A 50,808-nucleotide genomic window follows, 5' to 3' on the forward strand; every position below is an offset into this window, starting at 1 on the left:
AAAATGACGAGGATCTCGCAGACGCGCAGGACATGCTGATGAAGGTCGTGCGCTCCGAAAGCCGTGTGCTGCTCGACCCGGCACCGGTGGTCTTCGTCGATTCCATCAATGCAGACGGCGCAACGCTGAAATTGCGTTACTGGGTACGGAGCGAGAACTTCTTCACCACCACACGTGACGTGACCAAGGCTATGAAGCTGGCGTTCAATGTCTGGAAAGCGGAAATCAACGCACAGACGGCATGATACTGATAACCCTAAATGCAAAAAAGGCCGGATCGCTCCGGCCTTTTTCTTTGATCTTTCGTGGCCTCATTGCCCCATTGTCGAACGATGCGCCCAGCCGGTCATGCGCTTTTCGATCCAGGCCATGATCGCGTACATGACGATCCCTTCGACGGCGAGCATCAGCAGGCCGGCAAAAACCAGGGGCACATTGAACTGGCTCTGTGCCGAACTCATCATGTTGCCGAGGCCATAGTTGGAGGCGACCGTCTCCGAGACGACGGAACCGACAAAGGCCAGCGTGATGGCGATTTTCAGCGAGCCGAAGAAATAGGGCATCGAACGCGGTATGCCGACCTTCAACATGATATCCATCTTCTTCGCGCCAAGCGCGCGCAGCACGTCTTCCGTTTCCGGCTCGATGGTGGCGAGGCCAGTGGCAACGTTGACGACGATGGGGAAGAAGGAAATCAGGAAAGCGGTCAGAACAGCAGGCACGGTACCAATTCCGAACCAGATGACGAGGATCGGTACAAGCGCCACCTTCGGGATGGCGTTAAAGCCGATCATCAGCGGATAAAGTCCGGCATAGATCGTCTTCGACCAACCGATGAACAGGCCGATGCCCAGGCCGGCAACGACGGCAAGCGCAAAACCAAGCGTTGTCGTATAGAGCGTCTGCAGCGAGTTTTTCCAGATCGGCGACCAATATTGAATAATCGCCTGCGCCACACGTGTCGGCGACGGCAGAATGGTCGGTGGCATTTTCAGGGCGTAGACCAGGAGTTCCCACGCAGCAAACAGGGCCAGCGTGTAGAGCCACGGTGCAGCCTTGACCCAGTTGACGCGGGCGATCAGCGGCTTTGCGGGCTCTTCCGCGATATTGCTTTCAACGATCGTGCTCATGCTGCCACCCTTGCCTGCGCGATCTCGCCGTGCAGTGCCTGTACCATGTCGTTGAAACTCTGATCGTACATGATGCCAAGCTGGCGTGGACGGGCGAAAGGCACCTTGTGTTCGGCGAGTACGCGTCCAGGCCGTGCACTCATGACAAAGATCTTGTCGGCCAGAAATACCGCTTCGCGCAGGTCATGCGTCACAAGAATAATGGTGACGCGTTGCGCAGAATGCAGGTCGCGGATCACGCACCACAGCTCTTCGCGCGTAAAGGCGTCGAGCGCACCAAACGGTTCATCCAGCATCAGCAGATCGGGCTCGTGGATCAGGGCACGGCAGAGGTTGGCGCGTTGCTGCATACCACCGGAAAGCTGCCAGGGGTATTTCGATCCGAATCCCTTCAACCCGACGATCTCCAGCAGTCGTTCGGCCTTGGCGACGTAATCCGCCTTGTGCGAGCGCAGGCGATGACGATGCTTTTCAACGATCTCGAGCGGCAGAAGAATGTTTTCAAGCGTGGTGCGCCAGGGCAGCATCGTCGGGTTCTGGAACGCCATGCCGACAATGGAGACGGGTTCTGTAACCTGCCGACCGGCTACGACCACATTGCCCTTTTGCGGAATGTGCAGGCCGGTTACCAGCTTCATCAGTGTCGATTTACCGCATCCGGACGGACCGACGACTGCGGCGAATTCGCCCTTGTCTACTCTGAGATTCAGGCCCGATACGGCGAGCGTTCCTGCCGCACCGCCATAGCGCATGTCGACATTATCAATTTCCACGAGATGTGACATCGAAGTCCCCTTTTCAGCCCCCCAAAGCTGTCATTCACGAAAAATGCGAAATCACCCGGCCCGGTATCACCAGGGCCGGGTGAACAGCATTCATTCAAGGAAGCATGCGCTCTTCCTTGGCCGGCAGGTAACCAGCGTCGAAGACCTGTTCGGCCTTGACGTTGCCCTTGAGGCCCATGGAAATCTTGAGCGTATCGATGGAGGCGGAAAGTCTTGCAGGATCAACGCCGCCCATGCCGTTTTCAACGACGTAAGGTGTCTTGATGTTCATGCTGTTGGCCATATTCAGGCGTTCCAGCTCGATTGCGCTGTCCAGTGTTTCGTTGCGCTTCAATACGGCAGCCACGCCTTCTTCCGGGTTCTTGACGGAATCGGCGAAGCCCTTTGCCAGCGCTTTCAGAAAGCCCTTCACAGCTTCCGGATTTTTTTCAGCGAAATCAGTGTTTACGAGCACCGAGTTGCCATACAGATTCAAGCCGTGCTCGGCCATCAGGATCGTGGAGATATCGTCATCGGTGATACCCTGCTTCTTGAGGTTCAGGATAACGGAGAATGCAAAACCGAAAACGCCATCGACATCGCCTTTGGCAAGCATCGGTTCGCGCACCGGAAAGCCGATCGACTCGATGGCGATCTTGCTGTCATCCAGACCTGCGACCTTTTTGAAGGCGGCCCACTGTGCAAAAGCGCCGTCCGGTGGAGGCGCGCCGAGCTTCTTGCCTTCCAGCGACTTCGGATCATCGGTTACGCCAAGCGACTTGCGGCCAACGACCGCAAATGTTGGGCGCTCATAGACCATGTAGACGGCCTTGATCTTCTGGCTTGGGTCTTCGTCCAGGAACTTCATCAGCGAGTTGATATCACCGAATCCCATCTGATAGGCGCCGGTTGCAACGCGCGGAATCGCCTCGACCGAACCATTGCCGGTGTCGATCGTCACGTCGAGGCCTTCAGCCTTGAAGTATCCCTTGTCGAGAGCAAGAAGGAAACCAGCCGCAGGGCCTTCGAACTTCCAGTCGAGCGTGAACTTGATCGGCGTTTCGGCAAGCGCGCTGGTGACCGGCATGGACACACCGGCGGCAACGCCAATCGTTGCGATCGCCAAAGCTTTAGACAGCAGTCTACGCGTGATCATGATATATTCCCCCTTGAAGGTTTTTGTTGAATTGGTCGCATAAGAACCAATTCAACCCGTCAAGGCAAGTCAAAATTGCATACAAAATCATCATGATTTTGTATGCTTATTTTATAAGCATCAGCATCTACTTTTAAGGGCAATACGCCCGGTTTCTACGCAATGATTGCGTCGTAGTTCCGCCTCACCGTTGTTCACAATGAGAACACATCGTTCTCATTTGCCGGGATTGCCGAACAGGGGCAGCTTGCGACAGAAAGAACCACAACATTCAGTGGGGCAGAGACAATGACTTCGGCTTTGGGCATACACCATATCACCATGATCACCCGCAAAGTGCAGGCGAACGTAGACTTCTACGCTGGCTTTCTGGGGCTTCGGCTGGTGAAAAGAACCGCCGGGTTTGAAGACGCAATGCAGCTTCACCTGATTTACGGCGACGAGATCGGCTCCCCCGGCTCGCTGATGACGTTTCTCGTCTGGGAAGATGGCGGCCAGGGACGCGTCGGCTATGGCCAGACACTGGAGGTGTCGATGGCGATCGATCCTGCGAGCATTGGCTTCTGGCTGACGCGCGCTCTGAGATTCGGTATCCGCACCGAAGGGCCGGTGGAGGAGTTTGGTCAGCCGGTGATCCGTCTGAAAGACCCGGACGGCATCATCCTCAAGCTCGTTGGCTCCACCGCTTTCGACAACGCGCATGTCCATGCAACGAAAGACATCTCGCGCGAAGATGGCATTCGCCGTATCTACGGCGCGACGGTGCTGAGCGAAGTTCCCGAGGAAACCGCAGCATTTCTTTCGCGGCATTTCGGCTATCGCGGCGACGAGCGGGTTGGAAGCATTCAACGCATGACCTCGGAAAGCGGCGATATCATCGACGTGCGTGACGCGACGGGTTTCTGGTCGAGTGCGCCTGGCACCGGCACGGTCGATCACATCGCATTCCGTGCCGAGGATATGGACGACCTGAACAATGTTCTGGCAGGCCTCAAGGCCCTGAACTCCAGCACGACAAATGCCCATGACCGGAAATATTTCCATTCGCTCTACGTTCGAGAACCGGGCGGTGTTCTGATCGAAATGGCAACCGATGCGCCGGGCATGAACGTGGATGAGCCGTTGGAAAGACTTGGTGAAAAGCTGTTCATTCCGCCACTCTTCATGAAGGATGAAGCAGACGTGAGCGTCTCCCTGCCGCAATTTTCCATGCCGGAGGAGGAGCGTGTCATTTACCGGGAGTTACCGTTCATCCACCGCTTCTATACGCCCGATCAGCCTGACGGCAGCACGCTGGTCCTGCTGCATGGTTCCGGCGGCAGCGAAACGAGCCTGATGCCGCTGGCGCATCGCGTGGCGCCCGGCGCGACACTTCTCGGTGTGCGCGGGCGCAGCACCGAAGAAGGCGTTGCGCGCTGGTTCCGCCGGTATCCGAACTTCTCATTCGACCAGAAGGATATCGTTTCGGAAGCGGAAGCCTTTGCGGCCTTCATTGAAGGTGCGATCAGTTCCTACGGTCTCGACCGCACAAAATTGCGCTATATCGGCCATTCGAACGGCGCCAATTTCTATACGGCATTTGCCGCGCTTCATCCGGAGCTGGCCGGAGACGCGCTGCTTTATCGCCCGATGCCTGTTCTCGATGTCTGGCCGGAGGCCAATCTTTCCGGGAAAAACCTGCTGATTGTTGCCGGAGGCCGGGACAAGTACCGCGACAGATCGACGGATCTGCAACGGCAACTGGCGGCGACGGGCGCACAGGCAGGACTGGAAACGGTCGAAGACGGGCACGATCTGGGTTTTGCAGACATTGAGGCTGCCCAACGCTGGCTGGTTGCCGAAAGACCCGCAGCTCTTGCATAAGGCGACGAAAAAGGATTTAAAAACAGCTCCATAACCGGAGGCTTCTGTTTGGAAATCCCGCTTCTCTTTCTCGCCTTTGTCGTGGCCTTCATCTACACGGTTGCCGCAAGCATCCGCAACTCGCGGCGTATCAAGTCGCTGGAACGCGACATCCGCGAGTTGAAAATGTTGATGGCGCGTGGCGCAACCGTCGCGGCAGGCACCGCGCCGGTCGTTGCGGGAGGGCAAGCTGCGCCGTCAGTACAAGAGGCGGAGGCGGTAGAAGACGCATCAGCCTTCCAAGCTGACGACACGCCAGAAGCGGTCGACACACAGGCGACGGCAGAAGAAGACACGGGAGCGGCCGACAGCCCGATTTCCGCACCAGCCGAAGACACCGTCGCAGCACCCCCACCCAAGGAAAGCTTCGAGAGCCTGCTCGGCGCGCGCTGGGCCGTGTGGGCCGGCGGTCTTGCACTGGCACTCGGCGGGATATTCCTTGTCAAATATTCGATCGAAGCGGGACTTTTGAGCCCGGCCGTGCGCCTTGCCTTGGCTGCACTCTTTGGCCTGCTGCTTGGCGGGGCCGGCGAAGCAATCCGTCGCAAAGCCGTTCCCGGCATCGCGGCGACCTATGCCAACGCCATGATCCCGGGCGTCTTGACCGCAGCGGGCGCACTGACACTCTTCGGTGTGGTCTATGCAGCCTACGGCATCTACGACTATATCGGCCCGGCCAGCGCCTTCGTTCTGCTCGGTGTCGTCGCTTTTGCCACCATCGGCCTTTCCCTGCTGCACGGTCAGGCTCTCGCCGGGCTTGGCCTGCTTGGTTCGATGCTGACGCCAGCACTGATTTCCTCGACTACACCGAACATCTGGGCACTGTTCATCTTCCTTACCGTGTCGTGGATGGCGACGGCAGCTGCGGCCCGCAGACAAAGCTGGACCGTGGTGGCCGCACTTGCCACCGCTGGCCTCGGGCTCTGGGCGCTTGGCTACATCCTCGCTTCCAATTCCGTCGATGCCAACCCGCCAACACTTGCCCTGCTTGCGATGATTGCAGGAACGATCTGGCTCTGGCCCGGCAAACATCTCGACAACCCACCGGCACCACGTGACGATGCACAGCCTGAAAGGCGTGCGTTGCGCGCCCTGCGACTGCTGACGCGACCTTCACTGGCAATCAATCTCGTCGTGTCTCTGGCAGCCGTCCTGCCGGCAATGGCGTTCCTGTTCAGCAGTGCTGCAATCAACCTTCACCCCGCCATTCCCGTTGCCGCCATTCTTGCAGCGCTGGCAGCGTTGGGTGCCGCCCGTCATTACGGTGCGTGGCCGGCAATTTTTGCCGCACTCGGCGCTCAGGCAGCCGCTTCGCTGATGGCCCGGCACGGCATCGATTTCATCGGCCTGATCGAAAACACCGGTGTCTCGCTCCCTCCGGCTCAGACAGGATATACTGCAGAAATCGCGACAGCGCTCTTGCTTGGCGCCGTGCTTATCCTCTGCGGTTTCTCCTTCCTGAAACGCAGCGGCAAGAAAGATCCGGACTTTGCTATTCTATGGGCGGGTATAGCCGCACTGTTCCCGGTCTGGCTCGGCACGGCCAGCTTCGTGGAATATGGCAATCTTGGCCGCGACTGGCTGCATGCTGCCTACGGCATCGCACTTGGTGCCATCATGATTGGTGGCGCGGAATGGCTGCACAGGCAGGGTGACGCGGCCTACCGTACTCCACTCAATGTCCTGCTCGTCGGCTCTTTTGCCGCCTTTACGCTGTCCTTGCACACGCTGACCCAAGGGTTGGCGACCACGGTACTGCTGTCGGTCCTAGGTTTTGCCTATGTGTGGGCAACACGTTATCGCAACTGGGACGCCCTGCCCTGGATCATGGCTATCGCCAGCGTCGGCGTGTTGGGACGCATTGCCTGGGAGCCAACCATCGTCGGGCCACAGAACCTCGGCACCACGCCAGTGTTCAATGCACTTCTACCCGGTTACGGCATCCCGGCCCTTCTGGCCGTTGCCTCGGCCTGGCTGCTGCGTGACTGGCCGGGTTTCCGGGCCAGGAATTTCCTGCAAGCCATTGCCAGCCTGATGGCCCTACTGGCCGTGGCGATCCTCATCCGCCACGCCATGAATGGTGGAACGCTGGATGACAGCATACCGACGCTCGGGGAGCAGTCGATCTACACCCTGCTGACCATCGGCTTCTCTGGTGTGCTGATGACCCTCGATCTCAAGAGCCCGAGCCCTGTCTTCCGTTACGGTTCGATGGTCGCCGGCATCATCGCCATCCTCAACGTGTTGTCGATGCATTTCGTCACTCTCAACCCGTACATCACGGGAGAAAATATCGGGCGCCTTCCGTTCCTTAATCTGCTGTTGATCGGCTATCTGCTGCCGGCGCTCGCCTATGGCGGCCTTGCCTATTATGCGCGGGGGCGCCGGCCCGCCGGCTATGTCAGCATTCTTTCCGTTGCCGGGGCTGCACTCGGCTTTGCCTGGGCGACACTGTCGGTCCGGCGTTTCTGGCAGGGCGAGAATATCGCCGCATGGAAAGGTTTCATGCAGGGCGAAACCTACAGCTATTCGGTGGTGTGGTTGCTGATTGGCGTGCTTTTGCTTGTTCTTGGCTCGCGCTTTAACGCCCGCAGCCTGCGTATCGCTTCAGCCGCTTTCGTGCTGATCTCCGTTGCCAAGGCATTCCTGATCGACATGAGCAATCTCGAAGGTGTATTGAGGGCGCTTTCCTTCATCGGGCTTGGTGTCGTGCTGATCGGCATCGGGCTTTTCTACCAGAAAATCCTGACACGGAAGCCGCAGGAATGATTGCCGCAGACGCCTTTGCCCCCTACGCACCGCTTGCCGAAGCATTGATCCCCCATGCCGCTGATGTAGGCGACGGATCACACGACCTTGCCCATATCCACCGCGTTTTCGGCAATGCCATGCGCATCCATTCCGGTGAAGGCGGCGATGGGGATGTTCTGGCCGCAAGCGTACTTCTGCATGACTGCGTGGCCGTCGAGAAAAACTCGCCGCTTCGTTCTCAGGCCTCGCGGCTTGCCGCTGAAAAGGCGAGCGAGATTCTTGCATCTCTGGGCTGGCAACAGGCAAAGATCGACGCCGCCACCCATGCCATTACGGCCCACAGCTTCTCGGCCAATATCGAACCACAGACACTGGAAGCGAAAATCCTTCAGGATGCGGACCGTCTGGACGCGATCGGCATGGTCGGTGCGGCGCGATGCTTTTACATCGCCGGGCGTATGGGTTCGGCGCTTTACGATCCTGTCGACCCGCTGGCAAAAGACAGGCCACTCGACGACCGCGCCTTCGCCATCGATCATTTCGAAACGAAACTGTTCAAGCTCGCCGATGGCTTCAAGACACAGACAGGACGGGACATGGCGAGAGAACGTCACGACAGACTGAAGCAGGTGCTGGCCCTGTTTCTCGACGAAATCTGAGGAGAGCACGATGCGCGTTACCGAACTCAACATCTATCCGCTCAAAAGCGGGCGTGGCATTCCGCTTCAGGCCAGCGATATTTCCGCAGAAGGCCTGCCGGGCGATCGGCGCGCAATGCTGGTCGATCCTTCCGGTCATTTCATCACCCAGCGGGAATTGCCAGCCATAGCAACATTGTTGGCCTTCCATGAAAATGGCGGCATGCGGTTTTCCAGTGATGGCAAGGCCGAGATTTTCGCTGCTGCATCGGGGCAGCGCATGGACGTGGCGGTGTGGAAATCCATCGTCAATGCCGCAGTCGCAGGTGATGAGGTCAACGGCACGCTTTCGGAATGGCTGGGCCGCGATGTGAAGCTCGTCTTCTTCGATGAGTCGGCCGAACGAATCGCAAGCCTAGAATGGACCGGCAATGAAACGCCCGTCACCTTCGCGGACGGCTACCAGATACTCGTGACCACGACCGCATCGCTTGCCGCGCTCAACAGCGATATGCAGGCGAATGGTGAAGACAGCGTCGGCATGGACCGCTTCCGTCCCAATATCGTGCTGGAAACCGATGAAGCCTGGGCTGAAGATCGCTGGTCTGCCATCGAGATTGGCGGCATCCGGCTCGATCTCGTCAAACCCTGCGCGCGCTGCATCATGACCACGCAGGACCAGCAGACCGGCTCACGCGACGTCCCTTCGCCCATGAAGGCCATGGGGCGCATTCGTATGTCCGCGGATAGACGTGTTCCCGGCGTGCTGTTTGGATGGAACGTCACTCCCCGGGGTATCGGCCGGATCGCCGTTGGCGATGTCGCAACCATCGTCGAGGACCGGACTGAAGGCTGGGCCATCAAACGTCGCGGTTGAGCCTTCCTTCATTCCACGCAGCGGACTGTCGGATCATCTCTTGCACAAGCGTCGAAGCTGGGCGCGCATCAACGACATTGATGCAGCCTGTCAAGAAAAGTGTCTGGTGAGACAACCCGACAGACGATAATAATTCTTCCAATACTGCTGAAATCCGCAGCTTTTCTTGCGCATGCAATCACCTGCGCAGCGCTGCCTTGGGAGGGGTCCCTATGTCACAAGCTGCGCGCCAGAGCATGCCCTGGCTCATCATCATCGCGGGATCGCTGATCGCCGTGATGACCTTCGGCCCGCGCTCCGCCATGGGCTTTTTCCAGTTGCCGATGTTGGCCGACACAGGCTGGGACCGCTCGACCTTCGGTCTCGCCATGGCGCTTCAGAACCTGTTCTGGGGCCTTGGGCAGCCGTTTTTCGGCGCAATGGCCGATAAATATGGCACCGGCAGGGTGCTGGTGATGTCAGGGGTTCTCTACGCCGCCGGTCTTGTCTGCATGTCTTTCGGCACCTCACCGTTCTGGCTGCATTTCGGTGGCGGTGTGCTGGTGGGTCTCGGCATCGCGGCGGGCTCCTTCAGCGTCATCCTTTCAGCATTCGCCCGGCATGTCACACCGCAGCAGCGGTCCTTCGCCTTCGGTATCGGCACCGCTGCCGGCTCGGCAGGCATGTTCCTGTTTGCCCCCATCAGTCAGGGACTGATTTCGACCTATGGATGGTCAGACAGCCTGGTCTGGCTTGCTGCGATGATGCTGCTCGTGCCGCTGCTCGCCTGGCCGATGCGTGGCAACTCGTCTTCCGGCACGCAATCCCAGTCACAGTTCCAGCAGACGGCTGGCGAGGCGCTGAAAGAAGCCCTGGGTCACAAAAGCTATCTATTGCTGACGACCGGCTTTTTCGTGTGCGGTTTTCAGGTCGCCTTCATCACCGCGCATTTCCCTGCCTATCTCGGCGATATCGGTATCGAGGCACGTTATGCCGTCATCGCCATGGCGCTGATCGGCTTCTTCAACATCATCGGTTCGTTGGCGGCCGGCGTGATCGCACAGCGCTATTCCAAGCCTTACCTGCTGGCCTATATCTATATTGCCCGTTCGGTCGCCGTGACCGCGTTCCTGCTTCTGCCGCAGACGCCGCTTACCGTCGTGATCTTTGCCGCCGTGATGGGCATTCTATGGCTCTCCACCGTTCCGCCAACCAATGCGCTCGTGGCGATCATGTTCGGCACGCGGCATCTGGGCATGCTCGGCGGCGTGGTGTTCCTGTCGCACCAGATCGGCTCGTTCCTCGGCGTCTGGCTGGGCGGCTTCCTTTACGACAAGCTCGGCTCCTACGACCTCGTCTGGTGGCTTGGCGTCGGCATGGGCATCTTTGCCGCCATCGTTCATTGGCCCATCCAGGAACGGCCGGCACCGCGGCCCGCAATAGCTTGACCCCTCGTCGTCACGCGCTTGGCTTATCCCGCCTTCTCGAATGTGGGCGGCGCGGTCTTACGCTGCAGCGCTTTCAGCGCCGCCTGCACGAAACCGTCGCGGGCGGCGTTTTCGTTGAGGCCACGCGGATCATAAACATGCCGATTGAGAAAATGCGCGGTCAGCCGAAATGCAGCGGCAAGACTTTCACAATCGGCCGCCTCTGACTGCTCTTCACTCAGAAATGCAGGAAGCGCCAACATGCGCTCGGCATAGGGAGCGCCGGCTGCACGGCACACCGCCCTGCCCGTTTTCGGCGATACGTAGACAAGATCGGTCCGCAAACCGGTTGCAGCGCATTCGGCAAGATCGAGCCCGAAACCGAGGTCGTTCAATACAGCCAGTTCGAACCGCACGAACAGCTCACCGGCATCGGCCGGATCATGAAGATTGTCGAGAATGACATCCAGAGCCTGATAGAGATGCGGGTGCGGGTCTCGCTCGGGCAAAAGCCGCAACAGGGCACCCATGGCCTGAACGCCATAGACCGCTGTTGCGGTTTCCATCAGTTGCGCCGCACGCAGTTGCAGCGGTTCGATGCGGTATTCACCGAGATGGTCATGCAGACGTGCACGCCAGACGACATCCACCCTGTTGCCCGCCTGAAGCACCGGCTGCATGCTGCGCGACCGGCCGGAACGAACCATTCCAAGATAGCGGCCACGCGAGCGAGTCATCACCTCGGCGATCACACTTGTCTCGCCGTGGCGCTTTACGCCCAGAATGATTGCCTCGTCCTGCCACTGCATAGAGAAGTCGTCCGAATTTCGATTCAGCCGATCATAACCGATATGGCGAGAAAACGTTACGGTTCACGACGCCGGTGCGGTGATCTTTTCGATGAAAATGGCGATGTCGTTTTCGCCAAACGGCTTGCCGAGCAGTGGCGCGTGCGTGAGATCCTCGGGAAATCCGCTCGTGTCGCTGTAGCCACTGACAAAACCGAACGGCACGCCATCGCTTCGAAGACTGCGGGCAAAGTCGTAACTTTTGCCATCGGAAAGGCTGACATCAAGAAGCACGCAGTCGGGACGCTCGGTCTGCACGGCGTTCTGCGCCTGCGCCAAGGTGGTCGCGATCACGATCGTTTCTATTCCGAGGGACTGGAGAACGGCTTCGATATCGAGCGCCACCAGATATTCATCCTCAACGATGACAACCCGCTGCGGCACCATGTCTTTTTCTTTCCAAATGATAAAGCCCGCCAGGCGGACGCTTTATGACTGTCACCGCGCATTTACGCGATGCGAGATCACCGCAGATTTCGCAAATTGAGACAGCCACGTCATTTAAAAAAGACATGTCGTAAAACAATCAGATGAATGGCCGGAGGCTTTTTCCGTCGTCGTCCCATCCAGCCTCTTCGGCAAGTCCTGCATCATCCAGGACCAGACAGCCCTTGTCCGTCCAGCGGATCAGGCCACGATCTGCAAGCTTGCGAAGCGTCTTGTTGGTGTGAACGATGGACAGGCCAAGCGTATCGGCGACATGCTGCTGCGTCACGGGGATGGGCGTGTCTCCGTTCATGAGATTGACCGCTTTCGCCTTGCGATACAGAAACGCAATCAGGTAGGCCGCCCGCTCCAGCGCGGTACGGCGGCCGACGCTCAGCAGGTGGCTGTCCAGCATCCGCTCCTCACTTGCCGCTATCCAGGTCAGATCATAGGCAAGGCTTGGATGATCGGTAAAAAGGCTGTTGAGACGCGAGCGCTCGAACACACAGAGCGTAACCGGAGATAGCGCTTCCACGGAATGCTGCATCTCGCCCATTACCGTTCCCTGCAGCCCGACGAGATCGCCGGGCAGCACGTAGTTCAGGATCTGACGCCTGCCGTCTTCCAGTGTCTTGTAACGGAAGGCCCAGCCGTGCAGCACCGTGTAGAGGTGTGCACTGTGCGATCCTTCCATGAGAATGACCGATGAACTCTCAACCGCAAGCTCGCCCGTCTTGAAGCGGGAAACGAAATCCAGTTCGGCGGAAGAGAAGTCCCTGAAATGCGGGATATCCCGCAAGGGACAGTGCTGACAGGGGGTTGTAGAAATGCCGTTCGGTTTTTTGGGCGACATGAATATCCGCTATCGGGAAAGGTTGAAACTTATGTCAGTAACAACCCAGCCGGAGGTGTTCCGGTTCCCGAGAGATCAGCGGAGATATCAGTTGCGCGGGAACTCCAGCCCCATCTCGCGGAAGCGCTCGGGATCATCACCCCAGTTTTCACGCACCTTGACGAACAGGAAGAGGTGGACCGGCTGCTCGAGGATTTCGGCAAGCTCCTTGCGAGACGCAGACGAGATCGACTTGATCGCCTCGCCACCCTTGCCAAGAGCGATCTTCTTCTGGCTTTCACGCTCGACGTAGATCACCTGCTCGATCCGGACCGAACCATCCTTGCGCTCTTCCCACTTTTCAGTCTCGACGTGGGAAGCGTAAGGCAGTTCCTGATGCAGGCGCAAAAACAGCTTTTCGCGGGTAATTTCGGCAGCAAGCTGGCGCATCGGCAGATCGGAAATCTGATCTTCCGGATAATACCAAGGGCCCTCGGGCAGAGCGGCGGCCAGGTAGTTCATCAGATCCTCGCAACCGGAACCGTTGGTGGCGGAGATCATGAAGGTGCGATCAAAGGCAACGATTTCGTTCGCCGCAGCGGCGAGCTTCAGAAGATCCTCACGCTTCACCTGATCGATCTTGTTCAGGCAAAGAATCTTCTTCTGCGGAACGTCCTTCAGACCTTCCAGAATGGTTTCGGCGTCGCCCTTCAGACCACGTTCGCTATCGATCAAAAGCAGGATGACATCAGCATCCTTGGCACCGCCCCAAGCGGACGTGACCATGGCGCGATCGAGCCGACGACGCGGCTTGAAGATGCCGGGCGTATCCATGAACACGATCTGGGCGTTGTCGTGAATGGCGATGCCGCGCATCACGGCGCGCGTCGTCTGAACCTTGTGGCTGACGATGGAAACCTTGGCGCCAACCAGCCGGTTGACCAGCGTCGACTTTCCCGCATTGGTCGGGCCGATCAACGCCACGAAGCCGGAACGGGTCGGAAGGTTATTGTCATCGCCGGATACGGCAGGGTTCTCGAGATCAGTCATGATGTCCATTCAGGTTCAGAGGTATTCAGCACAGTCGCCCTCAAGGCTCTTCTGTGCGCTCAGTTTTTTGTGTCGGCCTTCTGCCAGACACCTTCGCGTTCCAGAAGCCTGGTCGCAGCCACTTGTTCTGCTGCACGCTTGGAACGTTCTACACCCGTTTCCGGCTTTACGCCCGGTATTTCCACGGTCACCGTGAAACGTGGATCGTGATCCGGACCGGAGCGGTCGTCAATCCGATAAAGAGGTGTAACGGAAAATCTTGCATGGGCCCATTCCTGCAACTCGGTCTTCGCATCGCGACGTCCTGCGTCAACGCGGGTTGCACGGCCCTGCCAGAATTTCAGAATAAACCCACGAGCTGCTTCCAGCCCGCCATCGAGATAGATCGCCGCAATCAGGCTTTCCACCACGTCAGCGCGCACGTTCAGCATCGCCTTGCCGGTCAGTCGCTTCACGTCCGCGCCAGTGCGGATAAACAGGTGGAGACCCATTTCATCGGCAATGGAGGCACAGGACTCAGCGCTGACGAGCTGGTTCAAACGGACGGACAGCTCACCTTCCGTTGCAGAGCGGAAGGTGGAGAACAGAAGTTCGGCAACGCTGAGACCGAGAACGCGGTCTCCGAGGAACTCCAGCCGCTCATAATTTTCGGTCGTGCCGGAGCGCGCACTGGCATGGGTCAAGGCCCGGTCGAGCCGGGCCTTTTCCTTGAACTGATATCCGATCAACGTCTCCAGCCGGGAGATTTCCTCGACTGAAAGCGGCTTGCTCTTACTCATTCCACAACCTTGAAGAGGCGATCCCAACGCATGTTGGCTGGCCATTCCCAAATGCGGCTGAACGGTGTGTCATTGCCCAGCGAGAAGAAGATGACGCTGGCGCGGCCGATCAGATTTTCTGCCGGTACGAAACCAACATCGAAGCGGCTATCGAGCGAATTGTCGCGATTGTCGCCCATCATGAAGTAATGACCTTCAGGCACCACGAATTCGCGGGTGTTATCCCCACGGCTATCCGGCGACTGGTCCAGTGTGTCGTAAGTTACGCCATTGTCGAGTGTCTCACGGAATACCGGAACGTTTGCGCCCGGATCAGCGCGATAGTCCGACGTAAACACGCCATCCGGCTGCTTCGGAACAGGCTGGCCGTTGATGAACAGCACGCCGTTGGTCACCTGGATGCGATCACCCGGCAGGCCAACAAGGCGCTTGATGTAATCGACTTCCGGGTTCGGCGGCAGACGGAACACCACGACATCACCGCGCTTCGGTTCGGAGAACTGCAGGATACGACCGGAGAACAGGTTCGGCGAGAACGGCAACGAGTATTTCGAATAGCCGTAAGAGAACTTGTTCACGAACAGGTAATCGCCCACCAGAAGCGTCGGCATCATGGAGCCGGACGGGATCGTGAAGGGCTGAAAGAGAACGGTGCGAATGACCATGGCGAGCAACAACGCCTGGACGATGACCTTGACGTTTTCCCAGAGAGCGTTCTGCTTCTTCTCAGTTTTTTCGGACACTTAAAGACCTGTCTTATTGTTGCCCGGATTTCCCCGTCAGCAGGAACCATTCTGTTGCGGTTCCAGCCGGGAAGCCGGTTTCCATTCCACCTGAAAACACTTTCGCATTTCGAGGGACTTCTCTAGAGCCTTTCCAGCCCGAAGGGAAGCGCTTCCGTCATACGGCCGCAAATAGAACGGCAATATGGCTTAACCGCTAACAGGAAGGGCTTCGATAATCACAAATGCCTGAGCGTAAGGGTAGTCGTCCGTGATTGTAAGGTGAATGTTGGCCTTGTGACCAGCCGGCAGCATCGTCTCAAGCCTTTTTGCCGCACCATTGGTCAGCGCCATTGTCGGCTTTCCACCCGGCAGATTGACGACACCCATATCTTTCCAGAAAACGCCATTAGCAAGCCCTGTTCCAAGCGCCTTCGAACAGGCCTCCTTGGCGGCGAAGCGTTTGGCATACGACGCGGCACGGTTTTTTCGTCCATCGGATTTGGCGCGCTCGATGTCAGTGAAGCAACGGTGAGTGAAGCGCTCACCGAACCGGTTCAGCGAATTTTCAACGCGGCGGATGTCGATAAGATCGCTGCCCATACCGATGATCATTTCAATAACTCCAGAGATGCGTTGCGGTTGGCAGCACGCTGCGCCAGATTTTCGATTTTCCGGCGACGGAAACCGCGAATGAGGCTGAAAACAGTGACGTAGGCAACCACGGCGGTGATGAGTGCCGGCAACACGGCACCAACGATCATCGGCTCCAATACCGGCTTCCATATTTGGCGGAATTCGAGATGGCTGAACAGCGCGGCAAAATCGACATGGGATGCGCTTTCAGCCCGCTCCCGTCCAAGGAGAACGTGGCCCAGCTCCCAGGTCGACGCCCAGATGAAGGGAAATGTCAGCGGGTTGGCAAGGGTCGTACCGAGTGCCGCAGCAACCAGATTGGCACGCAGAATGAAGCCGAGCGCCATGGCGATGATGATATGGACCCCGAGAAAGGGCGTCCACGCGACACCTGCCCCAATCGCCACACCCGAAGCGACGGAATAGGGCGACGCCGATAACCGCAACAGGCGCAGCTTCATATAACGAAGAGAACGGCTGAAACCCGAACGCGGCCACACAAGGTCGCGGACTTTATCGGAGAAACCAACGGGATCACGGCGGCGAAACAACATGAGCCAAGTCTATTTCATCGCCGCGGCACAGCCAATAGGCTCGGAGACGCGCGAAAAGCCGCGCGCCCTCATACTATCTGCACGGCGAAGATCTGCCATGCATGAAATGCATTACTTACGGAACAGGCCGCGATCGATTTCGCGCTGACGGAATTCGAGGTCAACGTTCGATACCGAACCGCTGAGATATTCGAATTCGCGTTCCTGGGTGGTCTTGCCACGAACGGCACGGGCGAACTTGCGAAGCGGAGTAAACATGATTTTCGGTCCTTTCGGTTTGTGACATGGCGTTTCTCATCAGTGGAACTCCACCGGCACGCCGCTTGTCGTGTCTTCAATTTCTGAAAGGAAGATAGTTTCAAACCGCGTTTCGGACCAGACACAGGAAAAGGCCGCTGCCATGCATTAAACGCATAGCAGCGGCCTTTCTGCTCAATCTTTCGTCTATGAATGCCTCAATCGAAGGCACGTTTGACCGTTGAGACGCAATCAAGGTCCTTGAGCTGCGACAGAAGCTGGTTCAACTGGCGCAAATCCCACACTTCGATGTCGAGCGCCAGTTCGGAGAAGTCCGTACCGATGCGGATCATGTTCAGTGTTCGGATGTTGACGTCGATCGTTGCAATCGACTGCGCCACAGACGCCAGCGTACCCGGCTCATTCAACGCATTGATCAGGATACGGGCCATGAACCGCGACTTGTTTGCCTCATCCAGGTCCCAGCGCACATCGATCCACCGCTCCGGTTCATCATCGAAGCGCTGAAGCGCTGGCGCCTGAATCGGATAGATGGTGATCCCCTTGCCCTTTTCCATGATGCCGACAATGCGATCGCCCGGAACCGCGCCGGCAGGCCCGAAATGCACGTCGACATTGCCGGACAGGCCACGAATCGGCAAGGGATCGGGACCATCGAGCATCTCCGCTGCACCGTCGTCCTCGAGAACCGAGCGGGATTTGCCGGGAATCTTGAAGACCATTCCGGAGGCGCTGCGCATATTGAACCAGCCGTCGTCGCCGGTCATTTTCACGGTAACGCGCTCGTCCTGATAATCGGGATAAACCGCGCGCAGCACATCGAGAGACGACACCTCGCCACGACCGACGGCAGCAATCGCGTCTTCAACGTCCTTCTGCGCCAGACGATGAAGAACCGGCTTCAATGCCTCACGCGAGAAAGGCTTGCCGGCGCGCTCAAACGTGCGTTCCAGAATACGGTAACCCAGACCCGAATACTGCTTGCGGATTGCCATGCGTGTCGCGCGGCGGATCGCGGAACGGGCCTTACCCGTGACAACAACCTCTTCCCACGCGGCTGGTGGCACCTGCACGCCGGAGCGGATGATTTCGACTTCGTCGCCATTGTTCAGGCGCGTCACGAGCGGCATGATCCGGCCGTTGATCTTGGCTCCGACCGTCGTGTCACCGATGTTGGTGTGCACCGCGTAAGCGAAGTCGATCGGGGTCGCGCCACGTGGCAAAGCGATGAGCTTGCCTTTGGGCGTGAAGCAGAACACCTGGTCCTGGAAAAGTTCGAGCTTTGTATGCTCCAGAAACTCTTCCGGGCTGTCGCCTTCGGCCAACGATTCGATGGTGTGGCGCAGCCAGGAATAGGCGTTGGATTCCGGCGAGAGAAGATCCCCCTCCCCGTTCTCGCCATCCTTGTAAAGCGCGTGTGCAGCGATACCGAATTCGGCAATCTCGTGCATGCGCTTTGTGCGGATCTGCAGTTCGATACGCTGCCGCGACGGGCCGACAATGGTGGTATGGATCGAACGATAGTCGTTCTGCTTCGGCGTCGAGATATAATCCTTGAAGCGACCCGGGACGACACGCCAACGGGTGTGCACGATGCCGAGCGCACGATAGCAAGCCGTGATGTCATCGACCAGGATGCGGAAACCGTAGACGTCGGAAAGCTGCTCGAAGGACAGCGACTTCGACTGCATCTTGCGGAACACCGAATAGGGCTTTTTCTGGCGTCCCTTGACGGCTGCACCGGACAGACCGTTCGCAACGAGCAGTTCGCGCAGTTCGTCCTCGATCTTCTTGATCAGGCCTTCGTTGCGGGTTTCCAGTTCCTGCAGGCGGTTGGTGACGGTCTCGTAAGCTTCGGGATTGAGATAGCGGAAGGACAGATCTTCCAGCTCGTCGCGCATATCCTGCATACCCATGCGGCCGGCAAGCGGCGCATAGATTTCCATCGTTTCCTCGGAAATACGGCTGCGCTTGTCGGCAGGCATGTATTCCATGGTTCGCATGTTGTGCAGGCGGTCGGCGAGTTTAACCAGCAGGACACGGACATCATCGGAAATGGCGAGAAGCAGCTTGCGCAAGTTCTCAGCCTGCTTCGCCTTGCGGGTAACGAGGTCGAGCTTCTTGAGTTTCGTCAAACCTTCGACGAGACGGCCGATGTCTTCACCGAAAAGCTCATCGATCTCCGCACGCGTGGCGGTGGTATCCTCAATTGTGTCATGCAGCAGCGCGACCGCGATGGTCGATTCATCCAGATGCATTTCCGTCAGGATAGCGGCAACTTCAAGCGGATGCGAAATATAGGGGTCGCCATTGGCCCGCTTTTGCTGGCCGTGTTTCTGCATGGCGTAGACATAGGCCTTGTTCAGCAGGGCCTCATTCGCATCCGGTTTATATTTTTGAACCCGCTCAACGAGTTCGTATTGCCGCATCATGCGATATTCCACAAAAAGAAAGCGCGCCAACCGCGAGGTCAGCGCACAATGCTGCATCAATAGGGATCAGATTATGACGGGAAAGATTGACAGACCGTAACCGGCGCCTGCCAATCCCATCATAATTGCTATCAATAGTCGTCGTTCTTTTCCGGCGGCACAAGGCCTTCGATACCGGCCAGCAGTTCTTCTTCAGACATCTGGTCGAAGTTGATGGTTTCCGGCAGGTCCTCGTCTTCGCCATCAGCAACGGCAGAGGCAACCAGCGTCACCGGATCGGGCTCCGGCTCGTCAACTTCCACATGCTTCTGCAGCGAATGGATGAGGTCTTCCTTGAGATCGTCTGGCGACAGTGTTTCGTCGGCGATTTCGCGCAGCGCAACAACCGGGTTCTTGTCGTTGTCGCGGTCAATCGTGATAGCGGAGCCCTGGGAAATCTGGCGCGCACGATGGCTGGCGAGAAGGACCAACTCAAAACGGTTGTCTACTTTATCAATGCAATCTTCTACTGTGACGCGGGCCATTGCCTGTCCTTTACGGGTCGTTATGTCGCGGATTAACGGTTCCGATACAGCCATTGGCCACGGAATTCAAGTTTTTCCTGAATTTGGCGTCTTATGTCACTTTAATTGTCGATTTTGGCGCCTGATGAAAAAATTGTCTATGAGAATTGTCTTGGAATACGCGGGAAGGTAGCTTACTTAAAATCCAACGGCATGCGTCAAAGTTGAGAAAACGCATTTTTCGCTTCGCGGCCGGATGAGAAAAGCCAGAGTAATGGCCTTCCAAATAAGGAATGGGATGGAATGTTCGATCCACGGGAGAAAATTGCGCTCTTCATCGATGGAGCCAATCTTTATGCAGCTTCGAAAAGCCTGGGATTCGATATCGACTACCGCAAGCTTCTGAAAGCGTTTCAAAAGCGCGGTTACCTGTTGCGAGCTTATTATTATACGGCCCTCATTGAGGACCAGGAATATTCGTCGATCCGTCCGTTGATCGACTGGCTAGACTATAACGGCTACAAAGTAGTGACAAAGCCTGCGAAAGAATTCACCGATGCGCTCGGTCGCCGCAAGATCAAGGGCAACATGGACATCGAGCTTGCCGTCGACGCCATGGAGCAATCCGAGACTGTCGACCATCTCGTTCTCTTCTCGGGCGACGGTGACTTCACCACTCTCGTCGATGCACTTCAGCGCAAGGGCCGCAAGGTTTCCGTTGTATCGACGATGGCAACGCAGCCCGCCATGATTGCCGACGATTTGCGCAGACAGGCTGACCACTTCATCGATCTTATGACGCTGAAGGCAGAGATTGGCCGCGATCCGAACGAGCGCCCTGCCCGTCACGCAGAAAGCCCGGAAACGATGTGATTTCGGCGAAACGCCAAAACAAACAAAACGCGTCCATCGAAAGATGGGCGCGTTTTTTCTTTGCGCGATCACCGTGTTCTACTTTGCCGATCTGGCAAAATTTGCTCCAAAGATGACAAACGTCAATTCAGTATATTCGAAATTATATCTTGGTTAACGATAGTGATGTCTTAGTCCGGTTAACGGTGCCGCTCAGGTGACGGGCACCAAATCAGGATTATCGACATGACCGGCCAAATAAAGACCAATCAACAACTCGGCGAAAGACTGGATTTTCTGGGGCTCGGCAGCGAGCAGCGGCAGACGCTGGCGGGTTTGAAAGGCGTCATTACCGGCTCTCTCGATGCATCGCTTGATGCATTTTACGCCAAAGCGCGTGCTGTCCCCGAAACAGCGAAGTTCTTCTCAAGCGAAGCGCATATCCAGCACGCCAAAAGCATGCAGGTGAAGCATTGGTCGCGGATTGCCAGCGGCACGTTCGATGACAGCTATACCCAGGCTGTCACGGCAATTGGTCGCACCCACGCAAAACTCGGCCTCGAACCCCGCTGGTACATCGGCGGTTACGCCCTTGTTCTGGAAGGCATTATCAAATCTGTCATCGAATCCGAACTGAAGGGCATCTTCGCGGAAAAGAAGGCCAGAAAGCTCAAGGACGCGCTTACAGTCACCGTCAAGGCCGCCCTTCTCGACATGGACTATTCCATCTCCGTCTATCTTGAGGCACTCGCCGCCGAACGACAGAAAGTCGAAGCCGAACAGGTGCAAATGAAGCAGGAGCAAGATCATATTCTCGAGCTTCTGAACAACGCGTTGGCCAAGCTTGCCAATGGCGACCTGACATCGACCATTACGGAAAAAACCGCACCTCAGTTCGAAGGCCTGATGGCGAGCTTCAACACTGCGCTTGGCAACCTCTCCGATGCCTTTTCGCAGATCGTCAATGAAGCGAACAAGATTTCCGGCAACACCCAGGAACTGACGTCAGCAACCGACGACATGGCCCGCCGCACGGAGCAGCAGGCTGCGGCACTTGAGGAAACAGCCGCCGCCGTCGAGGAAATCACCACCATTTCCAGGCTGTCGGCACAGCGTTCTGAAGAAGCAAAGGTGATGGTCGAGAGCTCGGCCGTCGAGGCCGCACGTTCCCGCGAAGTCGTGATGGAGGCCGTCAACGCCATGAGCGCCATCGAAACCTCTTCGCAGAAAATCACCCAGATCATTGCCGTGATCGATGAAATCTCTTTCCAGACCAACCTCTTGGCGCTGAATGCGGGCGTTGAGGCGGCGCGAGCCGGCGAGGCCGGCAAGGGTTTTGCCGTTGTTGCCCAGGAAGTGCGCGAACTGGCGCAGCGCTCGGCCACAGCAGCCAAGGAAATCAAGACACTGATTGCCAAATCCTCTGCTGACGTCATGCAGGGCGTTTCGCTGGTCAACAAGACCGGAGAATCGCTGAACACGATCGGCAACAAGGTCGACAGCATCAATGAGCACATTGCTTCGCTGACGAAGGCGGCGCAGGAGCAGTCTATGGGCATTCAGGAAATCAGCGCGGCCATCAACAGCATGGACCATCTGACGCAGCAGAATGCGGCGATGGTAGAAGAAACCAATGCGGCGACCCATAATCTGGGTGATGTCAGCGCCAATCTTGCCGCACTCGTCGCGCGCTTTAACGTATCGTCTTCTGCCGGTTATACCGCGCCATATTATCGAGCGGCCTGAGGAGACGCAGGTTTCCAAACAAGCACTCAAAAAAAGCGGCGCATGGAGCGCCGCTTTTTTGTTTGTGAACGTGAGGGACTGATCGGTTTAGCCACCCTTAAGAAGACGCGACTTCTGCCGGTTCCAATCGCGTTCTTTTTCCGTCTCGCGCTTGTCATGCAGCTTCTTGCCCTTTGCCAAAGCCAGCTCGAGCTTCGCCCGTCCACTATCGTTGAAATAGATCTTCAGCGGCACCAGCGTCATGCCTTCGCGGTTGATACCAGCACGCAAACGATTGATCTCGCGCTTGTTCAGAAGCAGCTTGCGACGACGGCGCGGTTCGTGATTGAAGCGGTTGGCCTGAAGATACTCCGGCAGATGCGAGTTGATGAGCCAGATTTCATCGCCCTCATCCGACGCATAGGATTCAGCGATATTCGCCTTGCCTTCGCGAAGCGATTTCACCTCAGTCCCCGTCAGGACGAGCCCGGCTTCGTAAGTGTCGATGATTTCATAGTTGAAGCGAGCCTTGCGGTTTTCCGCAACGATCTTCTTCACCACACGCTGGCTGCCTTTGGGGGCCATGATCCTTCAATCCCTTGTTCTTCTTATTGCGCCTGCGATTTTCCACCGGAAGCGGGTGCATGCATTCTATTTAGTATCGTCGCGGCGAAAAGAAAAGGCGCGCTCGACAGCTCCACATCAGAAGCAGTCGCTTGCGCGCCTTACTCTATTTTCTGCCTCAGTTTGTCAGGCCGGCATGCTTCAGCGCTGCATCGATAGCCGCTTCGGTAGATGCCTCCAGCGAGCTCATCAGTGGGGAGCGAACAGTGCGGTTGCCGCCACGGGTCTGCGACAGCGCATATTTTGTACCGCAAACACCGGGTTCCATGAAAATGGCCTTGTGCAGCGGCATCAGACGATCCTGATATTCCAAAGCTGCCACATAGTCGCCAGCCGCCATTGCCGCCTGGAATTCTGCACAGAGACGCGGGGCGACGTTTGCCGTTACAGAAATACAGCCAACGCCGCCATGGGCGTTAAAGCCAAGTGCCGTGCCGTCTTCACCGGACAGCTGGACGAACCCCTTGCCGCAGGAAATGCGCTGCTCGGAAACACGGTCGAGCTTGCCGGTCGCATCCTTGACGCCAACGATGTTCTTGTGCGCTTTGACAAGCGCGCCCATCGTTTCAGGAGACATGTCGACCACCGAACGTGGCGGGATATTATAGATGATGATCGGCAGTTTCACCGCGTCGGCAACAGCCGAGAAATGTGCGAAAAGCCCCTTCTGGGTCGGTTTGTTATAATACGGAGTAACAACCAGAAGCGCATCCGCGCCAGCCTCTTCGGCGTGCTGGGCAAGCTCGATCGCTTCATTCGTGTTGTTCGATCCGGCGCCTGCGATGACCGGTACCCGTTTCGCCGCTACCTCGATGCACAGCTCGACAACACGTTTGTGCTCGTCGTGGGACAGGGTCGGAGATTCCCCCGTCGTGCCCACAGGCACAAGACCGTTGCTGCCTTCAGCGATCTGCCACTCCACATGGGCGGCAAATGCCTGTTCGTCCACGGCGCCATCGTCCGTAAACGGGGTAATGAGGGCGGGAATGGATCCCTTGAACATGCAAAACTCCTGGCGCCGAGCGGTTCATGCTTCGGCCGCATTCGATGGTTAAAACCCGCACACATTAGTGCCAGCCCTTGAAGCCGACAAGCGCAAAGGAAGGCGATTTCGTCCGAAAACACCGACGAAATGCCGCCTTGCGGACTGCAAGCACATAAAGCGGGAGAGCGCGGACAAGGCAAGCGGCAATAACGAGGCAATGAATAAAAGTTGATGCAACCGCCCCATCAAAAGTAAGGGTTCGTTAAGGTCAATTTCCGTTAATGAAGCAATAAACGCACACCGGTCCACTCACTCCGTCACATCATGAAAAGCACCATGAAAAAGACAGTTCTGGGATTGTTGACGGCGAGCCTCGCGGCGACCGTCTGGAGCGTACAGGCTGGACCGTTGCCGGAAGGCGCGGTCGCACCGCTTCCTTACGTAAAACCGGACGCCCCCACGATCCCCGCCTTCGTTCCCGCCACACCGGAAATTACCGGTGCGATACCTCGACTTAACCGTCCACAGGACGTCGCCGACCTCAAGGCAGGTCTCGACGCGCTTTCAAGCCGCGACACTACGCGGGCACTTTCCATTCGCAACGCAATGTCCTCCGGCAGCCTCGACCGACACATACTTTCCTGGGCAATCGCTGTTTCTGGCCAGAGGGATGTGCCTTCCGCAGAAATCGCTGCCGCCGAACGCGAACTGTCCGGCTGGCCTGGTGTTGCCACCTTGCGCGCCAATTCCGAACGCGCCCTCTACCGCGAGAACCCTCCCGCTGCACAGGTTATCTCCGCATTCGGCAGCAGCCGGCCGGAGACAGCCGAAGGTACGGTTGCACTTGCTCAAGCTCTCGCCGCCTCTGGTAAAACAACGGAAGCACAACGTCTTCTTCGCCAGCTCTGGGTCAGCGAAGGCATGGACAAGGACATGGAAGACCGGGTGCTTGGCCAGTTTTCCAGTTACTTCACGCCCGCCGACCATAAAGCGCGCATGGACTACCTGATGTACCGCAGCCGAATCAGCCAGGCGAAACGCTTCGGCGATCTCGGCAACGCACAGTCTCTTTATAGAGCCTGGGCCGCAGTGTTGCAGCGTTCCGGCAATGCAAGCGCTCTGCTTGAATCCGTCGACGCATCGTTGCGTAGCGACGCAGCCTATCTGTTTGCGCGGGTTGAGAACTTCCGTAACCAGCAGAAATACACGGAAGCGGCAGCGCTTCTCGAACAGGCGCCGAAAGATCGGGCGACACTTGTCAATCCGGGCGAATGGTGGAACGAGCGGCGCATCATTGCACGCGGTCTTGCCGATCTCGGCGAATTTCCGCGCGCTTACCGTATCGTCGCCAATCATTCCGCGGCGTCCGCCGTGGATATTGCCGACGCGGAATTTCATGCCGGCTGGTATGCGCTACGAGCGCTGAACCAGCCTGCTGCCGCCGCACGACATTTCTCCGCGCTGCTGCAGGCATCAAACCGGCCCCTCTCGGCATCAAGGGCCTATTATTGGCTCGGTCGCGCTGCAGAACGCGGTGGGCCGGGCGACGCACGTGACTTTTTCAGCAAGGCCGCCGCTCATCCCGGCACCTTCTATGGCCAGCTTGCTGCGGCGCGGATCGGTGTCAAAACACTCAATGTCACCTACCCATCGCCAAGTGGTGCAGACCGACAGCGTTTTGCAGGACGTGAAGCGGTCCGCGCCATAGACAGGCTGGAAGCTGCCGGATATGGCTGGCGGGCCGACAGCCTTTATCGCGCACTCGCCGATCAACTCGACAGCCCCGGCGAACTTGCCATTCTTGCCGCACGGGCGGAAGGCAACGGCAATCATCAAGTGTCGTTGCAAATCGGCAAGACGGCCTTCAGCCGTGGCATCGATGCGGCTGCCCTCGCCTACCCGCTCGGTGTCATTCCTGCCAGCGCCAACATCGCGGGCTCCGGAAAGGCATTGGCATATGCCATTGCCAGACAGGAAAGCGCCTTCAATCCGGCCGCAGTTTCACCCGCAAATGCACGCGGCTTGCTGCAGTTGCTACCCGGCACAGCAAAAGGTGTGGCTGGCCGTCACGGTCTGCCCTACACGCAGGCAAGACTGACAAGCGATGCCGGCTACAACGCCACGCTTGGAGCGCATTATCTCGGCGAACAGATCGAAAGCTTCGGTGGTTCCTATATCCTGACCTTCATCGCCTATAACGCGGGCCCGAAAAAGGTGCCTGAATGGATCGCCCGCTATGGCGACCCGCGCGGTAAACACATCGATGACGTCGTGGACTGGATTGAGCGCATCCCCTTCCCCGAGACACGCAACTACGTGCAACGGGTGATAGAGAACTATCAGGTCTATAAGACACGCCTAGGGCAACAAGCCGACATTGTTGACGATCTGCGCCACGGTCGTTCGGGATAACGACGACCGCTTGACGAATATTGATTTCCTGAAGCGCCGGCATGTCCGGCGCTTTTTTGTTGGCCGAATGCCGAATGAAATCATCAACACCAGCCCAAAGAAAAACCCCGGCATTGCTGCCGGGGTTTCCTTCACTGACAGATGTCAGATCAGATTAGAACGAACGCTGAAGGCGAACGAAGCCGGTGACTTCGTCGTCCTGGCCGTCAACGTCGAAGTAGTTCGCGGTAACCTTGGTTGCAAGGCCATCGGTGATCTTGTAGTCAACCGTCAGACCAGCAGTCCAAGCGTCAACACCGTCTTCGAGCTGGTAGTCGCTCAGGTACTGAGCTGCCGGCGTGATCGTCAGCTTATCAGTTGCCTTGATTGCGTATTCAGCAGCAACAGCCCACTCGGATTCAGTGTAGTAGCCGTTTTCGCCAGATGCCCAAACACCAGCAAGGCCAAAAGTACCTGGACCAACATCTGCGAACAAGATTGCGCGGATTGCGCCTTCTTCGTAGTCGGTGTCGTAGGAGCCTACGAGGGTCGCGCTGACAGGGCCCAAGGTCGCACCGAGAACGCCTGTGATACCAACAGAATTGTCAGCTTCGCTTACGCCTTCGAGTTCGTCCACCGACAGAGTAGCCTTGAAGGAACCTGCGTCGTATGTGTAGGCGATCGAGTTGAACAGGGTATTGGTGGACAGAAGGTCCGTTTCGCCGTTCAGATCGTTATCCCACTCGCTGTAGAACTTACCGACCTTCAGGCCGCCGAGTTCGATGAATGCCTGGTCAACAAAAACGCCAGAACCGAGGTTGCCGCTGGAGGATGCCGTGGAGCTTCCTACGCCGCTATCGGCGTTGCCGCGGAAACCGATGAAGCCACGCAGAGCGCCGAGCTCGGTGTCGGTGCGGGTGTCAACTTCGAACTGAGCGCGGGTGAACGAATCCCAGTCAGAAGTACCCGAAGCATTGCGGCCGAAATTAGTCTGGAAACGAACATAACCGCCAAACTTCAGGCAGGTTTCGGTGCCCGGGATGTAGAAAAAGCCGGTGCCGAATGCATCGCAAACGCGGACGTATTCCATGGGCTCAGGCTCAGCAGCGACGATAGCGTCAGCGGCCTGTGCGCCGGATACTGCTGCGAGGGCCGCAGCGGAGCCGATCAGAAGGCTCTTGATGTTCATAATTGACCTCCAGTCAAAACACTGATTTCTCAGACGGCAAGTGGGAACGCACAAATCAAATGCATGCCGCCTATGAAGGTGATTAGAGCCAAAACCGACGCGCTACGCAATCGCAATCACGAAAGAAGCGAGACGGTAAGGCATGCTTAGCTTTCCGCTGTTGCGAAATAGCTACAACTCCGTCCATCGGCCGGTTATGCCTTAATCCTTCATTAATAAAACAGCCGTTTCAGCGCCTTAGCTGCGCGTCTTCAGTTTAACCACTGCGGATTTTCGCCGCAGTAACGTCGTTTCATCCACCTACGTTCGACATTCTACGGCGAGGGAATCAGAATAACGGACATGTCTTAGTACCAACCGGTTGCTCGAATCGCCCATCGCATCCACTCACCAAGCCTTGTGATCGCCTCATAACTCAAAAGAAAACCCCGGCATTGCTGCCGGGGCTTCTTTCACTGACAGAAGTCAGATCAGATTAGAACGAACGCTGAAGGCGAACGAAACCAGTGACCTGGTCGTCACCGTTGTCGATGTCGAAGTAGTTGACAGCAACCTTGGCAGACAGACCAGACGTGATCTTGTAGTCAACCGTTACGCCAGCCTTCCAAGCATCGTTGTCCGAGAAGTCATCCCAGGAAACGAGACCGTAAGAACCGTAGTACTGAGCGCCGGGGGTGATGGTCAGCTTGTCGGTAGCCTTGATGGCGTACTCAGCAGCAACTGCCCACTCGGAGACCGAGTAGTAAGCGTTCGCGCCAGAAGCCCACACGCCAGAAAGACCAAGCGTACCCGGACCAATACCAGCGGTAGCGATCAGGCGGATCGAGCCGTTTTCACGGTCGAAGTCGTAGCCACCGATAAGCTGCAGGGAAACAGCATCGAGCTTGGCACCAACGCCAGCCGAAATACCAACGTTGTTATCGGTCTCGTTGAAGAAACCGGTCGTGCTGTTGCCGAGCGAAATGCCTTCAAGTTCGTCAACCGACACGCCGGCCCAGAACGAACCTGCGTCGTAAACGTAGCGAATAGAGTTGAACAGAGCGTTCGAAGACAGCTCGTCAGACTCACCAGAGAGACCGTCGTCCCACCAGTTATAGAACTTACCAACCTTGAGACCGCCGAGTTCGATGAACGCCTGATCAACGAAAACGCCAGAGCCAAGGTTGCCGCTGGAGGAAGCTGTCGAGCTGCCTACGCCGCTATCGGCATTGCCACGGAAACCGATGAAGCCACGCAGAGCGCCGAGTTCGGTGTCGGTGCGGGTGTCGATTTCGAACTGAGCGCGCGTGAACGAATCCCAGTCAGACGTGCCGGACTTGTTGCGGCCGAAGTCGGTCTGGAAACGAACGTAACCGCCGAACTTCAGGCAGGTTTCAGTGCCGGGGATGTAGAAGAAGCCAGTGCCGAATGCGTCGCAAACGCGAACGTATTCCATGGGCTCAGGCTCAGCAGCGACGATAGCGTCAGCGGCCTGTGCGCCGGATACTGCTGCGAGAGCCGCAGCGGAGCCGATCAGAAGGCTCTTGATGTTCATGTTGACCTCCAGTCAAAGTTTAAAAAGGGTCTGGGTACTTTCGCTGAAGGACAGCATTCCCTGCCCCATTCCCGTGTTTTTTAGAAGCCAAACGATCCACCGCCTCGCTTCTATTCGTGAAAATACAAAACGTTCCGGCGCTTGCAATCGACAAACGACGAGAAACGCATTTTCACAGGCTGGTTCATTTCGCCTTGTTGCTCAAAAAACACACAGCATTGTGCGGCCACACGAAGAGATTTACGTTCAGTTAATAAATTCCTTGAGAATCCGTTAGTTAGCGGAGTTAACATAACCTTTTCACGCATCGGCACTTTAAGCGCCGGCGCGTTCTCCTGCTGGCAAATAGGAAAAATGCACCGCACTCGATTAACTGACGGCCTGCGGAGGATTCGGCAACGGTGTGGAAAACGAGCGTCGTTCTGAATCGTGCATGCCGAATCCAGGAGTCCGATTCGACGAAATCCTTTTTCGCTTCACACGCCGGATAGAGTCGTGCGCAAAGGAAGCAACGCGGATGCCTTCCCATTCCGTTCGGTCACGCGATATTTTCGAAGGTAATTCCAGAGCGTGCCCAAACGCGCATTCAGTCGCACAGCAAATCAACCATGCTAAAAAGCGACATCGGAAACTCTAAAATTTGGAAAGCGGCTTCTGAGAAGATCGTATGAGCCAAATGGCGGAGAGGAAGGGATTCGAACCCTCGATACGCTTTTGACGTATACTCCCTTAGCAGGGGAGCGCCTTCGACCACTCGGCCACCTCTCCGGTGCGGCCTGATTATTGCGTATAAAAAATGAATGCAAGGCTTTTTCGCGGAAGGAATGAAAAAGCTGTGGCTGGGGCTGAGGCAGCATGTCTGTTCGATGCCTATATATAAAGCCTAAAATCCACAAAAGGTGCGGCATTACGGCCCTTGCGGTGCAACTTGTTTGGCTAGGAGGGAACCTTTCGCCGGCGTCGGCGTTTTCTGACCGGTAACAAAAGAGGTGCTCACATGGCTCAAACCAGACTGAATGTTGTTGAAGAAACGATCGAGAATCAGATCGCGGAGCTTCGTACGCAGATCGCGTCGCTTTCAAAGGCTGTGTCGGCTCGCGTGGAAGACGCGGGCGACGACGCATCCGAATTGCTCGGCGAAGCACGTGGCCGTGTTCGCAAGGCGGCGCAGAACGTACGCACCCAAGGCCATCAGGTCGTGGAAGCGGTGAAAGAGAATCCCGCGACAGCGACGTCCTTGCTGACAATTGTCGGCGCGCTCGGTTTTGCGATTGGTTACGTTGTCGGCACCAGCACACAACAGCAGTCTTCCAACAGCAGCCTCTACCGCTGGCGCTAATCAGCACTAGCCTAGAATAAAACGGCAAGGGGAGAGAACTTCCCTTGCCTATTCGCGTATAGACCTATCGAGACGGGCGGAGGGGCAAAATGAAATTTGGCGTCGATATCGAAGAAGCAATCTCAGCCTTTGCGAGAGATCACGGAATTGGCCATGATGAGGCTATCGAGCGCATTCTGCGTGCTGCGCTGATCAATCACGGTTATCTCGCCTCCGGCGAAGAAGGTATTCCGCCGGAACAACTCAACGCAAGTAACGACGATTAGAATATAAGACCGAGGGGTATGCCTCCTTCGGTCAGACTACTATAAGTCAGCTCAGTATCCCGACCTGGATGGCGCCGGCGATGTTTCACCCGTGTAGCGGGCAGAGAGCGAACGCAGCGCGCCTGCAAACTCCGTCACATCTGCGCCGACAGCGACAAACGACGCGCCAAGTTCGAGATAACGGCGGTTAAAAGTCTCATTAAAGGTGAGAATACCGGCTGCCTTGCCCGAGGACACAATCTTGGTGATTGCCGCTTCGATGACTTCCTGCACTTCCGGAGCGTCCAGACGGCCGAGATATCCCATATCGGCGGCAAGATCCGCCGGACCAATGAAAACACCGTCCACGCCATCAACCGCAAGGATATTGTCGAGATCGGCGATTGCCGCCCTCGTCTCAGCCTGCACCAGAAGACACACATTGTCAGATGCCGTATCGGCATAATCGGTGATCGTGTTGAAGGCTGAAGCACGCGCCACAGCTGCGCCCATACCGCGAATGCCGCGCGGTGGATAATGCATGGCGCTGACCAGTGCGCTCGCCTGCTCGGCCGAATCAACCATCGGCACCAGCAGCGTGCGCGCGCCCGCATCCAGCAATTGCTTGATCATCCAGCTTTCACCGACCGGTACACGCACCACGGGCTCAGCCGGCGATGTGGCCAGTGCGCGCAACTGGTCGATAATGCTACGAAGATCGTTTGGCCCATGCTCGCCGTCAATGACCAGCCAGTCGAAGCCCGAGGTTCCGGCGATTTCAGCGGTAATCGCCTCCGCCATATCGAGCCAGAGGCCGATCTGCGGCTTACCGGCATGAATGGCGGTTTTGAAACGGTTTTCAGGGGCAGGCATGGTGATTCCTCAAGACAGTAATGATTTCAGGTCGGCAGATGGATCAGCAAGGATGGCGCGATCCGGCTCTACGCCGGTTTCCAGCAGCTTCTTGCCGGTGACATAGGCTTTGGCGTCGTTAATCGCATCAACGGCAACGAATCGGCCACGGCGGAAATACCAGACGGAATAGCTGCCCTCACGGACGCCGGGGCGCAGCAGAGTTTCATCGAAGCCCAGATTAAAGCCGGCAATCTGCAGCTTGGCATCATATTGATCCGACCAGAACCAGGGTTTCGGTTCATAACGGCGTTCGGTGCCAGCCAACACGGTCGCGGCAGCCTCTGCCTGGTCGACAGCGTTCTGAACCGATTCCAGCCGAACCTGACCCTCTTCCCACGGCAGGAGGGCGCAATCACCAACTGCATGGATGTCCTTGTCGGAGGTACGGGTAAATTCATCGACCACGACACCGTTGCCAACATCGATTCCCGATTCGCGGGCTAGTCGATCGTTCGGTGTGACACCGATGCCGACGATGACGAAATCGACATCGATGGTCGAACCATCCGACAATTCGGCGGCAGCAACCCTGCCATCCATGCCGACAAGGCGAACAAGGCCGGTCTTTTCGCGAATCGAAACACCGTGCGCCACGTGAATGTCCCGCATGATATCGGCGGTTTCCCTTGCGGCGACGCGCTGGAGGATTCTCTCCGCCATTTCGATCAACATCACATCGAGACCAAGTTTGCGAGCAACAGCCGCAGCCTCCAGCCCGATGTACCCGCCACCGATCACAAGCAGTCTGCGGCCCGGTTTCATCTCCCGCATCAGCCTGTCGGCGTCGCGCTTGTCACGAACCGCCAGAACGCCCTCAAGGTCGCCACCAATGCTGGCGGGCAGAAGACGCGGCGTGGCACCTGTGGCCAGAACGAGCTTGCCATAAGAAAGCGAGCTTCCGTCCTGCATGCGCACGATCTTGCCCACACGGTCGATTTCTTCGACCCAGGTGGACAGGCGGATTTCGACATCGTTTTCCGCATACCATTGCTCTGGCCGGAACATCAGCCGGTCGAAGGTCATTTCGCCCATCAGGTATTTTTTCGAAAGCGGCGGGCGCTGATAGGGAAAAACATCCTCCGAGCCGATGATGGTAATGGGGCGCTGGTCTTTTAAAGCCCTCAGTTTTGCCGCCAGTGCGAAAGCCGCCTGCCCCGCCCCGACAATTACCAGCCTGTCCGCCACATGTTTCTCCCGGAATGATCGCGACGGAAAGTTTTTCCAGCGATGCGCAACATAAGTATGACAAAGGCGTAACGCCAAGTACGGGCCGCGTCAACCGGCGAAGAAGCGGCATGCACCGTAGTGGAACACAACGGGCTCCCGTGTGTTTGCACCACTGCTTCCGTCCAGTTTTCTGAATGGAAACATCATCTTCGACACAGTCCTGTGGGAACGACGAGATCGCGGTCAAATCAATTGAATGTATTTCGTTCAGTTCCCGGCAAGGAAGATGATCTAAAATGGAAACAAGAAGAAAACAGCCTGGGAGGTTGTGATGGCCATGAATATCGATCCACACCGAAGCGTCGCTCCGGACGAGATGTATGAGAAATTCCAGATTGACCGCCCCGGCAAGATCACCTTTATCGGCCATCATCTGAGCGCCAAGAATACAATGCGCTGCCTTGTCCGCACCATTTCTCTCTATGGCGCGGAAATCGAGGTCAGCCCGCATCTGGAAATGCCGGTCAATTTCTATCTCGAAATCCTTGGCATTCGCGACGAGATCGGCTGCACGCTGATCCGTCGTGAAGAAGAAATGGCCACAGTCGGCTTCAACATGCTGATCGATGCGGAATTCCTGCATCATGTGCGCAGACTGAGCTTCGAAACCAGCGCCTGACAATGACGGTATGATTTTGCGCGCGTCTCCACACGCGAAGAAATCTGTTCCAAAACAGCCTTCGCAGCGCCAAGCGCGCCTTGCGCACTCGGTTTTTCGACCTATTGTGTGGCCGATTTTCTCAACAGGTACTGGAAATTTCTGCAATGTCCGCTTTTTCGCGCCTTACGCCTCTCGCCGCTTCTCTTCCCTCCACCGTACCTTTCGTTGGTCCGGAAGCCATCGAGCGCAATCGGGGTCTTGAGGTCAAAGCACGCATTGGTGCAAACGAGAGCGGTTTCGGCCCGGCTCCATCCGTATTGCTGGCGATGCGGGACGCAGCAGTCGACACATGGATGTATAGCGATCCGGAAAACTTTGAACTCAAGGAAGCGCTTGCCATTCACCATGGCATTTCTCGCGATAACGTCGCGATCGGCGGCGGCGTGGACGGGCTTCTGGGTGAAATTGCCCGCCTGATCGTCGAACCGGGTACGCCCGTTGTGACGTCTTTCGGCGGATATCCGACTTTCAACTACCATGTGAACGGGTTCGGCGGGAAGCTGGTAACAACGCCCTATGTTGACGACCACGAAAACCTCGATGGGTTGCTCGATCTCGTCATTAAGGAAAACGCGCCGCTGGTTTATTTCGCCAATCCCGACAACCCGATGGGAAGCTGGTGGGAAGCAGGCGAGGTCGTGGCTTTTGCCCGCGCATTGCCGGAAACCTGCCTTCTCATTCTGGATGAAGCCTATTGCGAAACCGCACCGGCAAGCGCCGTACCTGCGATCGATGCCCTGATCGGCAAACCTAACGTATTGCGCATGCGTACCTTCTCGAAGGCTTATGGCCTTGCCGGCGCGCGTGTTGGTTATGCTATCGGCACGCTGGGAAATGTTCAGGCGTTCGACAAGATCCGCAACCACTTCGGCATGGCGCGCGTCTCCGTTGCCGCTGCATTGGCAGCCTTGAAGGATCAGGAATATCTGCACGAAGTGGTCGGTAAAATCTCTGCTGCGCGCGATCGTATCTCTCAGATCGCCCGCGACAATGGGTTGTCGCCACTCCCCTCTGCGACCAATTTTGTGACGATCGACTGCCATCGTGACGGCGCTTACGCGCGTGGCATTGTCGATGGTCTCATGGAGCACGGCGTGTTCATTCGTATGCCGGGCGTCGAACCACTGAACCGCTGCATCCGCGTCAGCGCCGGGACAGCCGACAAGCTTGACCTTTTCGAACAGGCATTGCCGAAAGTGCTGAAAACGCTCGGTTGAGAATGATCGGAAAACGATTCAACGGGCCGGCGTAACGCGCTGGGGCGGAATCGTTTTTTCCGCCAGCTTCAACCCAAATATAAAAGAACCGCGCCAGCCTTGTTTCTGCTGGTCGCGGTTCGATGTGTCAGCGCAAAAGCCTCCTCCCTGGAAGCCCTCGCCGCATTCCCCTTCGGGTTTGACTTTCGTTTATACCGGGTAACGGGACTGGAGGAACCGTGGCCGGAAAATGAAGGCAATCGTTGTTCTGTTCCAGATCGGCCTGAGATAACCAGCCGACTTTAGCGCGGTATTGTCAGTGAACGGTCATCCATTCGCGTGCGGCACGCAGTGCTTCGGCGAGCTCCGCCTTGCTCATGTTGCGGGCCAGATCGGCGCGCAATGAAGCCGCCCGTTCCGAACCGCGAATGGCGGCAATGTTGAGCCACTTGTGAGCCGCAACCAGATCCACCTTGCCGCCCCGGCCGGTCGCATAGACCAGACCGAGATTGCAAAGAGTTTCGACGCGGCTTTCGCCGGAGGCAAGCGCCATTTCGATGTCGCGAATTTCAAAGCGTGCCATTGTTCTTATCCCTGTTTCGTAACCTGCGTTGGTTCTGTCTTCTTCGCCTCTAAGCGGGCGTTTTGCCTTCCGGACCCACCGTCTTCTGCGGCTTTTTTCGTCCTTCCAGCTGGCAGGTTTTCCCTGCGCTTTCGATGACCCCAATATGACAGCGGGCCTTCAACGGGCGCTTAAAAGGCATGATTAATGGGCCGCAAACAAAGTCCAAACGATTGGTAAAGTTGGGTTTTTGTTAAATATGCCGAGGCCCGGAAATTAAGGACTTTCTGCGCATTTTTACGAAAGCTTTACGAATGGAATTCAACCCTTTTTAAACCATGCGCCAAACGTCGTTTCTGAAGCCAACGCTCTTCCCGTCTCTCTTCTGCGGAAAAACATGAAAATCCGCGGCAAAGATATTTCCTTTTACGTTCACGTTAATTATAAATCTCTTCACTCGCATGAGGAGATGCGTGTGCTGAAGCGCAAGGTATGACCGACTTCAGCACACTGGATTGGGAGGTCCATATGAAGAGAATGACGATTTTGGCCGCAGCGCTTGTCATCCTGGGCGGTTCTGCCCTTGCCGGCGAGGCCATTGAAGGCAACTGGAAAACCGCCAGCGGCGAAACCGCCGCCATTGCTCCTTGCGGTTCGGCGTTCTGCGTGACGCTGAAGACCGGCAAGCACGCTGGAAAACAGATCGGCAAGATGAGCGGCACCGGCAATAGCTATTCCGGCGACATTACCGATCCGGCCAATGACAAGACCTATAGTGGCTCTGGCACCGTTTCAGGCAATTCGCTCAGCATGAAGGGCTGTGTGCTGAAAGTGCTGTGCAAGTCACAGACCTGGACACGCCTCTAAAAACAGACGGCGGGCGCAACGCATGGCGAGAGGGTAGACCCCTTTTATCCCGTTATGTATCGTTGCGCCGTGCCGACCAAGACTGAGGCAGAAACATGCGCGTGACCCTTTCGACAATTCTGATTTCGGGTACCTCGCATGTCGGCAAAACAACATTAGCGAAGCAGTTGAGCGCAAAGCTGCGCTGCGAGACCATTTCCACCGATAGCCTTGCCCGCCATCCCGGCCGACCGTGGCCAGCCATCCCCGGGCCTGTCGAAGAATATTATAAGAGCCTTTCACCCGAAACGATCCGCTGGTTCCTTCGGGTCCATCATCAGAATATCTGGCCGCTCATCCAAAGCCTGCTCGACAAGCGGGCTGGCACGGGCGAACTCACGGTTTTCGAGGGTGCGGCCTTGCGACCTGAATATATATCGCCACTGATCGGTCGCAGCGTTGCCGGAATTTTTCTCCATGCCGAGAACGAGTTGCTGTTGAAGAGAATGCGCCGCGAAGCCGCTTATGATGATGGTAACGCCGATCGACGGCAATTGATCGACGCTTTCATCGAGCGATCCCTCAGGGAAAACACCGAAATGTTTGCCGCCGCGCAGGAGCATGGCTTGCGGGTCGTCGATGCCACAGACCCCGAGGCGATTGCTGATTTCATCAGCGAAATAACCGCTCGTGCAGAGACCTCACTGACATAATGGGATCGCAGGGGCGACGATCCCTGCATCTTTTAACGGCCCAGAATGGGGAAAGGCCCTATTAACCTCCCTGAATGCCATATGAACCGGGTTCTCAGCATCGGTTCAGTCCAACTATGGCAAAACTCTGTCTATCAACTCCAATAAGGGGAATGGACATGGCCAAGCTGATACGCCGCCTTACAATCATCGTGCTGCTCATGGCAATTTTTGCCATGTCCTTTGCCTCGCTCGTCGTCAATCCGAACCGCAGTTTCCAACGGGTGAATGCCGGTGCAGCACTTGCCTGCCAGCAGAGCCCCATTCCTGCTTCAAGCTGCCCCGTCGTATTGTAAAGGCGAAGACAATGACCAACAGCTTTTCCAGCACGCTCTTTTCCGCCATCAGGCTCGCGCTCGTCGCTTCGATCTTCCTTGGACCGGTGGCCGGTCTTGCAGTGTACAAGTCTGACCCGCGCCCCGCCTCCAGGGGTGCAGGCTTCGTGCTGCTGATGAGCCTGCAGCGCGGTGCTCTCGGCTGAATACTTCGTCTGGCCGACAGGCTCCGTCAGGTTTTCCGTTTCTTTTCAGTTTCTTCGTATTTCTGTCGCTTGCCTGTGAAAATTGGCTCCCTATAATGAGCCATGACGATAGCAAAGCACACGATTCCGCCCCTCTCCTTCATCACACCAGAGCCGTATGCGCCACAGACGTTCACGGACCCGAAGGAGGCTGTCGAGGCGTTGACAGCGCTTTATGAGCGCAACACGAATTTTCTCATCAAATCCTTCACGGATCTGGCGCAGGGAGCCCCCATCGAGGGTCGCTACCGCGCATGCTATCCGCAAGCGTCCATCGAAACGTCAAGTTTCGGCCATGTGGATTCACGCCTGTCCTACGGTCATGTCACCGCCCCCGGCGTCTACACCACGACCATTACCCGCCCGCAGCTTTTCCGGCACTATCTGAAAGAGCAGCTTGGCCTTCTGATCAAGAACCACGGCGTTCCAGTGACGATCTCGGAATCGGCCACTCCCATTCCGCTGCACTTCGCATTTGGCGAGGGTGCCCATGTCGAGGCTTCTGCGGCGTCTTCGTTGTCGGATGTGCCGTTGCGCGATCTTTTCGACACGCCGGACCTCAACAATACCGATGACCTGATTGCCAACGGCGAATATGATCAGGTACCGGGTGAACCCGCACCGCTTGCGCCATTCACCGCGCAGCGCATCGATTACTCTCTGGCGCGCCTTAGTCACTACACGGCGACAAGCGCCAGTCATTTCCAGAATTTCGTGCTTTTTACGAACTATCAGTTCTACATCGACGAATTCGCTGCCTGGGCCCGCAAGTTGATGCGGGATGGAGGCGAAGGCTACACGGAGTTCGTCGAGCCGGGCAATATCGTCACCCATGCGGGGTCCGACAAGCCTGAAACCGACATGACGCTGGGGCGTCTGCCGCAGATGCCCGCCTACCACCTGAAGAAGAAGGGCCATGCAGGGATCACCCTGGTCAATATCGGCGTCGGCCCATCCAACGCCAAGACGATTACCGACCACATTGCTGTCTTGCGTCCGCACGCCTGGCTGATGGTTGGCCATTGCGCCGGTCTTCGCAACAGCCAGCGTCTTGGCGATTATGTTCTTGCCCATGCCTATGTGCGTGAAGATCACGTGCTGGACGATGACCTGCCGGTGTGGGTGCCGATCCCGGCACTTGCGGAAGTACAGCTTGCTCTGGAAGGTGCTGTTGCGGAAGTGACCGGTTACGAAGGTTTCGAGCTAAAGCGCATCATGCGCACCGGCACCGTGGCGACCATCGACAACCGCAACTGGGAGCTTCGCGACCAGGCTGGCCCGGTCAAGCGCCTGTCTCAGTCGCGCGCCATTGCACTCGACATGGAATCGGCAACCATCGCTGCAAATGGCTTCCGTTTCCGCGTGCCCTACGGCACCCTGCTCTGCGTTTCAGACAAGCCATTGCATGGCGAACTGAAACTGCCGGGCATGGCGACCGAGTTTTACCGGACGCAGGTTGCCCAGCATTTGCAGATCGGTATTCGCGCCGTGCAAAAGCTTGCAGCCATGCAGAAGGAAACCCTGCATTCCCGTAAGCTCAGAAGCTTCTACGAGACGGCTTTCCAATAAACTCATCATGACGCCCGCACGAAGCCGCGCGGGCGTTATCAATTGACCTGACTGATCGGCCTCAGGCCGTTTTCACTGTTGCTTCTATGCGAACGGGGAAATTGACCGATCGCGCGATGAAGCATTTGTCATGCGCGTCTTCATGCAGTTCCTGTGCAACGGCAGGGTCGCCTTTTGTGATCGTCACCACCGGCTTCAGCACGACCTCACTGAAATGTCCGGCGCCATCTTTTTCCATGACCATGGTACCCTCGGCACTGTCGACATAATCGCTGACGACAACGCCCGATACGGCGCAGAAGTGCAGATACCAGAGCTTATGGCAGGCAGAGAGCGAGCCAACCAGCAGTTCTTCGGGATTCCAGCGGGCGGAATCGCCGCGGAACGCGGGATCGGAAGAACCGGCAATATCCGGCTTGCCCTCAGCGGAGAGTGTATGATCCCTGTCATAGTCGCGATAGCCGGTCGTTCCCGTGCCACGATTGCCCGTCCACGTCACCTTGACGCTATAATGGTGTTCCTGTCCGGCCATCGATCTATTCCTTCACAGTGTCGCGCAAGTGGTCCAGCCCCTTGCGCAGAGTTTCCATCATCTGATCGACTTCGGACCGGTTGATCGTCAATGCTGGAGAGGCCAGCATACGGTCGCCGGTGGCGCGCATAACAAGGCCGTTTGCCAGGCAATGATTGCGAACCTCGGTGCCGACGTCATCAGGTTTCGCGTAGCGCCTGCGCGTCGTCTTGTCCACGGCAAGCTGCAGGCCGCCCATCAGGCCGACATTGACCGCCTCACCCACAACCTCATGATCGGCAAGGCTTTTCCAACCTTCTGCAAAATAGGGCCCGATATCGTCGCGCACGCGTTCCACCAGACCTTCGTCCTCGATGATTCTGAGGTTTTCCAGTGCGGCAGCCGCGCAGACCGGATGTCCGGAATAAGTAAAGCCGTGATTGAAATCACCGACGTCATTCAGCATGACCTCCGCGACGCGATCGGATACCAGAACGCCACCGATCGGCAGATAACCTGATGACAATCCCTTTGCGACTGGCGCCAAATCCGGTTCGACACCAAAATGCTGGTAGCCGAACCATGAGCCCAGCCGTCCGAAACCGCAGATCACCTCATCGGAGACGAGCAGGATGTTACGTGCCTTGCAGATGCGGGCAATCTCCGGCCAGTAGGTTTCCGGCGGCACGATCACACCGCCTGCCCCCTGGATCGGTTCGGCTACGAAAGCGGCAACATTTTCTTCGCCCAGCTCATCGATTTTGGCATCAAGTTCACGCGCGACCTTGAGACCGAACTCGGCGGGAGAAAGATCGCCACCCTCCGCATACCAATAGGGCTGACCGATATGCGCGATGCCTTCGATCGGCAGATTGCCCTGCTCATGCATCCATTTCATGCCGCCAAGCGAGGCGCCTGCGACCGTAGAGCCATGATAACCGTTTCTGCGGGCAATGATTTTCGTCTTAGAGGGATGGCCAAGCGCTTTCCAGTAGACACGCGCCATCCGGAACCAGGTGTCCGTCGCTTCGGAACCGGAATTGGTAAAGAACACATGATTCATCCTGGGTCCGGCGCGGGACGCAATCTTCTGCGCCAGCAATGTCGCGGGCGGCGTGGTCGTGCCAAAGAACGCGTTGTAATAGGGCAACTCGTTCATCTGCCGCGATACGGCATCGGCGATTTCCTTGCGACCGTAACCGATGTTCACACACCAAAGCCCGGCGAAGGCATCGAGATATTTCTTTCCGGTGCTGTCATAGATGAAAACGCCTTCGGCCCGTTCGATGATGCGGGTTCCGGCCGCATTGAGCTTGCCCATGTCGGAAAAGGGATGAAGGTGGTGCGCGGCATCGATGGCCGCGAGATTGGAAATCCCTTTGGTGATTTCATTCATGACAGATCACACTCCCGATTAGGCGCCAACCGATGAGAAAGACGCGCCGCAAAGGAACATGGCCGGGCAGATTCGATTTGGCAAGGCTCGCCGTTTCGACTTATCGTTGCAGCCGAAAACAACCGGAAAGCCAGTCATGACCTCGAAATCCCTGTCGGACATCCGCACCCCGAGCGATCAGCAACCACGCACGGAAATTCTTCTGGTGGGCATGAATGGGGATCTTCGCGGCAAACGCATCCCGCCCGGCAAGGAACAGAAAATCTGGGATGGTGCGGTCAGGCTACCTTCATCGACGCAGTCGCTCGACATCTGGGGCGATGACAATGATGATCTCACCGGGCTGTCCCTGACGATCGGCGATCCGGACGGTCTTTGCGTCGCGGACCAACGCAGCCTAACCCCGATGCCATGGGCACCGGACGGATCGCAGCAGGTTCTGGCCACGATGCACGAAATGGATGGCAGCCCGAGCTTCATGGACCCTCGTGCCATTCTTGCCAATGTACTGACACGTTACGCCGAACTCGGGCTGACGCCGGTCGTGGCAACCGAACTCGAGTTTTATCTGGTGGAGAGAGACTGGCGTGAAACGGGCAAACCCCGACCACCTGCAAGCCTTGCCTATCGTGGCGAGGCAACTGGTGCGCAGCTTTACGACATGGGTGCGACCGATGCCATGGACGGCTTTCTGCAGACTCTGAATGACTGGGCGAAGATACAGGGCCTTCCCGCCGATGCGACAACTGCCGAATTCGGTCCCGGCCAGTTTGAAGTCAATCTGCTGCACCGTGCCGACGCACTGGCGGCTGCCGACGATTGTATCTATCTCAAGCGCCTCGCAGATCATGCAGCCAGGCGTCACGGCCTGAAATCCACCTGCATGGCCAAGCCCTATTCCGATCAGGCCGGGTCGGGCCTGCATGTGCATGTCAGCGTCATCGACAGCCAGGGGAGAAACGTTCTCGATGCGGCGGGCGGCGAAGCCGTGCAATTGAAATCCGTATGTGCCGGGCTGTTGAATACCATGCGGGATGCCCAGGCGATCTTCGCGCCTTTTGCCAATTCCTACCGTCGCTTTCAGCCGGGTTCGTTTGCGCCTGTAGACATCGACTGGGGTTATGGTCACCGGGGCACGGCAGTGCGCATTCCCGATGCGAATGGCCCGGCCGCCCGCATTGAACATCGCGTCGCCGGCGCGGATGCCAATCCGCATCTGCTGCTGGCAGCCATACTCGGCGGCATGCTTCTTGGCCTCGAGAACCGGCTGGACCCCGGCCCGGAAACTGAGCCTGGGCAGGCAAGTTCCGCGAAACGCAGTCTCACGCATGATTTTCTGACGGCTGTCGAGGACTTTGCCGCCTCCCCGATCATGGCGCGCATTTTCGGAGCCCGTTACCGCAAGCTTTATGCAGACACGAAGCGCAAGGAGGCGATTGCCTTCCTGCGCACCGTCTCCGATTTCGATTACCGGACCTACCTGCCACGGATCTAGAGCTCGAGCGCATCGGGAGACAGATCACACATGAGCGGTCAAGGACGCGTGAAGAACTCGCGTCCAACCAGCACCTTCAGCTCGCCGGCATGAAGCTTCAGTGCGACGTCGCGTTCCATCGGCAAGAGTTCGCCGTCGATCACGCAGCGAACGTCGTGCCGTGTCTTCGGGAAATGCAACTCTACCGATGTTGCCGTCATGGCGGTTACTGCAGCGTTCTCCTTCAGCTTGCCGCGCATGATGTCCAAAGCAAGCCTGGCAACCCCCACCGGCCGCAACGGATCGGTAAGGTAGAAGCCAAGATGGCCGCCGGAAATGTCATCTGCCACCAACAGCGAGTTTCGACCGAACTCGTTGTTGGACACCGAGATGGCCGAAACCTTGCTGAGCTGCTTTTCGCCATTTACCGTAAACTCCACCTCGAAGACCGGCGGGTTCAAGATGACGCTGATCGCGGCACGCACGCTGGCCTTGATCTTGCCGAGACGCGAGGCAAAGGCAAGATTGTTGCGGTAACGAACCATGCGTGAATGCAGGCCAGCCGAAAACTGGTGCACGAACAGGCGGCCATTGGCACTGGCGATATCCACTTCGGCAATGTCACCCGATGCGAGCGCATCGAGAGCCTGACGAATATCGAGCGGTAGTTTCAGCGAGCGCGCAAAAAGGTTCATCGTTCCGGCCGGCACGACACCAAGCGCGATGCCGTGCTCCCAGGCGATGCCGGCAGCAGCCGAGATTGTTCCATCGCCGCCTCCTGCGATGATGCCATCGATGCCCGGTTCGTCTGCAGCACGCTCGAGTTCGGCCAGAATGTCCTTGCCATCAACCGGACGGCAATCAATCTCATGGCCTGCTCTGGTGAAAACGTCGCGGCTATACTCACAAAAAGCCTGCATGTCGGTGGTGCGGAAGGTACCGCCATCGCGGTTGAATATTGCAACGAGCTTCATGTCTTATCCGGTTCTGCCGAGGCTTCGCACAGGCGCATAAATGCCCGCCCTCCAATGAGGTTCCAAACACCATCGCGTGAACGCAAATTTTTTGCCACGAATAACTCTACCGCGATGCACTATTCCATGTTAGAAAATACTTAAGGTCATTTTCATGACCGCGCATCTCCAGTCAGGGCAGGTTGTTTCCCATACAGCCTTGCCCTTTTTTCTGTTCTTTATATCCCTTTTCAGGTCGCCATGAGTCAGCCGCACACGTCTGAAGTCCGCCTTGGAGCGGAGAGTGAAACCATTGGCACGACGGCAGCAGCCGCCGCCTTGCCGCCCCTGGCCATCGCACTTATCGAGCTAGCCCTTGCCGCGGGCGGTTTTGGCATTGGTACCGGCGAGTTTGCGATCATGGGTCTGCTGCCTGATGTCGCCACGACCTACGGCGTCAGCGTACCGCAGGCCGGTTACGTCATCACCGCTTATGCGCTCGGCGTCGTTATTGGTGCACCGATCATTGCCATACTTGCTGCCCGCATGACGCGCCGCACATTGCTGCTGGGACTGATGAGCATCTTCGCCATCGGCAACATTTTGAGCGCCATGGCGCCTGATTTTGTCAGCTTCACCATTCTGCGCTTCATCACCGGCCTGCCACACGGCGCCTATTTCGGTGTTGCCGCTCTCGTCGCCGCTTCGATGGCACCCATCCACAAGCGGGCGCGGGCTGTTGGCCGGGTCATGCTCGGCCTGACCATAGCAACCCTTCTTGGAACGCCGCTTGCCACCTTCTTCGGTCAGCATTTCTCGTGGCGCGCAGCCTTCATGCTGGTTGGCGGCATTGGTATCCTCACCGTCGCATTGCTGTGGCTTTTCCAGCCGCGCGACAAGGTGGAGGAAGGCGCCAGCCTGTGGCGCGAACTCGGCGCCTTCCGGCGTGTGCAGGTCTGGCTAACGCTGGCGATTGCATCGACGGGTTTCGGCGGCATGTTCGCGGTCTTCAGCTATATCGCCAAGACCACGACCGACGTTGCCATGATGCCGGTCTCGACCGTCTCCATGGTACTGGCGCTCTTCGGTATCGGCATGAATGTCGGCAATGTGGTCGGCTCCCGGCTGGCCGACATCTCGCTCAACGGCACGATCGGTGGCATGCTCGCTTTTAACGTCGTGCTGATGGTGCTCTTTGGGATGACGGCGCATGATCCTTTCATGCTGTGCCTGTGTGTCTTCCTGATCGGCTGCGGCTTTGCCGCATGTCCGGCCGTACAGACCCGGTTGATGGACGTTGCTGCGGATGCGCAGACGCTTGCGGCTGCGTCCAACCACTCCGCCTTCAACATCGCCAACGCGCTTGGTGCATGGCTGGGCGGCATGGTGATTGCCATGGGTTACGGTTATGCCTCGACCGGTTATGTGGGCGCGGTTCTGTCACTTCTCGGCCTTGGCGTTTTCCTCGTTTCCGTGGCCGTGGAGCGTCGTGAAAAAGCGGCTTAACGCCGCTTTTCAGCCACCCGGCGAAACCGCCTTTCAACCTTGCTGAAATTTTACAATCGGGCGCTTGACTCTTTTCGGTTTCAGGCGCACCACCTCCCCACGCGCATGCTGTGACGCAGCATCGTGCGGATTTCAACGGAGCATCATTGGATGTCTAGCGACAGTAGTAGTCGATTGCCTTTGCCGAAAGCGGCGAACGGGAACTGATCCGACTCCTGTCGGCTCACCACCGCGTTCGCCGTGATCGGCGAATCGACGGAAAGGTGAGCAATCATGAACTTCCACAACCTCTCCCAGAGGGCCAGCAAGGCCGCGCGTCTCCTTCGCGGCGGTAACTCGGGTCCATCCACCATTGCAGAACGCGTCGAGCAACTGAACACGCTCGATGTTGTTGCTGCCGCAACCACGCTACTGGCCATGCCGCAGGCGAAGGCTGTCGCCATTCTCGACCGGCCGGAGTTGCACAAGGCCGCCGAGATCATCGCCCATTTTCCGGTCGAAAAAGCAGCACCCATCGTTAACCTGATGTCCGACGACCGTGTCGCGGATATTCTGGCTGAGATGGAAGACGGACCACGGGGCCGGCTTTTTGCCCGACTGGACCGTGCAGCCGCGCTCTCCATCCAGCACCTGATGGGGTATCCGCCGCGCACGGCCGGTTCCATTATGACCACGGAATTCGTCAGTGTACCGGACGACTGGACGGTGGAGCAGACCCTTTCGCACATCCGTTTCGTCGAACGGTCGCGTGAAACGGTCTACGCCATCTATGTGTTGGCCAAGGACAAGACGCTTTCCAAAGTGGTGACGCTGAGACGGCTGCTGACCGGAGAACCGGACGCGTCGATCCTCTCGGTCGCTTCACGAGAAGGCCTCGTTTCGGCCGACCCGATGATGTCGCAGGAAGATGTCGCCCGACTGATCCGCAAGCACGACCTTCTGGCCCTGCCCGTCGTGGACGAGAATGCGCGCATGCTTGGCATCGTAACCGTCGACGACGTGATCGACACGATGATCGCCGATACCACGGAGGATGCGCACAAGTTCGGCGGCATGGAAGCACTCGGCAAACCCTACATGTCGATCGGCTTCCCGGATATGATCCGCAAACGTGCGGGCTGGCTTGCCGCCCTCTTCCTTGGAGAAATGCTGACGGCAAGCGCCATGCAGCACTTTGAGGGTGAGTTGGAAAAAGCCGTCGTGCTGACGCTGTTCATTCCGCTCATCATGTCATCCGGTGGCAATTCCGGTTCGCAGGCGACCTCGCTCATCATCCGGGCGCTAGCGCTTGGCGAGTTGAAGCTGTCGGACTGGTGGCGGGTTTTACTGCGTGAAATCCCGACCGGGCTGACACTCGGCTGCATTCTCGGCGCTATTGGTTTCCTGCGATTGACCGTCTGGCAGCAGGCCGGTTTCTATGATTACGGCGAACACTGGCTGCTGGTTGGCGCGACCGTCTTTGCCGCTCTCGTCGGTATCGTGACCTTCGGCTCGCTGGCAGGCTCCATGCTGCCCTTCGTGCTGCAGCGCCTGCGGCTTGATCCTGCCAGCGCGTCAGCGCCCTTCGTGGCGACGCTGGTGGATGTCAGTGGACTGGTGATCTACTTCTCCGTCGCGCTGGTCATTCTCAGCGGCACGCTGCTTTAAAGAAGCAATGCAGCCCGGTCGCAGTCACGCGACCGGGCAATCTTAGGATGCCCCTCGAAAAATCCGTGTTTCCATAAAGTTACGAGAGCGTAGTGCAAAACTGATTCAAGCGATGGGCTCGCATGCAGCCTGACAGGTATTGGGGGGGGAACCATGAGAATTTCGAACCTGAGAGATCATCCACATTTTGTGGATACGGTTGCCCATCGTGGCTGGAACGCCTGGTGGACAGATAGCGGTCTTCCCGTTGAACATTACCGTGCGCATCTGGAACCGATGCTGGCAAGCGACGGCATTCCCTTCGCCCTCGTCGCCCACGACAACGGCGACTACGCAGGGTCCGTTCTGGTGATCGAGAACGATCACGATGATCGCCCGCAATACGCGCCGTGGATTGCCGCGCTCTGGGTCGAACCTCAATTCAGACGACAGGGCATTGCGGCACGGCTGCTTTTGGAAAGTCGCCTGGAGGCGGAAAAGCGCGGACATGCGTCGTGCTATCTCTGCGCCACATCGGATAAGGCACCCTACTATCTGAAGCAGGGTTTCAGCCTTATCGAGCCGAATGTTTCCGATCTCGATATTTTTATGATCGGAAGCCCGAAGACAGGCTGATCCAGTCTCCTTGAAACGATCCTGCCAGCCCGAAGAAGCGCACTGGCAGATCTGAAGCCTCTATCAGCCGCCAGCGTTGATAACACCTGTGGCCAGAAGACCAAGCAGGATGACACCGATCACCACGCGGTAATAGACGAACGGCATGTAGCTCTTCGTCGAGACAAGTCGCAGGAAGAAAACGATAACGGCATAACCGACGAAAAAGGCGATGACTGTCGCCAGAGCCGTCGGGCCCCAACCCACCGGATTGTCTTCGCCGATACTCTTGAAAAGCTGGTAGAAACCGGAGCCGAAGACAGCGGGAACAGCAAGCAGGAACGAATATCGTGCCGCGGCCTCACGCGTGTAGCCAAGCAGCAGGCCGGCGCTGATCGTGCCGCCCGAACGGGAGACACCGGGGATGAGCGCCATGGCCTGTGCGAAACCAAAGAGAATGCCATCACGCCAGATGAGCTGGTTCAGCTTGTAGCGCTTTGCACCGATCTTGTCGGCGATGCCAAGAACGATACCAAACACAATCAGCATGACAGCGGTGATGTAGAGATTGCGCAGCGAATGCTCGATGGCATCCTTGAACAGCAGGCCGAGAAGCACGATCGGCACGGAGCCGATGATAATCAACCAGCCGAGGCGCGCATCGGACTTGTCGTAAGTTCCCAGCCGCAGGTTCTGACGCAACCAGGCCGTGGCGATCCGCATGATGTCAGACCAGAAATAGACCAGAACCGCCAATTCGGTACCGATCTGGGTGATCGCCGTAAAGGCTGCGCCAGGATCGGCGCCAGAGGGCAGAAACTCCCCGGCAATGCGCAAATGCGCGCTCGAAGAAATGGGAAGAAACTCCGTCAATCCCTGCAACAGACCGAGAAATCCGGCCTCAAGCCAACCGATGCTCATGTGATGTGATGTCCCTGCTTGCGAATCGATGCCGCAGCATTATGCATCAATCGGGGCAAATACGTGTTGCATTGCAACACGCCTACGACGCAGTCTTCACCCGTTATTTTTCCGAGGAACATTGCTCACAAATGCGCGCGCTGGCTTTTACGCCGCCTTTTCTGTGTCGTCCGGCATGCGCGTATATTTTTCACCGTTCTTGCAAACGACATGGGTGTCGCCCCAGCTTTTGAGTGCCGAGATAACCGGCCGCATGCTCTCCCCGAGCGGGGTCAGCGCGTAGTCAACGCGCGGCGGCACAACGGGGAAAACCGTGCGCGATATCAGTCCTGCTTCTTCCAGTTCCCGCAACTGTTTGGTCAACATGCGCTGGGTGACGCTCGGAATATGGCGACGCAATTCGTTGAAGCGCAACGTGCCGGAATTGGTGAGGTGATAAAGGATCACGCCTTTCCATTTTCCATCGAGGAAACTCAGGGTCGACTCAACCGGACATCCGGGGAAGTTGCCGGTGAGCTTGGCGCGCGGACGGGACATGACAGTATCCTTTTTGTATGTATCGTCAAAAAATGTGCATTCTTGCGAGTTTGGTTCATATGTATCAAGTAAGTGGCACGCAAACAAGCAAAGGAGAATCTGCATGCGTGCCATCGGTTACCAGAAAGCCCAGCCCATTACCGCTCAGGATGCTCTCGTCGACATCGATTTGCCTGTGCCTGAAGCCAAGGAGCACGATATTCTGGTTGAGGTGAAGGCCGTTTCCGTCAATCCGGTCGACACGAAGGTTCGACGCGGCCAGACGCCGGAAAACGACGAATACCGTGTGCTTGGCTTCGATGCTGCCGGCATCGTCAAGGCCGTCGGAGAAAAGGTGACATTGTTCAAAGCGGGCGATGCCGTTTTTTATGCCGGCGCCATCAACCGCCCCGGCTCCAACAGCGAGTTTCATCTGGTCGATGAGCGTATCGTTGGCGCCAAGCCGCAGACGCTCTCATTCGAGGAAGCGGCCGCCCTGCCCCTGACCGCCATTACCGCCTACGAGACGTTGTTCGACCGCTTGCGGGTCAAGGACGCCGTTCCCGGTGCGGCCAATGCCATCCTCGTCATTGGTGGCGCTGGCGGCGTTGGCTCAATTGCCATCCAGTTGTTGCGCGCTCTCACCGATCTGACCGTCATTGCAACCGCTTCCCGCCCGGAGACAATCGATTGGGTCAAGGAACTCGGCGCTCATCATGTGGTGGATCACAGCAAACCGATTGCCCAGCAAGTGGAAGCGCTCGGCATCGGCGCTCCGGCTTTTGTCTTTTCGACAACCCATAGCGACGTCCATGCTGCAGACAGCCTCGCCGTGATTGCGCCGCAGGGGCGCTACGCGCTGATCGATGATCCGGCAGGCGGCTTCGACGTCATGCCTTTCAAGCGCAAATGCATTTCTATCCATTGGGAAATGATGTTCGCCCGCGCCGTCTTCCAGACCGTTGACATGATCGAACAGCACAAGCTGCTCAACCACGTCGCAAAACTGGTAGACGCCGGTACGATCAAGACGACGCTGACCGATGTTCTGGGCACGATCAATGCCGCAAACCTGATCAAGGCGCATGCGCTGATCGAGAGCAACAAGGCCAAGGGCAAGGTCGTGCTCTCAGGCTTCTGACATCAGAAGGCCCGTGGTAACGCAGGTTACACGGGCCTTATCTTTGTCCAGACGTTTGGCGATCAATCGTCTTCGGGATCTTCCGCGCACGGCCATGAAGACGGTACGGTCAGCCCGGCGGGCAGCTTCGTCTTGTCATTACCGCAAGACAGTTCGATCTGGCTTTGCGCCAATCCGGTTGCAGAAGACAGGTCTACCCCTTCGATCCTTGTCAGCAACAGGAAGGCGTTGGAAAAGTCGACCGGTCCACCAAGCGTCGCGCCCTCGAAACGCGCCCTCGACAGGTTCGTCAGAGTGAATTTCACGCCTTGCAGGCTTGCACCTTCGAAATCCGCGCGACCGAGTTCCGCTTTGGTAAAGTCGGCTCCATCAAGCTTGGCCTTTTCGAATTGTGCCCGCTGCATTTCGGCGTTGACGAACTTGGCGTTGGTAGCATCTGCCGAGGTAAAATCGCTACGATAGGCTTCCACCTTCGTCAGATTGGCGCCTTGCAGGTTTGCTTCCCCCAAGGCCGTACGGATGAGCTTCGCCTTTTCCAAGTTCGCGCCCTTCAACGTCGAGCCACGAAGGTCGGTGTAGGTAAAGTCAGTGCCATACAGCATTGCCGAGTCGAGATTGCTGCCTCCCAGCATCAGCAATCTCTTGTTGCATTCGCGCCAATCAATGCCCGCAAGGGCATCGGTCCGGCAGCTTGCTGCACCGGCGTGATGGCTGGTCATCGCCAGGGTGACCATGATGCCCGCCGCAACAGCGGCAATCCGGCCTGCCTTGTCGTTCAAACGGATCTTCAGCCTTTCGGAGCTGGCCATGCTTTCACTCCATATCGCAAGCGCGCCACCCTTGCGGCTCCCGTCGGCGCGTATCCTATACGTAAGTCGTTGAAGGGCAATCTGCAATCACCGCAAAAAGCCCGTCCACATTCCTGTGAACGGGCTCTTTGATGTCGAGGCGCGGTGCGCACAGGCCGGGCCAACATTACATGTTGGCGTATACCGACCCTTCGCCGGGCATTCCCGCTGACGGCGGTCCGTGCGGGGGGCCGTACCAACATTACATGTTGGCGTAAACCGGCCCTTCGCCGCCTTGTGGCGGAACCCAGTTGATGTTCTGGTTGGGGTCCTTGATGTCACACGTCTTACAGTGCACGCAGTTCTGCGCATTGATGACGTAGGTTTCCTGGCCGTCCTTCTCCACCCATTCGTAAACGCCAGCCGGGCAATAACGCGTCGATGGTCCGGCATAAACATCGTGCTCGGATGATTTCTGCAGCGCCATGTCCTTCACCTGAAGATGCACCGGCTGGTCTTCTTCATGGTTGGTCGAGGACAGGAACACCGATGACAGGCGGTCGAA

At 57.3% G+C, this 50,808-nt stretch carries 51 protein-coding genes and 1 tRNA gene (1 of these 52 only partly in view); 23 read left to right on the top strand and 29 right to left on the bottom strand.

Annotation, left to right across the window (positions count from 1 at the left end; all coding sequences use genetic code 11):
- On the top strand, positions 1-245 hold the end of the coding sequence (locus ACIQT8_RS06155; protein WP_262525126.1) for a mechanosensitive ion channel family protein. The gene continues 577 nt to the left of window position 1, outside the view; the window shows 245 of its 822 coding nt (coding positions 578-822); its start codon lies beyond the left edge, outside the window; it ends in the stop codon at positions 243-245.
- A gap of 66 nt (positions 246-311) precedes the next feature.
- Here the strand turns inward: ACIQT8_RS06155 and ACIQT8_RS06160 are convergent, their stop codons facing one another.
- The 3 genes from ACIQT8_RS06160 to ACIQT8_RS06170 all read right to left on the bottom strand — a co-directional run bounded on the left by ACIQT8_RS06160 (position 312) and on the right by ACIQT8_RS06170 (position 3,050).
- Positions 312-1,130, bottom strand: a complete 819-nt coding sequence (locus tag ACIQT8_RS06160) for an ABC transporter permease (RefSeq protein ID WP_262525125.1) — start codon at positions 1,128-1,130, stop codon at positions 312-314.
- Positions 1,127-1,915: an ABC transporter ATP-binding protein gene (locus ACIQT8_RS06165; RefSeq protein WP_262525124.1), complete on the bottom strand. Its 789-nt coding sequence runs from the start codon at positions 1,913-1,915 to the stop codon at positions 1,127-1,129. The genes ACIQT8_RS06160 and ACIQT8_RS06165 overlap by 4 nt, the downstream gene beginning before the upstream one ends.
- A gap of 94 nt (positions 1,916-2,009) precedes the next feature.
- A complete protein-coding gene (locus ACIQT8_RS06170; RefSeq protein WP_262525123.1) occupies positions 2,010-3,050 on the bottom strand; it encodes an ABC transporter substrate-binding protein in 1,041 nt (346 codons plus the stop codon).
- 288 nt (positions 3,051-3,338) lie between these two features.
- Between ACIQT8_RS06170 and ACIQT8_RS06175 the strand changes: the two genes are divergently transcribed.
- The 5 genes from ACIQT8_RS06175 to ACIQT8_RS06195 all read left to right on the top strand — a co-directional run bounded on the left by ACIQT8_RS06175 (position 3,339) and on the right by ACIQT8_RS06195 (position 10,645).
- Positions 3,339-4,913, top strand: a complete 1,575-nt coding sequence (locus ACIQT8_RS06175; protein ID WP_400964260.1) for a VOC family protein — start codon at positions 3,339-3,341, stop codon at positions 4,911-4,913.
- 48 nt (positions 4,914-4,961) lie between these two features.
- Entirely contained in the window at positions 4,962-7,721 is a 2,760-nt protein-coding gene (locus ACIQT8_RS06180; protein WP_400964262.1) for a DUF2339 domain-containing protein, read from the top strand.
- Positions 7,718-8,362: an HD domain-containing protein gene (locus ACIQT8_RS06185; protein ID WP_400964264.1), complete on the top strand. Its 645-nt coding sequence runs from the start codon at positions 7,718-7,720 to the stop codon at positions 8,360-8,362. The genes ACIQT8_RS06180 and ACIQT8_RS06185 overlap by 4 nt, the downstream gene beginning before the upstream one ends.
- Before the next feature lie 10 nt (positions 8,363-8,372).
- Entirely contained in the window at positions 8,373-9,218 is an 846-nt protein-coding gene (locus tag ACIQT8_RS06190; protein WP_400964266.1) for an MOSC domain-containing protein, read from the top strand.
- Between the two features lie 212 nt (positions 9,219-9,430).
- Positions 9,431-10,645, top strand: coding sequence for an MFS transporter (locus ACIQT8_RS06195; protein WP_262525116.1), 1,215 nt, complete (start codon positions 9,431-9,433; stop codon positions 10,643-10,645).
- 23 nt (positions 10,646-10,668) lie between these two features.
- On the opposite strand, the gene recO is transcribed toward ACIQT8_RS06195, so the two are convergent.
- The 11 genes from recO to rpoZ all read right to left on the bottom strand — a co-directional run bounded on the left by recO (position 10,669) and on the right by rpoZ (position 19,685).
- Entirely contained in the window at positions 10,669-11,433 is a 765-nt protein-coding gene (recO, locus tag ACIQT8_RS06200; RefSeq protein ID WP_400964268.1) for a DNA repair protein RecO, read from the bottom strand.
- Positions 11,434-11,496: 63 nt separating this feature from the next.
- Positions 11,497-11,859 carry a response regulator gene (locus tag ACIQT8_RS06205; RefSeq protein ID WP_138795751.1) on the bottom strand — a complete coding sequence of 121 codons (363 nt, stop codon included), beginning with the start codon at positions 11,857-11,859 and terminating at the stop codon, positions 11,497-11,499.
- Positions 11,860-11,998: 139 nt separating this feature from the next.
- A complete protein-coding gene (locus ACIQT8_RS06210; RefSeq protein WP_138795752.1) occupies positions 11,999-12,751 on the bottom strand; it encodes a Crp/Fnr family transcriptional regulator in 753 nt (250 codons plus the stop codon).
- Positions 12,752-12,838: 87 nt separating this feature from the next.
- Positions 12,839-13,789, bottom strand: a complete 951-nt coding sequence (era, locus tag ACIQT8_RS06215; RefSeq protein WP_400964271.1) for a GTPase Era — start codon at positions 13,787-13,789, stop codon at positions 12,839-12,841.
- 50 nt (positions 13,790-13,839) lie between these two features.
- Positions 13,840-14,559: a ribonuclease III gene (rnc, locus tag ACIQT8_RS06220; protein WP_138795754.1), complete on the bottom strand. Its 720-nt coding sequence runs from the start codon at positions 14,557-14,559 to the stop codon at positions 13,840-13,842.
- Positions 14,556-15,302, bottom strand: a complete 747-nt coding sequence (lepB, locus tag ACIQT8_RS06225; RefSeq protein ID WP_400964273.1) for a signal peptidase I — start codon at positions 15,300-15,302, stop codon at positions 14,556-14,558. Before lepB ends, rnc begins: the two co-directional genes overlap by 4 nt.
- Before the next feature lie 189 nt (positions 15,303-15,491).
- On the bottom strand, positions 15,492-15,896 hold the full coding sequence (gene acpS / locus ACIQT8_RS06230; protein WP_138795756.1) for a holo-ACP synthase: 405 nt from the start codon (positions 15,894-15,896) through the stop codon (positions 15,492-15,494).
- Positions 15,893-16,471 (bottom strand): DUF2062 domain-containing protein, encoded by a 579-nt coding sequence (locus tag ACIQT8_RS06235; RefSeq protein WP_138795757.1) that lies wholly within the window; start codon positions 16,469-16,471, stop codon positions 15,893-15,895. Before ACIQT8_RS06235 ends, acpS begins: the two co-directional genes overlap by 4 nt.
- A gap of 111 nt (positions 16,472-16,582) precedes the next feature.
- Positions 16,583-16,729, bottom strand: a complete 147-nt coding sequence (locus ACIQT8_RS06240; RefSeq protein ID WP_138795758.1) for a DUF3563 domain-containing protein — start codon at positions 16,727-16,729, stop codon at positions 16,583-16,585.
- A 197-nt stretch (positions 16,730-16,926) separates the two neighbouring features.
- Positions 16,927-19,161, bottom strand: a complete 2,235-nt coding sequence (locus ACIQT8_RS06245) for a bifunctional (p)ppGpp synthetase/guanosine-3',5'-bis(diphosphate) 3'-pyrophosphohydrolase (protein WP_138795759.1) — start codon at positions 19,159-19,161, stop codon at positions 16,927-16,929.
- Positions 19,162-19,292: 131 nt separating this feature from the next.
- Positions 19,293-19,685 (bottom strand): DNA-directed RNA polymerase subunit omega, encoded by a 393-nt coding sequence (gene rpoZ / locus ACIQT8_RS06250; protein ID WP_400964275.1) that lies wholly within the window; start codon positions 19,683-19,685, stop codon positions 19,293-19,295.
- A gap of 282 nt (positions 19,686-19,967) precedes the next feature.
- On the opposite strand from rpoZ, the gene ACIQT8_RS06255 reads away from it, so the two are divergent.
- Positions 19,968-20,537, top strand: coding sequence for an NYN domain-containing protein (locus ACIQT8_RS06255; RefSeq protein WP_138795761.1), 570 nt, complete (start codon positions 19,968-19,970; stop codon positions 20,535-20,537).
- 225 nt (positions 20,538-20,762) lie between these two features.
- A complete protein-coding gene (locus ACIQT8_RS06260) occupies positions 20,763-22,262 on the top strand; it encodes a methyl-accepting chemotaxis protein (protein ID WP_400964277.1) in 1,500 nt (499 codons plus the stop codon).
- An 87-nt stretch (positions 22,263-22,349) separates the two neighbouring features.
- Here ACIQT8_RS06260 and smpB read toward each other — a convergent pair whose 3' ends face one another.
- Positions 22,350-22,826 (bottom strand): SsrA-binding protein SmpB, encoded by a 477-nt coding sequence (smpB, locus tag ACIQT8_RS06265; RefSeq protein WP_138795763.1) that lies wholly within the window; start codon positions 22,824-22,826, stop codon positions 22,350-22,352.
- Between the two features lie 157 nt (positions 22,827-22,983).
- Positions 22,984-23,868: a 4-hydroxy-tetrahydrodipicolinate synthase gene (dapA, locus tag ACIQT8_RS06270; protein ID WP_262525101.1), complete on the bottom strand. Its 885-nt coding sequence runs from the start codon at positions 23,866-23,868 to the stop codon at positions 22,984-22,986.
- 318 nt (positions 23,869-24,186) lie between these two features.
- On the opposite strand from dapA, the gene ACIQT8_RS06275 reads away from it, so the two are divergent.
- Positions 24,187-26,262 carry a lytic transglycosylase domain-containing protein gene (locus ACIQT8_RS06275; RefSeq protein WP_400964279.1) on the top strand — a complete coding sequence of 692 codons (2,076 nt, stop codon included), beginning with the start codon at positions 24,187-24,189 and terminating at the stop codon, positions 26,260-26,262.
- A gap of 154 nt (positions 26,263-26,416) precedes the next feature.
- On the opposite strand, the gene ACIQT8_RS06280 is transcribed toward ACIQT8_RS06275, so the two are convergent.
- The 3 genes from ACIQT8_RS06280 to ACIQT8_RS06290 form a co-directional block, all read right to left on the bottom strand.
- Positions 26,417-27,430 (bottom strand): porin, encoded by a 1,014-nt coding sequence (locus ACIQT8_RS06280; RefSeq protein ID WP_400964281.1) that lies wholly within the window; start codon positions 27,428-27,430, stop codon positions 26,417-26,419.
- Positions 27,431-27,905: 475 nt separating this feature from the next.
- Complete coding sequence (locus tag ACIQT8_RS06285; protein ID WP_400964283.1) at positions 27,906-28,964, bottom strand: porin; 1,059 nt, start codon at positions 28,962-28,964, stop codon at positions 27,906-27,908.
- Positions 28,965-29,641: 677 nt separating this feature from the next.
- Positions 29,642-29,732: transfer RNA gene (locus ACIQT8_RS06290), tRNA-Ser, on the bottom strand.
- Positions 29,733-29,961: 229 nt separating this feature from the next.
- On the opposite strand from ACIQT8_RS06290, the gene ACIQT8_RS06295 reads away from it, so the two are divergent.
- Together ACIQT8_RS06295 and ACIQT8_RS06300 are read left to right on the top strand one after the other, a co-directional pair.
- Positions 29,962-30,303: a hypothetical protein gene (locus ACIQT8_RS06295; protein WP_138795767.1), complete on the top strand. Its 342-nt coding sequence runs from the start codon at positions 29,962-29,964 to the stop codon at positions 30,301-30,303.
- Positions 30,304-30,392: 89 nt separating this feature from the next.
- Positions 30,393-30,569, top strand: a complete 177-nt coding sequence (locus ACIQT8_RS06300) for a hypothetical protein (RefSeq protein WP_178340562.1) — start codon at positions 30,393-30,395, stop codon at positions 30,567-30,569.
- Positions 30,570-30,620: 51 nt separating this feature from the next.
- Here ACIQT8_RS06300 and ACIQT8_RS06305 read toward each other — a convergent pair whose 3' ends face one another.
- Both ACIQT8_RS06305 and ACIQT8_RS06310 read right to left on the bottom strand, forming a co-directional pair.
- Positions 30,621-31,421, bottom strand: a complete 801-nt coding sequence (locus ACIQT8_RS06305; RefSeq protein WP_400964285.1) for an aldolase/citrate lyase family protein — start codon at positions 31,419-31,421, stop codon at positions 30,621-30,623.
- Between the two features lie 9 nt (positions 31,422-31,430).
- Complete coding sequence (locus tag ACIQT8_RS06310; RefSeq protein WP_400964287.1) at positions 31,431-32,648, bottom strand: NAD(P)/FAD-dependent oxidoreductase; 1,218 nt, start codon at positions 32,646-32,648, stop codon at positions 31,431-31,433.
- A 313-nt stretch (positions 32,649-32,961) separates the two neighbouring features.
- On the opposite strand from ACIQT8_RS06310, the gene ACIQT8_RS06315 reads away from it, so the two are divergent.
- Both ACIQT8_RS06315 and ACIQT8_RS06320 read left to right on the top strand, forming a co-directional pair.
- The gene (locus ACIQT8_RS06315) at positions 32,962-33,309 is read left to right on the top strand and encodes a hypothetical protein (protein WP_262525093.1); all 348 of its coding nucleotides are present in this window, start codon (positions 32,962-32,964) and stop codon (positions 33,307-33,309) included.
- A 146-nt stretch (positions 33,310-33,455) separates the two neighbouring features.
- Positions 33,456-34,568 carry a pyridoxal phosphate-dependent aminotransferase gene (locus ACIQT8_RS06320; RefSeq protein WP_400964289.1) on the top strand — a complete coding sequence of 371 codons (1,113 nt, stop codon included), beginning with the start codon at positions 33,456-33,458 and terminating at the stop codon, positions 34,566-34,568.
- Between the two features lie 295 nt (positions 34,569-34,863).
- On the opposite strand, the gene ACIQT8_RS06325 is transcribed toward ACIQT8_RS06320, so the two are convergent.
- On the bottom strand, positions 34,864-35,130 hold the full coding sequence (locus ACIQT8_RS06325) for a sel1 repeat family protein (RefSeq protein ID WP_138795772.1): 267 nt from the start codon (positions 35,128-35,130) through the stop codon (positions 34,864-34,866).
- A gap of 507 nt (positions 35,131-35,637) precedes the next feature.
- On the opposite strand from ACIQT8_RS06325, the gene ACIQT8_RS06330 reads away from it, so the two are divergent.
- The 5 genes from ACIQT8_RS06330 (at position 35,638) to amn (ending at position 38,796) form a co-directional block, all read left to right on the top strand.
- Positions 35,638-35,976 (top strand): DUF2147 domain-containing protein, encoded by a 339-nt coding sequence (locus ACIQT8_RS06330; protein ID WP_400964291.1) that lies wholly within the window; start codon positions 35,638-35,640, stop codon positions 35,974-35,976.
- 95 nt (positions 35,977-36,071) lie between these two features.
- Positions 36,072-36,668, top strand: coding sequence for an AAA family ATPase (locus ACIQT8_RS06335; RefSeq protein WP_400964293.1), 597 nt, complete (start codon positions 36,072-36,074; stop codon positions 36,666-36,668).
- 152 nt (positions 36,669-36,820) lie between these two features.
- Positions 36,821-37,003 carry a hypothetical protein gene (locus ACIQT8_RS06340; protein WP_400964295.1) on the top strand — a complete coding sequence of 61 codons (183 nt, stop codon included), beginning with the start codon at positions 36,821-36,823 and terminating at the stop codon, positions 37,001-37,003.
- Positions 37,004-37,014: 11 nt separating this feature from the next.
- Positions 37,015-37,188, top strand: coding sequence for a hypothetical protein (locus ACIQT8_RS06345; RefSeq protein ID WP_400964297.1), 174 nt, complete (start codon positions 37,015-37,017; stop codon positions 37,186-37,188).
- A gap of 102 nt (positions 37,189-37,290) precedes the next feature.
- The gene (gene amn / locus ACIQT8_RS06350) at positions 37,291-38,796 is read left to right on the top strand and encodes an AMP nucleosidase (protein ID WP_138795776.1); all 1,506 of its coding nucleotides are present in this window, start codon (positions 37,291-37,293) and stop codon (positions 38,794-38,796) included.
- A 61-nt stretch (positions 38,797-38,857) separates the two neighbouring features.
- Here amn and ACIQT8_RS06355 read toward each other — a convergent pair whose 3' ends face one another.
- Together ACIQT8_RS06355 and ACIQT8_RS06360 are read right to left on the bottom strand one after the other, a co-directional pair.
- A complete protein-coding gene (locus tag ACIQT8_RS06355; protein ID WP_262525085.1) occupies positions 38,858-39,328 on the bottom strand; it encodes an OsmC family protein in 471 nt (156 codons plus the stop codon).
- A gap of 4 nt (positions 39,329-39,332) precedes the next feature.
- A complete protein-coding gene (locus ACIQT8_RS06360; RefSeq protein WP_400964299.1) occupies positions 39,333-40,703 on the bottom strand; it encodes an aspartate aminotransferase family protein in 1,371 nt (456 codons plus the stop codon).
- Positions 40,704-40,839: 136 nt separating this feature from the next.
- Here ACIQT8_RS06360 and ACIQT8_RS06365 point away from each other — a divergent pair, with 136 nt between their 5' ends.
- The gene (locus tag ACIQT8_RS06365; protein WP_400964301.1) at positions 40,840-42,198 is read left to right on the top strand and encodes a glutamine synthetase family protein; all 1,359 of its coding nucleotides are present in this window, start codon (positions 40,840-40,842) and stop codon (positions 42,196-42,198) included.
- A gap of 38 nt (positions 42,199-42,236) precedes the next feature.
- Here the strand turns inward: ACIQT8_RS06365 and ACIQT8_RS06370 are convergent, their stop codons facing one another.
- Positions 42,237-43,151, bottom strand: coding sequence for a diacylglycerol/lipid kinase family protein (locus tag ACIQT8_RS06370; RefSeq protein WP_400964303.1), 915 nt, complete (start codon positions 43,149-43,151; stop codon positions 42,237-42,239).
- A gap of 240 nt (positions 43,152-43,391) precedes the next feature.
- Here ACIQT8_RS06370 and ACIQT8_RS06375 point away from each other — a divergent pair, with 240 nt between their 5' ends.
- From ACIQT8_RS06375 to ACIQT8_RS06385, 3 genes are all read left to right on the top strand, one after another.
- Complete coding sequence (locus ACIQT8_RS06375) at positions 43,392-44,636, top strand: MFS transporter (RefSeq protein ID WP_400964304.1); 1,245 nt, start codon at positions 43,392-43,394, stop codon at positions 44,634-44,636.
- 273 nt (positions 44,637-44,909) lie between these two features.
- Positions 44,910-46,283, top strand: a complete 1,374-nt coding sequence (gene mgtE, locus ACIQT8_RS06380; protein WP_138795782.1) for a magnesium transporter — start codon at positions 44,910-44,912, stop codon at positions 46,281-46,283.
- A gap of 153 nt (positions 46,284-46,436) precedes the next feature.
- Complete coding sequence (locus ACIQT8_RS06385; protein ID WP_400964307.1) at positions 46,437-46,898, top strand: GNAT family N-acetyltransferase; 462 nt, start codon at positions 46,437-46,439, stop codon at positions 46,896-46,898.
- A 63-nt stretch (positions 46,899-46,961) separates the two neighbouring features.
- Here ACIQT8_RS06385 and ACIQT8_RS06390 read toward each other — a convergent pair whose 3' ends face one another.
- Positions 46,962-47,798, bottom strand: a complete 837-nt coding sequence (locus ACIQT8_RS06390) for an undecaprenyl-diphosphate phosphatase (RefSeq protein WP_138795784.1) — start codon at positions 47,796-47,798, stop codon at positions 46,962-46,964.
- A gap of 147 nt (positions 47,799-47,945) precedes the next feature.
- Positions 47,946-48,335: a helix-turn-helix domain-containing protein gene (locus tag ACIQT8_RS06395; protein ID WP_138795785.1), complete on the bottom strand. Its 390-nt coding sequence runs from the start codon at positions 48,333-48,335 to the stop codon at positions 47,946-47,948.
- Between the two features lie 103 nt (positions 48,336-48,438).
- On the opposite strand from ACIQT8_RS06395, the gene ACIQT8_RS06400 reads away from it, so the two are divergent.
- The gene (locus ACIQT8_RS06400; RefSeq protein ID WP_400964310.1) at positions 48,439-49,455 is read left to right on the top strand and encodes a zinc-binding alcohol dehydrogenase family protein; all 1,017 of its coding nucleotides are present in this window, start codon (positions 48,439-48,441) and stop codon (positions 49,453-49,455) included.
- 62 nt (positions 49,456-49,517) lie between these two features.
- On the opposite strand, the gene ACIQT8_RS06405 is transcribed toward ACIQT8_RS06400, so the two are convergent.
- Positions 49,518-50,264 (bottom strand): pentapeptide repeat-containing protein, encoded by a 747-nt coding sequence (locus tag ACIQT8_RS06405; RefSeq protein WP_400964312.1) that lies wholly within the window; start codon positions 50,262-50,264, stop codon positions 49,518-49,520.
- Positions 50,265-50,505: 241 nt separating this feature from the next.
- On the bottom strand, positions 50,506-50,808 hold a 303-nt coding region (locus tag ACIQT8_RS06410; RefSeq protein WP_400964314.1), incomplete at its 5' end, for a 4Fe-4S dicluster domain-containing protein.

The sequence above is a fragment of the Agrobacterium sp. NPDC090273 genome, from assembly GCF_044772305.1.
GTDB lineage: Bacteria > Pseudomonadota > Alphaproteobacteria > Rhizobiales > Rhizobiaceae > Agrobacterium.

What these genes read in the sequence shown, in the direction of transcription:
- ACIQT8_RS06295 (WP_138795767.1), top strand. Translation starts at nt 29,962, where the DNA reads ATGGCTCAAACCAGACTGAATGTTGTTGAAGAAACGATCGAGAATCAG.
- ACIQT8_RS06275 (WP_400964279.1), top strand. Translation starts at nt 24,187, where the DNA reads ATGAAAAAGACAGTTCTGGGATTGTTGACGGCGAGCCTCGCGGCGACC.
- ACIQT8_RS06165 (WP_262525124.1), bottom strand. Translation starts at nt 1,915, where the DNA reads ATGTCACATCTCGTGGAAATTGATAATGTCGACATGCGCTATGGCGGT.
- ACIQT8_RS06255 (WP_138795761.1), top strand. Translation starts at nt 19,968, where the DNA reads ATGTTCGATCCACGGGAGAAAATTGCGCTCTTCATCGATGGAGCCAAT.
- recO (WP_400964268.1), bottom strand. Translation starts at nt 11,433, where the DNA reads ATGCAGTGGCAGGACGAGGCAATCATTCTGGGCGTAAAGCGCCACGGC.
- ACIQT8_RS06355 (WP_262525085.1), bottom strand. Translation starts at nt 39,328, where the DNA reads ATGGCCGGACAGGAACACCATTATAGCGTCAAGGTGACGTGGACGGGC.
- ACIQT8_RS06320 (WP_400964289.1), top strand. Translation starts at nt 33,456, where the DNA reads ATGTCCGCTTTTTCGCGCCTTACGCCTCTCGCCGCTTCTCTTCCCTCC.
- ACIQT8_RS06395 (WP_138795785.1), bottom strand. Translation starts at nt 48,335, where the DNA reads ATGTCCCGTCCGCGCGCCAAGCTCACCGGCAACTTCCCCGGATGTCCG.
- ACIQT8_RS06400 (WP_400964310.1), top strand. Translation starts at nt 48,439, where the DNA reads ATGCGTGCCATCGGTTACCAGAAAGCCCAGCCCATTACCGCTCAGGAT.
- ACIQT8_RS06280 (WP_400964281.1), bottom strand. Translation starts at nt 27,430, where the DNA reads ATGAACATCAAGAGCCTTCTGATCGGCTCCGCTGCGGCCCTCGCAGCA.
- ACIQT8_RS06405 (WP_400964312.1), bottom strand. Translation starts at nt 50,264, where the DNA reads ATGGCCAGCTCCGAAAGGCTGAAGATCCGTTTGAACGACAAGGCAGGC.
- ACIQT8_RS06340 (WP_400964295.1), top strand. Translation starts at nt 36,821, where the DNA reads ATGGACATGGCCAAGCTGATACGCCGCCTTACAATCATCGTGCTGCTC.
- ACIQT8_RS06305 (WP_400964285.1), bottom strand. Translation starts at nt 31,421, where the DNA reads ATGCCTGCCCCTGAAAACCGTTTCAAAACCGCCATTCATGCCGGTAAG.
- ACIQT8_RS06195 (WP_262525116.1), top strand. Translation starts at nt 9,431, where the DNA reads ATGTCACAAGCTGCGCGCCAGAGCATGCCCTGGCTCATCATCATCGCG.
- ACIQT8_RS06345 (WP_400964297.1), top strand. Translation starts at nt 37,015, where the DNA reads ATGACCAACAGCTTTTCCAGCACGCTCTTTTCCGCCATCAGGCTCGCG.
- ACIQT8_RS06240 (WP_138795758.1), bottom strand. Translation starts at nt 16,729, where the DNA reads ATGTTTACTCCGCTTCGCAAGTTCGCCCGTGCCGTTCGTGGCAAGACC.
- dapA (WP_262525101.1), bottom strand. Translation starts at nt 23,868, where the DNA reads ATGTTCAAGGGATCCATTCCCGCCCTCATTACCCCGTTTACGGACGAT.
- ACIQT8_RS06210 (WP_138795752.1), bottom strand. Translation starts at nt 12,751, where the DNA reads ATGTCGCCCAAAAAACCGAACGGCATTTCTACAACCCCCTGTCAGCAC.
- ACIQT8_RS06370 (WP_400964303.1), bottom strand. Translation starts at nt 43,151, where the DNA reads ATGAAGCTCGTTGCAATATTCAACCGCGATGGCGGTACCTTCCGCACC.
- ACIQT8_RS06160 (WP_262525125.1), bottom strand. Translation starts at nt 1,130, where the DNA reads ATGAGCACGATCGTTGAAAGCAATATCGCGGAAGAGCCCGCAAAGCCG.
- ACIQT8_RS06330 (WP_400964291.1), top strand. Translation starts at nt 35,638, where the DNA reads ATGAAGAGAATGACGATTTTGGCCGCAGCGCTTGTCATCCTGGGCGGT.
- ACIQT8_RS06365 (WP_400964301.1), top strand. Translation starts at nt 40,840, where the DNA reads ATGACCTCGAAATCCCTGTCGGACATCCGCACCCCGAGCGATCAGCAA.
- ACIQT8_RS06390 (WP_138795784.1), bottom strand. Translation starts at nt 47,798, where the DNA reads ATGAGCATCGGTTGGCTTGAGGCCGGATTTCTCGGTCTGTTGCAGGGA.
- ACIQT8_RS06185 (WP_400964264.1), top strand. Translation starts at nt 7,718, where the DNA reads ATGATTGCCGCAGACGCCTTTGCCCCCTACGCACCGCTTGCCGAAGCA.
- ACIQT8_RS06335 (WP_400964293.1), top strand. Translation starts at nt 36,072, where the DNA reads ATGCGCGTGACCCTTTCGACAATTCTGATTTCGGGTACCTCGCATGTC.
- ACIQT8_RS06260 (WP_400964277.1), top strand. Translation starts at nt 20,763, where the DNA reads ATGACCGGCCAAATAAAGACCAATCAACAACTCGGCGAAAGACTGGAT.
- mgtE (WP_138795782.1), top strand. Translation starts at nt 44,910, where the DNA reads ATGAACTTCCACAACCTCTCCCAGAGGGCCAGCAAGGCCGCGCGTCTC.
- amn (WP_138795776.1), top strand. Translation starts at nt 37,291, where the DNA reads ATGACGATAGCAAAGCACACGATTCCGCCCCTCTCCTTCATCACACCA.
- ACIQT8_RS06385 (WP_400964307.1), top strand. Translation starts at nt 46,437, where the DNA reads ATGAGAATTTCGAACCTGAGAGATCATCCACATTTTGTGGATACGGTT.
- smpB (WP_138795763.1), bottom strand. Translation starts at nt 22,826, where the DNA reads ATGGCCCCCAAAGGCAGCCAGCGTGTGGTGAAGAAGATCGTTGCGGAA.
- ACIQT8_RS06360 (WP_400964299.1), bottom strand. Translation starts at nt 40,703, where the DNA reads ATGAATGAAATCACCAAAGGGATTTCCAATCTCGCGGCCATCGATGCC.
- era (WP_400964271.1), bottom strand. Translation starts at nt 13,789, where the DNA reads ATGGACATCATGACTGATCTCGAGAACCCTGCCGTATCCGGCGATGAC.
- ACIQT8_RS06245 (WP_138795759.1), bottom strand. Translation starts at nt 19,161, where the DNA reads ATGATGCGGCAATACGAACTCGTTGAGCGGGTTCAAAAATATAAACCG.
- ACIQT8_RS06170 (WP_262525123.1), bottom strand. Translation starts at nt 3,050, where the DNA reads ATGATCACGCGTAGACTGCTGTCTAAAGCTTTGGCGATCGCAACGATT.
- ACIQT8_RS06190 (WP_400964266.1), top strand. Translation starts at nt 8,373, where the DNA reads ATGCGCGTTACCGAACTCAACATCTATCCGCTCAAAAGCGGGCGTGGC.
- ACIQT8_RS06205 (WP_138795751.1), bottom strand. Translation starts at nt 11,859, where the DNA reads ATGGTGCCGCAGCGGGTTGTCATCGTTGAGGATGAATATCTGGTGGCG.
- ACIQT8_RS06300 (WP_178340562.1), top strand. Translation starts at nt 30,393, where the DNA reads ATGAAATTTGGCGTCGATATCGAAGAAGCAATCTCAGCCTTTGCGAGA.
- rnc (WP_138795754.1), bottom strand. Translation starts at nt 14,559, where the DNA reads ATGAGTAAGAGCAAGCCGCTTTCAGTCGAGGAAATCTCCCGGCTGGAG.
- ACIQT8_RS06325 (WP_138795772.1), bottom strand. Translation starts at nt 35,130, where the DNA reads ATGGCACGCTTTGAAATTCGCGACATCGAAATGGCGCTTGCCTCCGGC.
- rpoZ (WP_400964275.1), bottom strand. Translation starts at nt 19,685, where the DNA reads ATGGCCCGCGTCACAGTAGAAGATTGCATTGATAAAGTAGACAACCGT.
- acpS (WP_138795756.1), bottom strand. Translation starts at nt 15,896, where the DNA reads ATGATCATCGGTATGGGCAGCGATCTTATCGACATCCGCCGCGTTGAA.
- ACIQT8_RS06285 (WP_400964283.1), bottom strand. Translation starts at nt 28,964, where the DNA reads ATGAACATCAAGAGCCTTCTGATCGGCTCCGCTGCGGCTCTCGCAGCA.
- ACIQT8_RS06235 (WP_138795757.1), bottom strand. Translation starts at nt 16,471, where the DNA reads ATGTTGTTTCGCCGCCGTGATCCCGTTGGTTTCTCCGATAAAGTCCGC.
- ACIQT8_RS06175 (WP_400964260.1), top strand. Translation starts at nt 3,339, where the DNA reads ATGACTTCGGCTTTGGGCATACACCATATCACCATGATCACCCGCAAA.
- ACIQT8_RS06375 (WP_400964304.1), top strand. Translation starts at nt 43,392, where the DNA reads ATGAGTCAGCCGCACACGTCTGAAGTCCGCCTTGGAGCGGAGAGTGAA.
- ACIQT8_RS06315 (WP_262525093.1), top strand. Translation starts at nt 32,962, where the DNA reads ATGGCCATGAATATCGATCCACACCGAAGCGTCGCTCCGGACGAGATG.